Annotated in this window: 54 protein-coding genes, 1 tRNA gene and 1 pseudogene (2 of these 56 running past the window's edge); 29 read left to right on the top strand and 27 right to left on the bottom strand. The window is 64.3% G+C overall.

What is annotated here, in order from left to right; all coding sequences use genetic code 11:
- Positions 1 to 1317, top strand: the 3' portion of a protein-coding gene (locus ACVINW_RS03750) for an adenylate/guanylate cyclase domain-containing protein (RefSeq protein WP_456756286.1). The gene continues 453 nt to the left of window position 1, outside the view; 1317 of the gene's 1770 nt are visible here — the last part of the coding sequence; the start codon falls outside the window, past its left edge; the stop codon is at positions 1315 to 1317.
- Positions 1318 to 1361: 44 nt separating this feature from the next.
- Positions 1362 to 1652: a DUF1330 domain-containing protein gene (locus tag ACVINW_RS03745; RefSeq protein WP_456750065.1), complete on the top strand. Its 291-nt coding sequence runs from the start codon at positions 1362 to 1364 to the stop codon at positions 1650 to 1652.
- Between the two features lie 103 nt (positions 1653 to 1755).
- Here ACVINW_RS03745 and rpoH read toward each other — a convergent pair whose 3' ends face one another.
- Complete coding sequence (rpoH, locus tag ACVINW_RS03740) at positions 1756 to 2652, bottom strand: RNA polymerase sigma factor RpoH (protein ID WP_139481257.1); 897 nt, start codon at positions 2650 to 2652, stop codon at positions 1756 to 1758.
- 216 nt (positions 2653 to 2868) lie between these two features.
- Positions 2869 to 3849 carry an RluA family pseudouridine synthase gene (locus ACVINW_RS03735; protein WP_456756285.1) on the bottom strand — a complete coding sequence of 327 codons (981 nt, stop codon included), beginning with the start codon at positions 3847 to 3849 and terminating at the stop codon, positions 2869 to 2871.
- 60 nt (positions 3850 to 3909) lie between these two features.
- On the opposite strand from ACVINW_RS03735, the gene ACVINW_RS03730 reads away from it, so the two are divergent.
- Positions 3910 to 4245: a hypothetical protein gene (locus tag ACVINW_RS03730; RefSeq protein ID WP_456756284.1), complete on the top strand. Its 336-nt coding sequence runs from the start codon at positions 3910 to 3912 to the stop codon at positions 4243 to 4245.
- Here the strand turns inward: ACVINW_RS03730 and ACVINW_RS03725 are convergent.
- Entirely contained in the window at positions 4232 to 4426 is a 195-nt protein-coding gene (locus ACVINW_RS03725; RefSeq protein WP_456756603.1) for a hypothetical protein, read from the bottom strand. The genes ACVINW_RS03730 and ACVINW_RS03725 overlap by 14 nt on opposite strands.
- Between ACVINW_RS03725 and ACVINW_RS03720 the strand changes: the two genes are divergently transcribed.
- On the top strand, positions 4398 to 5045 hold the full coding sequence (locus tag ACVINW_RS03720; RefSeq protein ID WP_456750064.1) for a QcrA and Rieske domain-containing protein: 648 nt from the start codon (positions 4398 to 4400) through the stop codon (positions 5043 to 5045). The genes ACVINW_RS03725 and ACVINW_RS03720 overlap by 29 nt on opposite strands.
- 70 nt (positions 5046 to 5115) lie before the next feature.
- On the top strand, positions 5116 to 6846 hold the full coding sequence (locus tag ACVINW_RS03715; protein WP_456750063.1) for a methanol/ethanol family PQQ-dependent dehydrogenase: 1731 nt from the start codon (positions 5116 to 5118) through the stop codon (positions 6844 to 6846).
- Positions 6847 to 6975: 129 nt separating this feature from the next.
- Here ACVINW_RS03715 and ACVINW_RS03710 read toward each other — a convergent pair whose 3' ends face one another.
- Genes ACVINW_RS03710 through ACVINW_RS03700 form a run of 3 tightly spaced genes read right to left on the bottom strand, consistent with a single transcriptional unit; the run spans position 6976 to position 10072 of the window.
- Positions 6976 to 7248 (bottom strand): hypothetical protein, encoded by a 273-nt coding sequence (locus ACVINW_RS03710; protein ID WP_456750062.1) that lies wholly within the window; start codon positions 7246 to 7248, stop codon positions 6976 to 6978.
- Between the two features lie 54 nt (positions 7249 to 7302).
- Positions 7303 to 9618 carry a molybdopterin cofactor-binding domain-containing protein gene (locus ACVINW_RS03705; protein WP_456750061.1) on the bottom strand — a complete coding sequence of 772 codons (2316 nt, stop codon included), beginning with the start codon at positions 9616 to 9618 and terminating at the stop codon, positions 7303 to 7305.
- Between the two features lies 1 nt (position 9619).
- Entirely contained in the window at positions 9620 to 10072 is a 453-nt protein-coding gene (locus tag ACVINW_RS03700; protein ID WP_212011495.1) for a (2Fe-2S)-binding protein, read from the bottom strand.
- Between the two features lie 541 nt (positions 10073 to 10613).
- Between ACVINW_RS03700 and ACVINW_RS03695 the strand changes: the two genes are divergently transcribed.
- Positions 10614 to 10688: transfer RNA gene (locus tag ACVINW_RS03695), tRNA-Glu, on the top strand.
- A gap of 58 nt (positions 10689 to 10746) precedes the next feature.
- On the opposite strand, the gene ACVINW_RS03690 is transcribed toward ACVINW_RS03695, so the two are convergent.
- Both ACVINW_RS03690 and ACVINW_RS03685 read right to left on the bottom strand, forming a co-directional pair.
- Positions 10747 to 11481, bottom strand: a complete 735-nt coding sequence (locus ACVINW_RS03690) for a hypothetical protein (RefSeq protein WP_456750060.1) — start codon at positions 11479 to 11481, stop codon at positions 10747 to 10749.
- 38 nt (positions 11482 to 11519) lie between these two features.
- On the bottom strand, positions 11520 to 11834 hold the full coding sequence (locus tag ACVINW_RS03685) for a hypothetical protein (RefSeq protein WP_456750059.1): 315 nt from the start codon (positions 11832 to 11834) through the stop codon (positions 11520 to 11522).
- A 3-nt stretch (positions 11835 to 11837) separates the two neighbouring features.
- Between ACVINW_RS03685 and ACVINW_RS03680 the strand changes: the two genes are divergently transcribed.
- The gene (locus ACVINW_RS03680; protein ID WP_456750058.1) at positions 11838 to 12440 is read left to right on the top strand and encodes a hypothetical protein; all 603 of its coding nucleotides are present in this window, start codon (positions 11838 to 11840) and stop codon (positions 12438 to 12440) included.
- A gap of 19 nt (positions 12441 to 12459) precedes the next feature.
- Here the strand turns inward: ACVINW_RS03680 and ACVINW_RS03675 are convergent, their stop codons facing one another.
- Complete coding sequence (locus tag ACVINW_RS03675) at positions 12460 to 13755, bottom strand: MFS transporter (protein ID WP_456750057.1); 1296 nt, start codon at positions 13753 to 13755, stop codon at positions 12460 to 12462.
- 95 nt (positions 13756 to 13850) lie between these two features.
- Here ACVINW_RS03675 and ACVINW_RS03670 point away from each other — a divergent pair, with 95 nt between their 5' ends.
- The gene (locus ACVINW_RS03670; RefSeq protein WP_456750056.1) at positions 13851 to 14447 is read left to right on the top strand and encodes a TetR/AcrR family transcriptional regulator; all 597 of its coding nucleotides are present in this window, start codon (positions 13851 to 13853) and stop codon (positions 14445 to 14447) included.
- Positions 14448 to 14682: 235 nt separating this feature from the next.
- On the opposite strand, the gene ACVINW_RS03665 is transcribed toward ACVINW_RS03670, so the two are convergent.
- Together ACVINW_RS03665 and ACVINW_RS03660 are read right to left on the bottom strand one after the other, a co-directional pair.
- A complete protein-coding gene (locus ACVINW_RS03665; RefSeq protein WP_456750055.1) occupies positions 14683 to 15060 on the bottom strand; it encodes a hypothetical protein in 378 nt (125 codons plus the stop codon).
- 32 nt (positions 15061 to 15092) lie between these two features.
- A complete protein-coding gene (locus tag ACVINW_RS03660) occupies positions 15093 to 15650 on the bottom strand; it encodes a DUF3990 domain-containing protein (RefSeq protein WP_456750054.1) in 558 nt (185 codons plus the stop codon).
- Positions 15651 to 15951: 301 nt separating this feature from the next.
- Between ACVINW_RS03660 and ACVINW_RS03655 the strand changes: the two are divergent.
- Positions 15952 to 16134 (top strand): annotated as a pseudogene (locus ACVINW_RS03655) (BrnT family toxin); the annotation flags it as partial.
- A gap of 88 nt (positions 16135 to 16222) precedes the next feature.
- On the opposite strand, the gene ACVINW_RS03650 reads toward ACVINW_RS03655, so the two are convergent.
- Positions 16223 to 16636 carry a hypothetical protein gene (locus tag ACVINW_RS03650; protein ID WP_456756602.1) on the bottom strand — a complete coding sequence of 138 codons (414 nt, stop codon included), beginning with the start codon at positions 16634 to 16636 and terminating at the stop codon, positions 16223 to 16225.
- Positions 16637 to 17468: 832 nt separating this feature from the next.
- Positions 17469 to 17570, bottom strand: coding sequence for a DUF3606 domain-containing protein (locus tag ACVINW_RS03645; RefSeq protein WP_456750053.1), 102 nt, complete (start codon positions 17568 to 17570; stop codon positions 17469 to 17471).
- A 426-nt stretch (positions 17571 to 17996) separates the two neighbouring features.
- Between ACVINW_RS03645 and ligD the strand changes: the two genes are divergently transcribed.
- A complete protein-coding gene (gene ligD, locus ACVINW_RS03640) occupies positions 17997 to 18920 on the top strand; it encodes a non-homologous end-joining DNA ligase (RefSeq protein WP_456750052.1) in 924 nt (307 codons plus the stop codon).
- A 237-nt stretch (positions 18921 to 19157) separates the two neighbouring features.
- On the opposite strand, the gene ACVINW_RS03635 is transcribed toward ligD, so the two are convergent.
- From ACVINW_RS03635 to ACVINW_RS03625, 3 genes are all read right to left on the bottom strand, one after another.
- Complete coding sequence (locus tag ACVINW_RS03635; protein ID WP_456750051.1) at positions 19158 to 19652, bottom strand: ferritin-like domain-containing protein; 495 nt, start codon at positions 19650 to 19652, stop codon at positions 19158 to 19160.
- Between the two features lie 618 nt (positions 19653 to 20270).
- Positions 20271 to 20537, bottom strand: coding sequence for an HGGxSTG domain-containing protein (locus ACVINW_RS03630; RefSeq protein ID WP_456750050.1), 267 nt, complete (start codon positions 20535 to 20537; stop codon positions 20271 to 20273).
- A complete protein-coding gene (locus ACVINW_RS03625; RefSeq protein WP_456750049.1) occupies positions 20534 to 21196 on the bottom strand; it encodes a hypothetical protein in 663 nt (220 codons plus the stop codon). Before ACVINW_RS03625 ends, ACVINW_RS03630 begins: the two co-directional genes overlap by 4 nt.
- Before the next feature lie 437 nt (positions 21197 to 21633).
- Here ACVINW_RS03625 and ACVINW_RS03620 point away from each other — a divergent pair, with 437 nt between their 5' ends.
- Entirely contained in the window at positions 21634 to 23955 is a 2322-nt protein-coding gene (locus tag ACVINW_RS03620) for a molybdopterin guanine dinucleotide-containing S/N-oxide reductase (protein ID WP_456750048.1), read from the top strand.
- Positions 23956 to 24057: 102 nt separating this feature from the next.
- Positions 24058 to 25098, top strand: coding sequence for an alpha/beta fold hydrolase (locus ACVINW_RS03615; protein WP_456750047.1), 1041 nt, complete (start codon positions 24058 to 24060; stop codon positions 25096 to 25098).
- Here the strand turns inward: ACVINW_RS03615 and ACVINW_RS03610 are convergent.
- Positions 25091 to 25597 carry a winged helix-turn-helix transcriptional regulator gene (locus ACVINW_RS03610; RefSeq protein ID WP_456750046.1) on the bottom strand — a complete coding sequence of 169 codons (507 nt, stop codon included), beginning with the start codon at positions 25595 to 25597 and terminating at the stop codon, positions 25091 to 25093. The two genes, ACVINW_RS03615 and ACVINW_RS03610, sit on opposite strands and share 8 nt — an antisense overlap.
- Before the next feature lie 209 nt (positions 25598 to 25806).
- Between ACVINW_RS03610 and ACVINW_RS03605 the strand changes: the two genes are divergently transcribed.
- The 12 genes from ACVINW_RS03605 (at position 25807) to ACVINW_RS03550 (ending at position 38285) form a co-directional block, all read left to right on the top strand.
- Entirely contained in the window at positions 25807 to 26445 is a 639-nt protein-coding gene (locus tag ACVINW_RS03605) for a DsbA family protein (RefSeq protein WP_456750045.1), read from the top strand.
- 117 nt (positions 26446 to 26562) lie between these two features.
- A complete protein-coding gene (locus tag ACVINW_RS03600) occupies positions 26563 to 28047 on the top strand; it encodes a class I adenylate-forming enzyme family protein (protein ID WP_456750044.1) in 1485 nt (494 codons plus the stop codon).
- A 53-nt stretch (positions 28048 to 28100) separates the two neighbouring features.
- Entirely contained in the window at positions 28101 to 28838 is a 738-nt protein-coding gene (locus tag ACVINW_RS03595) for an SDR family oxidoreductase (protein WP_456750043.1), read from the top strand.
- Positions 28839 to 28850: 12 nt separating this feature from the next.
- Positions 28851 to 30032 (top strand): acyl-CoA dehydrogenase family protein, encoded by a 1182-nt coding sequence (locus ACVINW_RS03590; protein WP_456750042.1) that lies wholly within the window; start codon positions 28851 to 28853, stop codon positions 30030 to 30032.
- Positions 30033 to 30109: 77 nt separating this feature from the next.
- Entirely contained in the window at positions 30110 to 31240 is a 1131-nt protein-coding gene (locus tag ACVINW_RS03585) for an acyl-CoA dehydrogenase family protein (RefSeq protein ID WP_456750041.1), read from the top strand.
- Between the two features lie 14 nt (positions 31241 to 31254).
- Positions 31255 to 32445 carry an acetyl-CoA C-acyltransferase gene (locus ACVINW_RS03580; RefSeq protein WP_456750040.1) on the top strand — a complete coding sequence of 397 codons (1191 nt, stop codon included), beginning with the start codon at positions 31255 to 31257 and terminating at the stop codon, positions 32443 to 32445.
- A 21-nt stretch (positions 32446 to 32466) separates the two neighbouring features.
- The gene (locus tag ACVINW_RS03575; protein ID WP_456750039.1) at positions 32467 to 33477 is read left to right on the top strand and encodes an NAD(P)H-dependent flavin oxidoreductase; all 1011 of its coding nucleotides are present in this window, start codon (positions 32467 to 32469) and stop codon (positions 33475 to 33477) included.
- Between the two features lie 11 nt (positions 33478 to 33488).
- Positions 33489 to 34262, top strand: coding sequence for an enoyl-CoA hydratase-related protein (locus tag ACVINW_RS03570; RefSeq protein WP_456750038.1), 774 nt, complete (start codon positions 33489 to 33491; stop codon positions 34260 to 34262).
- Between the two features lie 40 nt (positions 34263 to 34302).
- The gene (locus ACVINW_RS03565; protein WP_456750037.1) at positions 34303 to 35463 is read left to right on the top strand and encodes an iron-containing alcohol dehydrogenase; all 1161 of its coding nucleotides are present in this window, start codon (positions 34303 to 34305) and stop codon (positions 35461 to 35463) included.
- 25 nt (positions 35464 to 35488) lie between these two features.
- Complete coding sequence (locus ACVINW_RS03560; protein ID WP_456750036.1) at positions 35489 to 36295, top strand: glutathione S-transferase; 807 nt, start codon at positions 35489 to 35491, stop codon at positions 36293 to 36295.
- A gap of 33 nt (positions 36296 to 36328) precedes the next feature.
- A complete protein-coding gene (locus ACVINW_RS03555) occupies positions 36329 to 37030 on the top strand; it encodes an SDR family NAD(P)-dependent oxidoreductase (RefSeq protein WP_456750035.1) in 702 nt (233 codons plus the stop codon).
- A gap of 52 nt (positions 37031 to 37082) precedes the next feature.
- Positions 37083 to 38285: an ABC transporter substrate-binding protein gene (locus tag ACVINW_RS03550; protein WP_456750034.1), complete on the top strand. Its 1203-nt coding sequence runs from the start codon at positions 37083 to 37085 to the stop codon at positions 38283 to 38285.
- Positions 38286 to 38385: 100 nt separating this feature from the next.
- Here ACVINW_RS03550 and ACVINW_RS03545 read toward each other — a convergent pair whose 3' ends face one another.
- Together ACVINW_RS03545 and ACVINW_RS03540 are read right to left on the bottom strand one after the other, a co-directional pair.
- The gene (locus ACVINW_RS03545; RefSeq protein ID WP_456750033.1) at positions 38386 to 39945 is read right to left on the bottom strand and encodes a glucosamine inositolphosphorylceramide transferase family protein; all 1560 of its coding nucleotides are present in this window, start codon (positions 39943 to 39945) and stop codon (positions 38386 to 38388) included.
- A 12-nt stretch (positions 39946 to 39957) separates the two neighbouring features.
- Positions 39958 to 41283 carry a glycosyltransferase family 4 protein gene (locus tag ACVINW_RS03540; RefSeq protein ID WP_456750032.1) on the bottom strand — a complete coding sequence of 442 codons (1326 nt, stop codon included), beginning with the start codon at positions 41281 to 41283 and terminating at the stop codon, positions 39958 to 39960.
- Between the two features lie 74 nt (positions 41284 to 41357).
- Here ACVINW_RS03540 and ACVINW_RS03535 point away from each other — a divergent pair, with 74 nt between their 5' ends.
- Positions 41358 to 41603, top strand: coding sequence for a hypothetical protein (locus ACVINW_RS03535; RefSeq protein WP_456750031.1), 246 nt, complete (start codon positions 41358 to 41360; stop codon positions 41601 to 41603).
- Between the two features lie 17 nt (positions 41604 to 41620).
- On the opposite strand, the gene ACVINW_RS03530 is transcribed toward ACVINW_RS03535, so the two are convergent.
- Positions 41621 to 42967, bottom strand: a complete 1347-nt coding sequence (locus ACVINW_RS03530; RefSeq protein ID WP_456750030.1) for a lipopolysaccharide biosynthesis protein — start codon at positions 42965 to 42967, stop codon at positions 41621 to 41623.
- A gap of 510 nt (positions 42968 to 43477) precedes the next feature.
- Between ACVINW_RS03530 and ACVINW_RS03525 the strand changes: the two genes are divergently transcribed.
- Entirely contained in the window at positions 43478 to 44665 is a 1188-nt protein-coding gene (locus ACVINW_RS03525; RefSeq protein WP_456750029.1) for an FAD-dependent monooxygenase, read from the top strand.
- Between the two features lie 26 nt (positions 44666 to 44691).
- Here the strand turns inward: ACVINW_RS03525 and ACVINW_RS03520 are convergent, their stop codons facing one another.
- A complete protein-coding gene (locus tag ACVINW_RS03520; protein WP_456750028.1) occupies positions 44692 to 45822 on the bottom strand; it encodes a GNAT family N-acetyltransferase in 1131 nt (376 codons plus the stop codon).
- Between the two features lie 500 nt (positions 45823 to 46322).
- On the opposite strand from ACVINW_RS03520, the gene ACVINW_RS03515 reads away from it, so the two are divergent.
- Entirely contained in the window at positions 46323 to 47135 is an 813-nt protein-coding gene (locus tag ACVINW_RS03515; RefSeq protein WP_456750027.1) for a WecB/TagA/CpsF family glycosyltransferase, read from the top strand.
- Positions 47136 to 47157: 22 nt separating this feature from the next.
- Here ACVINW_RS03515 and ACVINW_RS03510 read toward each other — a convergent pair whose 3' ends face one another.
- The gene (locus ACVINW_RS03510; protein ID WP_456750026.1) at positions 47158 to 48369 is read right to left on the bottom strand and encodes an amidohydrolase family protein; all 1212 of its coding nucleotides are present in this window, start codon (positions 48367 to 48369) and stop codon (positions 47158 to 47160) included.
- 133 nt (positions 48370 to 48502) lie between these two features.
- Between ACVINW_RS03510 and ACVINW_RS03505 the strand changes: the two genes are divergently transcribed.
- Positions 48503 to 49789, top strand: a complete 1287-nt coding sequence (locus ACVINW_RS03505; RefSeq protein WP_456750025.1) for an MFS transporter — start codon at positions 48503 to 48505, stop codon at positions 49787 to 49789.
- Between the two features lie 68 nt (positions 49790 to 49857).
- On the opposite strand, the gene ACVINW_RS03500 is transcribed toward ACVINW_RS03505, so the two are convergent.
- The 5 genes from ACVINW_RS03500 to clpB form a co-directional block, all read right to left on the bottom strand.
- A complete protein-coding gene (locus ACVINW_RS03500; protein ID WP_456750024.1) occupies positions 49858 to 50049 on the bottom strand; it encodes a hypothetical protein in 192 nt (63 codons plus the stop codon).
- Between the two features lie 81 nt (positions 50050 to 50130).
- On the bottom strand, positions 50131 to 50946 hold the full coding sequence (locus tag ACVINW_RS03495) for a family 1 encapsulin nanocompartment shell protein (RefSeq protein WP_456750023.1): 816 nt from the start codon (positions 50944 to 50946) through the stop codon (positions 50131 to 50133).
- A complete protein-coding gene (locus tag ACVINW_RS03490) occupies positions 50939 to 51997 on the bottom strand; it encodes a Dyp-type peroxidase (RefSeq protein WP_456750022.1) in 1059 nt (352 codons plus the stop codon). Before ACVINW_RS03490 ends, ACVINW_RS03495 begins: the two co-directional genes overlap by 8 nt.
- A gap of 120 nt (positions 51998 to 52117) precedes the next feature.
- Positions 52118 to 52384: a DUF2171 domain-containing protein gene (locus ACVINW_RS03485; RefSeq protein WP_456750021.1), complete on the bottom strand. Its 267-nt coding sequence runs from the start codon at positions 52382 to 52384 to the stop codon at positions 52118 to 52120.
- Between the two features lie 88 nt (positions 52385 to 52472).
- Complete coding sequence (gene clpB / locus ACVINW_RS03480) at positions 52473 to 55085, bottom strand: ATP-dependent chaperone ClpB (protein WP_456750020.1); 2613 nt, start codon at positions 55083 to 55085, stop codon at positions 52473 to 52475.
- Between the two features lie 564 nt (positions 55086 to 55649).
- Between clpB and ACVINW_RS03475 the strand changes: the two genes are divergently transcribed.
- Positions 55650 to 56035 carry the start of a hypothetical protein gene (locus tag ACVINW_RS03475; protein WP_456750019.1) on the top strand. Its footprint extends 961 nt past the window's final position, so the window shows 386 of its 1347 coding nt (coding positions 1–386); it begins with the start codon at positions 55650 to 55652; its stop codon lies beyond the right edge, outside the window.

Below are 56035 nucleotides of genomic sequence, written 5' to 3'. Positions count from 1 at the left end.
GTCACGTTCCGCGACGGCGGCGAGCAACAACTCAAGAATATCGCGCGTCCAATTCGGGTCTACCGCATCCAGTTTGGCCGGGCCGAGACGGCCGCGGCGCCCGCACCCATGCTGGCGTTGCCGGGCAAGCCATCTGTGGTGGTGCTTCCGTTCCAGAACATGAGCCCGGATCCCGATCAGGACTACTTCGCCGACGGGATGGTGGAAGACATCATCATGGCGTTGTCGCGCTTCAGCAGCCTGTTCGTGATCTCGCGCAATTCCTCCTTCACCTACAAGGGCCGTGCGGTTGACGTGAAGCAGATCGGACGCGAACTCGGCGTCCGCTATGTGCTCGAGGGCAGTGTGCGCAAGGCGGGACAACGCGTGCGGATCTCCGGCCAACTCGTGGACGCGATCACCGGCACTCACCTTTGGGTCGACCGTTTCGAAGGTACGCTGGAAGATGTGTTCGACCTCCAGGACAAGGTGACGTCCCGCGTGGCCGGTGCGCTCGTTCCGACCATCCGCCATGCCGAGATCGAACGCGCCAAGCACCGGCCGACCGAAAGCACCGATGCACACATGACCTATATGCGCGGCATCGGCTCTCTCTATCAATGGACCAAGGCCGGTATTGAAGAAGCGCTGAAGCTGTTCCATGAGGCGATGAGGATCGATCCGGACTTCAGCATGCCCTACGGCATGGCGGCAGTCAGCTATGTCACGCTGCGGTCCACCGGATGGGTGGGCGACCTTGCCTCGCTCGTGCCAAGGGTGCACGAGCTCGTTGCGCGGGCGCCCGAGGTCGGCCGGGATGATGCCTTCACCCTGGGATCCTGCGGCTTTGCCGCAGCCAACATCCTGGGCGATCTCGACACCGGTGCGGCGCTGCTTGATCGCGCCTTGGCTATGAACGTAAATCACGCGCTGATGTGGGCGCAAAGCGCGTACGTGTGCGCTTGGCGTGGCGAACCGGAACTGGCGCTGGCTCACACCGAACGCGCGCGTCGCCTCAGCCCGGTGGATCCGCAGACCTTCACGATCGACGGCGCGGCGGCGCTGGCCCATTTCATCGCTGGCCGGGATGAAGAGGCACTGGCCGTCGCCGAGATGGCCCTGCGACAGAACCCGTTCTTCTCGCCGGCGACACGCATCGCGCTGGCAAGCGCCGCGCTGCTGAACCGGACCGAGCTGACCAAGAAATACCTCGCCCAACTCAAGCTGCTTGACCCGAATCTCTCACTCTCGAATCTGGACACCCGTGTCGGCGTGCGGCGACCGGAAGATATCGCGCGCTTCGGCGCGGGCCTGCGCAAGGCGGGCTTGCCGGAGTAGACAGGGCAGAGATGGCTTTCAACTCAAATGGATCGAGGAATGCAATGGCGGCTTATGTCATCTTCGACGTGGATATTCGTGAGCCCAGGCAATACCAGGAATTCATGTCTGGCGTGAAGCCGGCCCTGGAAGCGGCCGGCGCCAAATATCTTGCGCGGGGCGGAGCTCACAAAGTCTACGAAGGAGATTGGGAGCCGCGTAGGATTGTGCTGTTGGAATTCCCGTCGGTCGCGGCCTGGGAGTCGTTTTACAACGGCGCAACGTATCAAGGACTGAAGCGCCTGAGAGAGGGTTGCAGCTCGGCGCGTTTGGTCAGCGTGGAGGGCCTCGGCTGACGGCTCCGCCATGGGGTTGGGGTGTGCGCACCGAGCACCGCCTTGCAAAAACAAAAAAGCCGGCGTTGCCGCCGGCTTTCGTGTCTGTTGGCTCGCCGCGCGCTTAATGCGCGGCTTCGAGCGCTGCTTCCTGCCGGGCGATCGTACCCTTGACGGCCGACTGCACCTTTTCGAAGGCGCGGACCTCGATCTGCCGCACGCGCTCGCGTGACACGCCGAACTCGGCGGCGAGGTCTTCCAGCGTCATCGGCTCATCCGCCAGGCGCCGCGCCTCGAAGATGCGGCGTTCGCGCGGGTTGAGCACGCCGATCGCACCGTTGAGGGCCTGGCGGCGATGATCGAACTCCTCGCTCTCGGCCATCATGGCTTCGGCGTTAGGCGAGTTGTCGACCAGCCAGTCCTGCCATTCGCCGGCTTCGCCGTCGTCGCGGATCGGGGCGTTGAGCGACGCGTCGCCGCCGAGGCGGCGGTTCATGTCGACCACGTCCTGATCTGTCACGCCGAGGCGCTTGGCGATCAGCTTGACCTGGTCGGGGTGGAGATCACCCTCTTCCAGGGCCGAGATCTTGCTCTTCGCCTTGCGCAGGTTGAAGAACAGCTTCTTCTGGTTCGCGGTGGTGCCCATCTTCACGAGCGACCAGGAACGCAGGATGTACTCTTGTATTGACGCCTTGATCCACCACATGGCGTAAGTGGCGAGACGGAAGCCCTTCTCGGGCTCGAATCGCTTCACCGCCTGCATCAGGCCGACATTGCCTTCCGAGACGACCTCGGAGATCGGCAAGCCGTAGCCGCGATAGCCCATGGCGATCTTGGCCACGAGCCTGAGATGGCTGGTGACGAGTTTATGCGCCGCGTCGCGATCGTCATGCTCGCGCCAACGCTTGGCGAGCATGTACTCCTGCTGGGGCTCCAGCATGGGGAACTTGCGGATCTCGGCGAGGTAACGTGAGAGGCCAGATTCTCCATTGAGAACCGGCAACGTAGCTGTACGGGCCATTCGAGCGCCCTCCAGTGGTTCAGGCCCCCGATAGCGGCGGGCCCGGCAGGTGGCCGCTGGGTTAAAGCCGGCCATGCTGCGATGTTCCGCGCTGGATATTCAGCGCAGGTGCAACATACACCAAACGGTCCGTGATAGGGAAGGATTGCTGACGTCACGTCCCCGTGTGGCAGCTATAACCTGTTGTCATGACGAGCTTTTTCTGGGAGGGGTGCGTCATACCGCCGCTGCCAGCGCCCGTTGCAGGAGAAGCAAATCCTCCGGCAGAGGCGCTTCCCAGTGCAAAAGTTCCCCGGTGCGGGGGTGTTCCAAAGCCAGCAGATAGGCGTGCAGCGCCTGCCGGTCGAGGGCGGTAAGTGCGTCCTTACCTTCCGGCCCGAGATGGCCGGCCTTGGTCTTGAAATGCGGGCCGTAGACGCTGTCTCCCAGCAGGGGATGGCCGAGATGGGCGAGGTGGACCCTGATCTGATGGGTCCGCCCGGTCTCGAGCCGGCAGGCCAGGAGCGAGGCGACCGGCTTGCCATCGCGGCCGGCAAAGCTCGAGAGCACCTCGAAATGGGTGATCGCCTCGCGGCCGCCCTGGCGCACCGCCATCTTCTCGCGGGCGTGCGGGTGGCGGTCGATCGGCGCGTCGATGGTGCCGTGCGGCCGGTTCGGCACGCCCCAGGCGAACGCCATGTAGCCGCGTTCCATCGGGCCGGTGCGGCCATGGTCGGCGAATTGCGCGGTCAGTGACTGATGGGCGTGGTCGTTCTTGGCCACCACCATCAGGCCGGTGGTGTCCTTGTCGAGGCGGTGCACGATGCCCGGCCGCTTGACCCCGCCGATGCCGGACAGGCTGGTGCCGCAATGCGCGATCAGCGCATTGACCAGCGTTCCGGTGGCGTGGCCGGCGGCGGGATGCACCACCAGGCCCCTCGGCTTGTCGATGACGATGATGTCGTCGTCCTCGAACACGATATCGAGCGCGATGTCCTCGCCCTTCGGCTCGGCGGGTGCGGCCTCCGGGACGTCGATTATGATCGTATCGCCCCTGATGACATGATAAGCGGGGTCGCGGACGACGGCGTCCTTGACGGTCACGGAACCGGCGAGGATCAGCGCCTTCAGCCGGGACCGCGACAGCTCCGGAGTGCGCTGTGCGAGCACGCGGTCGAGCCGGGCCGAGCCCTCGTCGCCGGCGACGATGACCTCCAGCTTCCGACCGCCATTCGAAGAGACCTGCTGCGACGTAACTTGCAAAGATAGAGCCTTGTGATGACCGACACCGCTGTGACCGAACCGACCCCCGACCAGGCCGCGCTGATCGCGCGGGTGCGGCGCATGATGCTGATCGCGGGCCTGACCTCGGCATTGGCCGTGGCCGTCGTGTTGATCGCCATCGGCTACCGCCTTTATCGCAGCGAGGGAAGCCCTGTTTCGGTCTCCGATGTCACTGCTGCGCTGCCGAAGGGCGCCCGCATCGTCGCAACCGGCGTCGCCGGCGAGCGTTTGATGGTCACACTCGATATAGGCGGTGCAACAGAGATCCGCACATTTGATGCAAAGACGCTGAAACCTGCCGGCAGGCTGAGCTTCGTCAACGAGCCCTGACGCTCGCAATCGCGAAGCCGCGGCGCTTCGATCGACCAAAGGCTGCAACCAAAAGCTGCAAATCATTCGCTGCATATTTTTTGCGCCTGCGTTCGCGCATCGAGAAGGTGTGCCGCCATCTTTTCGGCCGAGTTGCACGTTCAGCTTGCGCCATGCCGCGATCCAACTCCAACGCTTCCATCGAACAATCCGGTGAATCCGATGCAGCAGGGGCGTGCACCGACCCGACACGCCGTGCGCTGTTGACCGCGCTTGCGGGCTGCGCCTGTCTCGCCGCGATCGAGCCCGCAGCCGCCGACGATGACGAACAGCCCGGCGCCAGTGAGCGGCCGCAAAAGGCCGACGTCCTGGTGCGCGCCGAAGGCGACAAGGCCGGAGAGGTCATCAAGTCGGATGATCTGAAGCTCGGCGGACCACCGCTTCGTGCCTGGCCGCAGGATCCGAAGACCAACGTCATCCGCAAGGGTTCGCGGCTCAACGAGGTCGTGCTAGTCAAGCTCGATCCAAACGAGCTCGACGATGCCACGCGCGCCCACGCAGCCGACGGCATCGTCTGCTACTCGGTCATCTGCTCGCATGCCGGATGTCCGATCACCGCCTGGGTGAAGCAGGATCAAGGCGACAAGAACGTTCTGAAATGCCTCTGTCACAACTCCGAATACGATCCGCGGCAGAATGCGCAGGTCGTGTTCGGGCCGGCGCCACGTCGCCTCGCGGCATTGCCGCTGACGGTGGCCGACGGCGCGATCACGGTCGCAGCGCCATTCGTCGGGAAGGTGGGTGCTCAGCAAGGAGGATGAGGCCGCACCGGGACTTCTGCATGACCTAAACAAAACTGAAAAATAAAACAGAGCAGGGAGGTAGCATCTGATGACAAGCAAGCAGTGGTTACTGTCGAGTTGTGTCGCATTCACGTGCCTGATGTCGACCTACGCCGTCGCGGGGCCGATCGAAAACTACAGTTCGGTGACGTCAGCGCGTCTGGAAAATCCCGAACCCGGCAACTGGATGCTCTATCGCCGGACCTATGACGGACAGGGCTTCAGTCCGCTCACTGAGATCAACACGTCCAACGTCAAGGACCTCAAGCCGGCCTGGACCTTCTCGACCGGCGTGATCGAGGGCCACGAGGCGCCGCCGATCGTCAACAACGGCGTGATGTTCGTCGCGACTCCGATGGGGCAGGTGATCGCCCTTAATGCCAAGACTGGTGAAGAGTACTGGCGCTACAAGCGGCAGCTGCCCGACGATCTGTTCCAGCTGCATCCGACCAGCCGCGGCGTCGGCCTGTGGGAGGACAAGCTCTATCTCGCGACGACCGACGACCACGTCGTCGCGCTCGACGCCAAGACCGGCAAGGTGGTCTGGGACACCAAGGTCCAGGACTACAAGAAGGGTCAGTACATGACGCTGATGCCGTTGATCGTCGACGGCAAGGTGATCGTCGGCGGCTCCGGCGGTGAGTTCGGCGTGCGCGGCTATGTGGTCGGCTTCGATGCCAACAGCGGCAAGGAGCTGTGGCGCACCTTCACCATCCCCGGCGAAGGCGAGCCCGGGCACGAGACCTGGAGCGGCGACGACTGGAAGTCGGGCGGCGGCTCCGCCTGGATGACCGGCACCTACGACAAGGACACCAAGACGGTCTATTGGGGCGTCGGCAACGCCGCGCCGTGGCCCGGCTCGATGCATCCCGGCGACAACCTCTACACCAGCTCGGTGCTGGCGCTCGACCCCGACAGCGGCAAGATCAAGACCCACTTCCAGTATCACCAGAACGATTCCTGGGACTGGGACGAGGTCGATGCACCGATGCTGATCGACATGCAGCGCGACGGGCGATCGTTCAAGAGCCTGGTGCATCCCGGGCGCGACGCGATCTTCTGGGTGCTGGAGCGCAAGCCGGACAAGATCAACTATGTCGCCGGCTGGCCGTTCGTGAAGACCAATGTCTGGAAGGGTGTCGAGGCCGAGACCGGCCGGCCGATCCTCGATCCCGACCACAAGCCGGTGCTCGGCAAGCGGGTCGAGTTCTGCCCGTCGCTGTGGGGCGGCAAGGACTGGCCGTCGGCGGCCTATAGCCCGAACACCAAGCTGGTCTATGTCCCCGCCAACGAGAACTTCTGCGGCGGCTTCACCGGCGAGAAGCAGCCCCTGGTTCCCGGCCAGCTCTGGCTCGGCACCAAGCCGGAGGACATCGGCCTGATCCCGGCGCCGAATGCCGATCATTTCGGCGAGTTGCAGGCGTGGGATCCGGCCACCGGCAAGAAGGTCTGGCAGCACGACTACAAGACCTCGCAGCTGTTCGGCGCGGTGACCGCGACCGCGGGCGATCTGGTTCTCTCCGGCGGCACCAACGACCGCGCCTTCCGCATCTTCAACGCCAAGACCGGCGAGCTGTTGTGGGAGCAGAAGACCAACTCCGGCATCATGGCGATGCCGATATCCTATGAAGTCGACGGCAAGCAATACATCGCAGTCCAGTCGGGCTGGGGTGTCGACGCGCAGCGCATCCAGGACGCGCTCGCCGGCAAGGTTGCGGGCTTCGAGAACAACGTCCCGCAAGGCGGCGTGATCTGGGTATTCGCGCTCGACAAGAAGTAGGCGCGCGAAGAGAGCTTCGGTTCTGATCAGGTCAGAGCCGGAGCTCGAGAGCGCTTTCAACCGACAGGGGGCGATGCGATCGGGAAGCGGCGGCTGGGGAGACCGCCGCTTCCCGGTCCGCGCTTTGCGTTATTTACCCTCTCGCTCGACCTTGCTTTTCGCGTCCTGGTTCATCTGCTTGATCTTGGGATCCTTGCTGGCCTCGCCGGTGGTTTGGTCAGCGGTCGATGGCGGGCCGTTGCTCGGCTCCGACGTCTGGTCGGGCAGCACCCTGGCCGGCCGCGTCGCAGTTGCGGGCGGTGGCGAAGTGGTTTGCGCAAGTGCGGTTTGTGCCGCAAAAACAATGACGCCCGCGGACAGGATGGCCGCGAGCGTCCCGAATGGTTGAGGTGGGGTTCTCATCGATCTGCTCCAGTGGACCGATGAGAACGACCCGTCCCGCCTAACGTTCCAGCCTCAAATCTCCAGCTGCTTGCCGATCGGCAGCGCGCGGATGCGCTTGCCGGTGGCGGCAAAGATCGCGTTGATCAACGCTGGCGCAAACGGCGGCACGCCGGGTTCGCCGACGCCGCTGGGTGGTGTATCCGCGCCGGGCGGCACGATGTAGACGTTGGTGATTGCAGGCGACTCGTCGATCCGGATCACCGGGAAGTCGTCGAAATTGCTCTGCTGCACCTTGCCGTCCTTGAAGCTGATCTCGCCGTATTTGGCGAGGCTCAGCCCCATGATCGCAGCACCCTCGATCTGCGAGTGGATCCGTTCCGGATTGACGTAGGTGCCGCAATCGATCGCGGTGTCGACCCGTGGCACCGTGAGCTTGCCCTTGTCGTCGACCGCCACCTCGACGATGGTCGCGATGTAGCTGACGAACGAGCGATGCACCGCGATGCCGAGACCGTGGCCCTTCGGCACCGTGCGTCCCCACTCGCCCTTTTCGGCGACCAGCTCGACCACCTTGCGCAGCCGCGCGGTGTCGATCGGGTAGCTGTCATAGGGCTCGCCGTAGTTCCAGGGATCCTTCACCGAAGACAGGTTGACGATCCGGGGCGATCCGATCAGCTCCAGCAGCATGTCCTTCTGGTCGCGGTTCGTCGCATGCGCGATTTCCCCGACCATGGATTGCACCGCGAAGGCGCGCGGGATGTTGGAGACCGAGCGGAACCAGCCGATCCGCGTGAACGCGGCCGCTTCCGGATTTTCGCACTGCAGATTGGCGATCTCGAACGGGTTGTCGATCAACCCCATGCCGAGCTCGAATGGCGCCTCGTGGTTGGCGCCGGCGGCGAAGGTCGAGGCGATGGTCGGCGCCACGCTGCGGTGCCGCCACGCAATCACCTTGCCGCTCTTGTCGAGGCCGGCCTCGATCCGCTCCACCGATACCGTGTGCAGGAAGTCGTGATGGACGTCGTCCTCACGGGTCCACTGCACCTTGACCGGCGCGCCGAGTTCCTTCGACAGCAACGCCGCCTCCAGCGCGAAGTCGCATTTCGACTTGCGGCCGAAGCCGCCACCGAGCAGCGTCACGTTGACGGTGACATTGTCCTCGGGAATCCCGAGCGTCTTGGCGACATCCTCGCGGGTGCCGCCGGGGCTCTGTACGGGCGCCCAGATCTCGGCCTTGTCGCCCGTCACATTGGCCACCGCGACCGGCGGCTCCATGCTGACATGGGCGAGATGCGGCAGGTAGTATTCGCCGACAATGACCTTGTCGGCGCTCTTCAGCGCCGCATCGACGTCGCCCTCCTTGCGCACCACGAGGCCAGGCTTGCGCGCGGCCTCTTCGAGCGACGCACGATAGGTGACGGAGTCGTATTTGGCGTTGGCGCCGTCATCCCAGACGATCTTCAGCGCATCGCGGCCCTTGATCGCGGCGCCGGTGTTGCGTGCGATCACGGCGACGCCGCCGAGCGGCTGGAACTTGGACGGCCACGGCCAGCCCTTGACCTCCATCACCTTCTCGACGCCGGGCACCTTCAGCGCGTCGGCGTCATCGAACGACTTGACCTTGCCGCCGGTGACCGGCGGGCGGGCGATGACAGCGTATTTCATGCCGGGCAGGCGGGTGTCGGCGCCGTAATGCGCCTTGCCGGTGGTGATGTCGTGCAGATCGACGATCGAGACCTGGCCCTTGCCGAGATAGCGGAAGTCCTTCGGGTCCTTCAGCTTGAGGCCCTCGATGCTCGGCACCGATTCCTTGGCGGCGTCGGCCGCGAGATCGCCGAAGCCGATCTTTCGCCCGCTCGCGCTGTGCACGACTTCGTGGTTCTGCGCCTTCACCTCGGTCGCCGGCACGCCCCATTTCTTGGCGGCGGCGGCTTCCAGCATGGTGCGCGCCGAGGCGCCGATCTGGCGCATCGGAATCAGATAGTGCCGCGTCGAGCGCGAGCCGTCGGTGTCCTGGTTGCCGAACTTGACCTCGTCGCCATGCGCCTGCTGGACATGGACGCGCGACCAGTCGGCCTCCATCTCCTCGGCGACGATCAAGGGCAGGCTGGTGCGGACGCCGGTTCCCATCTCGGAGCGATGCGCCAGGATGGTGACGGTGCCGTCGGGCGCGATCGCGACGAACACGCGCGGATCGACCACGACGCCATGCGGCATCTTGCCGGCGCCGGTCTCATAGGCGAACGCCTGGCGCGTCATCACTGGCGCGGCGAGCACGAACGAGCCCGCGATGCCGAGCCCTTTGAGGATGCTGCGGCGCGAGAGGTTCTCGACCTTCGCGTGCTTCTCGAAGCCGCGAAGCTTTCCCGGATTGGTGCGGATATTCATGTCACACCCCCGTCGATGCGAGATGCACGGCATTCTCGATCCGCTGATAGCAGCCGCAGCGGCAGATATTGCCCGACATGGCTTCGCGGATCTGGTCGTGGCTCGGCTTCGGGTTCTGGTCGAGCAGCGCGGCCGCCTGCATGATCTGGCCGGCCTGGCAGTAGCCGCATTGCGGCACGTTGACCTGGCGCCACGCCTTCTGCACCGGATGGTCGCCGGACGGATGCAGGCCCTCGATCGTGGTGACCTCGCGGCCGACCACGTCGGACACCGCGGTGATGCAGGCGCGCACCGCCTCCTTGTCGACGATCACGGTGCAGGCGCCGCACAGCGCCTGGCCGCAGCCGAACTTGGTGCCGGTCAGGCCGGCTTCGTCACGGAGATACCATAGCAGCGAAAGGTTCGGGTCGCCGTCCCAATTCTGTTCCTGGCCGTTGATTTTTAGTTTGATCATGGTCTGTCCTCGCTCTTCTTTAAGCTATTGACCGGTGCGGCGCGGGGCGCGGAACGTCTTCCATCGCCAGCGTCCGCTGATGTCTGTTGTTGCCAAGATGTTGGTGAGCCAAACGGTCGTGCCTGCGGGCCTGCGCTTTGTTCCAAGCACTCCTCTCGCTTGTCCGGCGCCGTGCAGGCGCAGCATGGTGAAGGGCTGCGATGTTAGCAGAGGCGGGCGACGGGTGACTTCACAGCCAGGTGTTTTGCATTTCCATTTGGCGAAAGCAGGGCCGTGCACGATGCAGAGATGACATCCAAGGGTGGTCCATCAAGGGTGGTCATCAAAGGTGGTCATCATGCAATCAGCGCGGGCGGCACCGCTGGCCCGCGCCGATGTGACACGTGCGACCTTCGAGGAGCGCGCGCAGGAAGCGTTCCCGGGCCCATCCGTGCCGAAACCGCGGGCACGGCATGGTAAGCATGGATGACAAAATCCCCGCCGCAATGCACAAGCCACCTTGCGGCGGGGCGATTTCAAGGCTATTGCCTTGCCTCTCAACGCTCCCTTCGTCTAGCGGTTAGGACGCGGCCCTCTCAAGGCTGAAACAGGGGTTCGATTCCCCTAGGGAGCGCCATGCCGGCCAAGACCGTGCCGGCTTTGGCAAGATGGCCGCGAATGCGTTCGATCCGGGGTCAGGCCTCGTCGCCAAGATCCTGATTGCCAGGATCGAAATAGACCACTTTATCCATGACGCCGCCCGCGAGCGCTACCTTGTAGACGGCTTCGGCAAAGCGCCTGTCGTCCGCTGCCCGGCCCGGATTGCCATCGCCGATGCGCTGCGGCAGCAGCATGGAGACCGGCTTGAGCATTCCGATCTCGAACGGGACCAGGACGCCGGCGGTCATCGAGAACGGCCCGGGCGTGAGCAGCCTCGTGGCAAACAATTCTCCATCTTCCATCGAACTCTCGATCCCGATGTCGAGCAGCCACACTTTCGTGTTGCGGAGGATGTCGGTGGCGATCACGCCTATCGCATCGTGGCGCTGCTCGATCAGCAGGATCGCGAACTGCGACCTTCGCATGGCATCCAGCACCAACTCTTGGTCGGACTGCGCCTCGAACCTCGCCGACTTGGCGTAGCGGTCGATCGCCCGCGAACGACCCCGCGGGGCGGTGTAGATCGCAAGGTCGTAGACATAGTACATTTCGTCGATGTCTTCGAGCAGCAGCGTCTTTCCCCGCGCCAATCCGAGCCTGCGGGCCTGATTGAGCAGCGCGTCGCCGGACAGGGATTTGAGAGCCTCCTCGTGAAGGTCCTTGGAGATGTCCCGCAGCTGCAGGTAGCGGGCGAGGAGGTCCTCGGACGTCGAAGGCATCTCGCCGCCCGGGGCGAAGCGCGACTGCTGTTGGGCGAGGGGAAGGGCCATGAAACTCTCTCGAATTGGGCCGCCAGCCTTTCGTATCGTTACCGCTGCGGCTTGATTCGCGAAACCGCGATCTCCATCATCGGCGAACCGATCCGCCCGGTCGAGACGGGCGGCCCGAATCCTGCGTCGATTGGTGTGCCGAGAATTGCAATGAGCCGGAAGAATCGGGTTCCCCTCGCCGATCGTGTCGCGAGGGCGGCGGAAGCGCGCTTGCCGCCGAGCAGCTTGTCAGCGCCGTCGATATTCTGGTCCGGATCGGCTGGCTTGATCCCGGCGCGGTCGAGCGCTGGCGCCGCGGGCAGATCGATTGCCTGGAGGAGGCGATTCAGCTCGATCCGTCGCGCATCGCGCAAGCCATGCAGCTGCTCCAGGCCTGGGCGTCCGCCAGGGGATTGTCCGCGGGAGAGACGGCGTACGTCGATCGCACGCCGCAGCGCCGCCCGTTGCGCTTCAGCCGCAGCGGACATCCCGCGGTCGAGGCGTCATACCGAACCCATTGGGTCTCGTCCGAGCTCTCTGAAACGAAGCGCGCGCGTCTGGAGCAAAGGGCCAGCCGCGCCCCGGAACTGGTGGTCATCCAGCCCTTGAACGAGGAGTGGCGATGTCATCGCTGCGGCGGCACCGGCGATCTCCTGATGATGGAGAATCCCGGTCCGGCGTGCCTGCGTTGCGTCGGCCTCGACGATCTCGAATTCCTGCCGGCCGGCGACGCAAAGCTCACCCGGCGCGTCAAGGCGAGCAGCGCCCGATATGCCGTCGTCGTGCGCTTCAGCCGAACGCGCGGCCGTTACGAACGACAGGGCCTGCTGGTCGAGCCGCGCGCCCTGGCGCATGATCCGGAAAAGGCGAAGCGGTTTTCCGAAAAGATCATGCTCAAACAAAGAGCTGAGCAAGAGCGAAGCGACATCCGGGGAACGGTCCGTCCCCGCATGTCGCGTGAGCTCATGCGTGCTGCCTGATCGCACGTCGTCCGCGGCCTCACGCCGCGGCGAGCACCGGTTGCGCCGGCCTCCGCGTGATCATCAGCGACAGTACGGCGGCGATGATGCCGGTCAGTCCTGCGATCATGAAGGCCTGCAGGTAATCGCCCTGCGCGGAGCGCATGAAGCCGGCGAAGAACGCGGCGCAGGCGGCGCCGAGCTGATGGCCGGCGACCACCCAGCCGAACACCAGCGGCGCGTTCTTGTCGCCGAACGCTTCGTTGGCGATGCGCACGGTCGGCGGCACGGTCGCGATCCAGTCGAGACCGTAGAACACCGCGAACACCGACAGGCTCGCAAGCGAGAAATCCGAGTAGGGCAGGTAGATCAGCGACAGGCCGCGCAGCCCGTAATACAGGAACAGCAGCTTGCGTGGATCGAAACGGTCGGTGAGCCAGCCCGACAGCGTGGTGCCGAACAGGTCGAAGAATCCCATCAAGGCAAGCAGGCTCGCGGCCTGCACCTCGACGATGCCATGGTCACCGCAGAACGCGATCAGATGGGTGCCGACCAGGCCGTTGGTGGTGAAGCCGCAGATGAAGAAGGTCGCGAACAGGAACCAGAACGCCCGCGTCCTGGCGGCGTGCACCAGATTGCTGAGCGCGGCGACGAACGGATTGCCCGCCGCCGGCGGCGCGGGCTGATCGTCGTGCCGGCTGCCGAACGAGCGCAGGCCGACCGACGCGGGCCGCTCGGGCACCAGAACATACACCAGCGGGATCAGCGCCGCGCAGCATGCGGCGACCGTCAGCACCACCGGCTTCCAGCCGCCCCACGCCACCAGCGCCGCGAGGCCCGGCATGAAGATCAGCGTGCCGGTCGCGGTCGACGCGGTCAAAAGCCCCATGACGAGGCCGCGATTGCTGGTGAACCAGCGATTGACGATGGTGGCGCCGAGCACGTTGGCGACCGCGCCCGAGCCGATGCCCGACAGCAGCCCCCAGCTCAGGAACAATTGCCACGGCGCGGTCATGAAATAGCTCGCGCCGGTCGAGGCCGCCATCAGCATGAGCGCGCCCAGCACCGTGCGGCGGATGCCGAAGCGCTGCATCACCGCGGCGGCGAACGGGCCGGCGAGGCCGTAGAGGAAGATGCCGACCGCGGCCGACGACGAGATCACGCCGACGTCCCAGCCGAACGCCTGTTGCAGCGGCAGCATCAGCACGCCCGGCGTCGCGCGCAGGCCGGCGGAGGCGAGCAGCGCCAGGAAGATCACGGCGACGACGACGAAGGCGTAATTCTGCCCGAACGGGCGTCTCGACACGGGGGCGGCTTGAAGCGGGGTGCTTGGCATGTTACTTACCGGTACGTATTGCGATACGCCGTGTATACGTACCGGTCAGTAACATTGTCAAGCGGGCCGCGTGGAAAAATCCGGGAGGAGCCGTCATGAAGAAAGCCGTCGAGCCAGCCGCGGAGCGTCCGGCCAAAGCCGCCGACCGGATCCGCGCCTCCGCGGCCGAGCTGTTCTACCGCGAGGGCATCCGCGCGGTCGGCGTCGACGAGGTGGTGGAGCGGGCTGGCGTCACCAAGCCGAGCCTCTATCGCAGCTTCGCCTCCAAGGACGATCTCGCCGCCGCCTATATGCGCGACTACGAGGCGAACTTCTGGGAGAATTTCGAGAAGCCCGGCGGAAAATCCTACACTGATCCGCGCGAGCACGTGCTGGCCTATATCCGCGTGCTGTCGACGCGCGCCGTGCGCGAGGGCTATCGCGGCTGCGGCCTGACCAACGCCACCGTGGAATATCCGTCGCGCGACAATCCCGCACGGCAGGTCGCCGAAGCGCACAAGAAGCTGTTCCGCAAGCGCCTGCGCGAGCTCGCGTCCGGCATGGGCGCGCGCCACCCCGCGGTGCTCGGCGATGCCCTGCTGCTGCTGATCGAAGGCATCTACGTCACCGGCCAGCAGTCGGAGGAGGGGCCGGCGCAGTCGGCGCTCGCGGTGGCGAAGCTCCTGATCGATGCGAGCGTGGCGAAGGGGTGAGGCGATCGGTTCAAACCCAACGCCATCGCGCTTCGGCGTTCCGCAGCCCGGGTGAGCGAAGCGACACCCGGGGAGGTCCGCCCCGCATATCGCGTGGGCTCATGCGGGCTACTTGCCGTCATCGCATTTGCATGAGGCGCAACAGGGCGAGCGAAGCGGTGGGCATGCGCCCCTGGTGAGTGGCCGAGAGGCCGGGCGAAGCATTGGAAAACGAGGCACTACAAGTTGGCGCAGATCAGCCGGCCTTCGGTCTCAGGCCGGCGCCACGATACACGTCCAGGACCTGGTCGCGGGTTGGGCGGTCGGGATTTTGGCCGTTCACAAGCGAGTCGTAGGCAAGAAGCTCTTCCTCGGACAATTCACGAAGAGACGCACCAGCCAGGACGGCAGCGGTTTGAAGCGGCGAGTCGTGATAGACGAACAGGTCCCCATTGTCGGGAAGCTCTTCGACACGCTTCCGCATGTTCTGCGCGGCTTGGTGGGCGTCATGCTCCGATTGGTGAAAGACCTTATGGAGGCACACTTCGACGAAGCTCCAGTAGTCCGCCATGAACTGAGGAGAGAGGTCGGCGCGTGTCGCAGCGGACCTGGGAGTTCTTTCGCCTGATGCCATAAGGTACCTCAAGCTCGTCCAGTCAATCCATCCTAGAACAAAGTCCGCTTAGGGTCACTGTCATTTGCTTTCTTGAAAACGATCGGCCGCTTCAGGACGGCGGTCGCCTTCGTGGTATGAAAGCTGATCTGGTCGCAATCCTTGATCACCAGGAGCTGTGGCCAAAGGGTTACCGGGCCGTAGACCACGTCGTAGGCCGCCGATGGTCCCACCCTTTGATGGGGTGGAAAGCCGATCCGGCAGTCTGACACGAGCGCCCAAAAGTCCGGCGTCTCCAGGACAAAAGACAGGCTTTCGAGCGCCGCGAGGTCGTCCCGGCTCAACGTAAATTGGATAATGACGGCGACAGCCGGCGGGCTCGGAGGAGACACGCTCAAATTGATGCCCATCGCGCGGCGGTTCGCCCATTGCTCGGCCTGGTGCAGGGACGTGGTCACGTAAAACCCCTGGCCAAAGTCCGTGCGCGGGCGGCAAAGCGCCAGATTGATCGTGAGGGGCAAAGAGCTTCCGGACGTGATGCCCGACGCCCTGACCGACTGGCTGTCCGTCCCGTGATAGACGATGAGGTCCTTATTCGACCACTGCGGCACGTCGTTCTACCAATCTGATGTCAACGCCAAGGTTTCAAAATCAATCGCGGCTCAATACGGCAGACTGCGCCCGGCGGCTCAACGGCGGCATATGATCATGTGGAACCTTGGGTTGTCCATGGGGGCGCGCTCACCTTTTCGACGTTTGGCAGGCCGCGCCTGCGGCGGGCAGCCGCGTCGGGTGCGAGACTTTGCGAATGCTTCCATTGAACGGCATTTTCAGAACGGAGCAAGCGTAGCCCGGATGAGCCAGCGGGTCGCGCGAACGCGCGCCCGATGACAGGCTCCGCGACATCCGGGAATGGCTCGTCCCCGCATGTCGCTGCGCTCATGCGGGCTACCCGCTAGACTAGACGCCGGTTGGGACGAACCGAAGCGGCTCGCCAATCTCGACAAGCACGACATGGACTTCGCTGATCTCGACGAGCGGTTCTTCGACACGGCTCTGGTTCGCAAGGCCAGGCTCAATCGATACCAAGCGATCGGCATCAACATGCGCGGCGTGATTTCGGTGGTCTTCGCGATCTGCGGCGCGGAAGTGCGCCGCAATTGCTGTCACCACGATTGCCCGGTCAATGCCCGGGCGAACAGCCGAGTGGCTGGCAGGCATGGCCCGGAATGCAGATGCAAATGGTGCTGCCGCCGGGAGGCGGGGGCGGTGGGTCGAGGTGGGTCGGCGGGATCGGCGGCGCGGAAATCGGCAGCCCATCTCCGTCAAAGGTGCAGCTGTCCGTGTCCCCCAACATGATGTAGTGCGGCTTGCCGTCGCTTTGCAGCCAGGTCTTGTTCGGCGATGACGCCGACTGCTGGTAGACGTCCAGTCTCGAATACGAGGTGACGGTGGTCTTGGGCGCGCCGCTCGCGGCGTAGCAAACCGTCGTGCAGCTTCTGTCGGGACAACTGAACGATTCCTGCAGCGTACCTTCGATGGCATGGGCCTGCGTTGCGGCGAACAACAGAAGCACGGTACCGACCACCCACCGCATAGTTCGCCACCCCTGCAAAAAATGAAAGTAAAGCTGCAACCCGGAATTGCAGTGAGCGTGCACTCAATTAGTGCCTGATGCAATCGCTTGCATCATACTTGTCCCCTTGCTTGCGTGATGCGCGCCGTTGACAGCGAAGACCGTTTGTCGGCCGCTTGAGGCCTCAATGGCTCAGGAAGAGCAAAAGACCGGCCGCGATCCACAGCGGCGACAGGCTCAGCAGCATGGTCAGCCAGAACTGCAACTCTCTTTGGATGCGGGTGCTTCCCTGCATGGCTCATTCCTCGCTCTTTGGGGGAAATCAGCCTGCTCCGTGGGGCAGGGCTCATCATTAACCCACATCAGTTTGTGACTGAATTTTCCGCTTTTTCCCGGCCTGTCGTCCTGGGGACACACGCATGGAACCAGCTGCATCTGGTTCCGAGCAGCACCGGAACGCGATGGCATGCGCGCCAAAGAAAAAGACCCCAGATCGGGGAAAACCGCTGGGGTCTGAGTCAACACTTTGGTCGTCAGACGCTGCGATCAACAGCGCCTCCAGCGAATCCACGCGTAATTGGTTCGCATGCGTCACCCTATCGAACTCGGCGGATACGAGCAGTCGGGCGCATTGCATGGCTCCATGCTGCCGATTTTTGTTAGTCCCCGACCAGGAATAAGTCCCAGCGTTCCGGGGAGGAACGTCGGGACTGAACGTGGAGCGCCAACTTGGGGGCCGGAAAACGCATCCACGATCGCCGGATGTTCCCGGCGGCCTGGGATCGTTCCTATCGTGCCGCCTGCTTTGGCTTTGCAGGTGCCCGAGCGCAAAACCGCCAATGTCGTGCCTTCTTCATTGCCCCGGAGCCAAGCCCCGTTCAACGCGCTTGCGGCTGTTGCCGACCTTCTCGACAGCCTTCTGCACCGACGCGGTGGATTTGCCGGTCTTCTGCATCTCGTAGCGTTCGCTCAAATCGATACTACGATTCACATAGTGAAATGACGCCGCCGCCGGCGGATGACCAACTGACGGATTGCATCTGTCTATTGGGGGCGCCCGTGAATTACGTTGTGCAAGCCAGGTTCCTCGTTCGGATGGGAACCTCTGGCTGGATGGTCTATGACCGGGAGCGGAAGGGGCCTGCTCTTCTCAGGAATGGCGATGTCGCCCAGAAACTGACGAGGGAGCGAGCCGAATTCATCAAATGGCATCTCGCAATTGAGGAGCGCAAGCGCGAGGGGCAATGAAATCCTGCTCGATCATTTTGAGCGCGCGCTAGCGATTGTCGACAGGATTTAGGTTTCGGTGACAGTGCACTTAAGTTGAAAGCACTGTCACCGTAATGGCAGTTTGAATCATTCATTGTTTGTGAGTTGCGTCGTGGCGTTTCAGCGGAGGAAGCCCGAGCCGATCGGGACCAAGGCGCGTTTTCCTGGCTTCATTGCGCCGGTGCTAGCGACGCCGATCGACAAGGTGCCGAGCGGCGCCCGCTGGATTCACGAGATCAAGTTCGACGGCTATCGCGTCCAAGCTCATCTCGCCAATGAAGAGGTGAGGGTCTACACCCGGCGGGGCAATGACTGGACCAAGCGATTCAAGAAGATCGCCGACGATGCCTGGCATATCTCCGCGGCCTCCGCGATCATCGATGGTGAAATCGTGGTACCTTCGCCAAACGGCACCACCGATTTTTCAGTGCTGCAGAACGAACTTCGCGGCCACTCGACCCGGATCGTGCTGATTGCCTTCGATCTGCTCTATCTCAACGGCCGCGATCTGCGAAAATTGCCGTTGAAAGTGCGCAAGGCCGTGCTGAAGAAGCTCATCGCTGGCACGGAAGTCCAGTTCAGCGAAAGCTTCGAGGTCGACGGCCGCGAGATGTTCGCCCATGCCTGCAAGCTCGGCTATGAGGGCGTGGTCTCGAAGGTCGCGGACAGCGTCTATCCGACGGGTACGCGCAGCCGCGACTGGGTCAAGAAAACCTGCGCCCAGCGCGAGACCCTGACAATCGCGGGATTTGCACTGGACGGCAACGAATGGGACGGCATCTATCTCGGGAGGCGACAGGGCGATGAACTGATCTACGCGGGCAAGGTCGACCACGGCTTTGACAAGGCTTCGGTCGCTGATTTGCGCAAGCGCCTCACTCCGCTGATCCGCAAGACGCAGCCCTACGCCAAGCGCATCAGGCACAAGGGCATATGGGTCGAGCCGAAGGTGCTGGCCGAGATCGAGTACCGCGCCAAATCCGGCGAGGGAAAGGTACGGCATCCATTCTTTCGAGGCGTGCGAGAAGACCTATGAGCAAGCCTCCCTGCATCTTTTGCGATGACACAGGATGGGTGTGCGAGAACCATCAGGACCAGCCCTGGACCGGCCCGCACGCCTGCATCTGCGGCGGTGCCGGCGTGCCCTGTCCGGCCTGCAACCAGCCGGATGATGAGGGTCTGCCTCGTTTGCCGCAGGGCTTCGAGCCAGATGAATGAAGCGAGGCTGGAGACGGTACCTCAGCTCACATCGCTGCGCGCAACGGGCTGCTTGCTAGGCAGCCTGCTCGTGCGCCACATAGTCCATCGTGACCTTTGCGACATTGGCGTCGACCCAGGCAGCCATGCGCTCCTCCTCGCGAAGCGACGCCTCGAGCGGAGCGCGCGCGGCTTCCATGCCGGCCGCGGGGCAAAGCGCCAAAAGGGACTTGTAGGCGGCGATCTCGAAATGCTCGAACGCGTTATTGGCGAACGTGTTCTTCAGGATCTCGTCACCCGCCATCGAATGAGCCATCGCCATGGCGTTTGCCGCGACGGACTGCGTCGCATCCTTGAGCGTTGAAGTCGTTTCCCCGCATTTTTCCAGGCACTCCTCCAACCGGCTCAGTTGTACTTTTGTCTCCTGGAGGTGATCGGCAAGTTTTTGCTTCACCTCTGGATAATCGTCCAGCCGCCCCGATTGACGTTCCATCAATTCACGCGCCTGGATCTCCATCGCGTGAGCGTTCCTCAAACCGACGACGAAAATGTCGCGAGCTGTCTGTGCCATCTCTTCCTCCGCTGGGTTCACTGAAAGCGAGAACAGCGTGGATCATTCAACGTTCCTAGCCCGGATCACCTTGTCGCGGCCGATGCCGATCGCCGCAGGAACCGGCCTGCGCAATCGATGTTTGTTGATGATGACAGTCCAACGCACAATTCGATGTTTCAGTTTCGGTGACAGTGCACTTAAGTTGGTGTTTAATGCACTGTCACCGTAATGTAATGGGTATTGATAACGGCAAAGACACCGTGATCCATATCGATCAGATTTTGGAGCGCACACTAGCTCAGAAGAAGGCGAAGGCGGGGAGACCGCAAATTAGATCACCGAAAGGTAAGAAGTCGCAGAGGGCAGTTCGCGGGACAACCGAAGCTATTAAGCAAACTCGGCGCAAGTAACCAAGCGAACCTGAAGCGCGGTCAAGTCGATCGGTAAGTCTCTAAAAAAATCTAGAATTGAATTGAGGACGGTTAGTAACGCTCCAGGCGTGCGAACTCCTGACAAGTAAGCTCAACAAATGAGAGCTCCTTCCGAGGCGATTGTTCGATGCGACACACGGCAATGCGGAGACAGGTGCGGAAGGGACTTCATGGGCGGCCGAGGTGTGTCGCTTGCGAGAAGTAATCACTTCATCCGTTCCAGCACCCTCCGCGCCTCCCCCAACAACGCCCGCATCTCCCTCCGCTCCGCGATCGCATCCCCGCTGAACCAGCCGTGTTTCCGCGCATTCTTGTTCGCCCTTGGCGCGCCGGATCCCTCGGCTCCGCCGTGCATGCGACAGCGTCTCTTGCCGTGCACTGCCGGCGCGCGGCACGCGCTGCCGGCGCGGGTCTTGGCGCCGCAGCGCGGGCTCGCCAGCATCGGGCCGATATCTTGGACGCGATCGCTCATGCCGGTGCGTCCTGCGTGCTATCTGCGGCTTCGCGCCGTCGTCTCGCGCCCGCGGCCTGCGGCGCTTGTCGCGGCGCGGATGCCGGGGGCTGGTCGGCGACGATCACGTTCGCATGGTGGGTGACGTTGCCGAGAACCGCGTTGCCGCCGTCCGCCACCTTCACGTTCTGCACCCTGATGGCGGGCTCGCCCTGGCTGCGGTAGCGGTTCAGCGCCTCGATCTGGGCGGGAAAGGTGCGGGTCAGCCGGCTAAGTGCGCGCGCCGCGCTGTCGTGCTGGGCGAGGTCCTCGGCATAGGCGAGCTGATTGGCGCAGCGCATCGCCATCACATGGACCGACACCATCTGCGCCACCAGCATGGCCTCGACGGAATCCCGCGGGCCGATGCTCTTCACCATCGAGAGCATGAAAGCAACGTTGACCTTGTCGGCTTTACGGCGGCTCACGCTGGCCTTGACCAATTGCCTGAGGAGGCCCTCCATCGCGTCGCGGTCGGGGGCGCCGAGTGCGTTCGCCATCAGCTGTTCGCCGAGCACGGGATCAGGATGGTCAATGGCGAAGCCCTGCGGCGAGAATTGCAGCCGCGGCACGGCGGCAGCCTGGGTCGGGCCGGATGCGGCGATCGCCGGTGCCGGTGTGAGGTCGGGAGCGGTGTCCAAAGCGGATTCCATGTCGAGATCTCCTGGCAGGCGCGAGGCCCGCGCGCGGTTGTTGCCACGCAGCGGCGTTCGTTCGCCGCGGCAGGGCGGTGCGGTTGCAGTGGTGTGTGAGGATTGTCGGCCGCAATCGCACGCCGACGCGCCCTACCTGGGGCGGGACGACGCGCGTGTGCACGATTTCGGAATATTGGAAGTGTGCCCCTGAGTTGCCCGACGTGTCAAGTCCTTGTTGAGGCGCCGGCGGCCGCCTGCTCCTTTGCATGGGGTTGTTCCTCCATATTTGATGGGCACGGTGCGATCGGCGCGGTCGCGGGGGGCCTGCGTTTTCAGCAACCCTGAATCCCGACCCTGAATCCAAAGACATCGGGATGTGGATCGTTATACTGGCGACATCTTGATGATGGGGCTCGCTGCCCGCTTTCGAAGGACGCTGCTGAATGTCTGAGACCATTGGCTTCCCCGATCCAGCCCTCGATCTGTCCGATGGCTTCAAGCCGCACACCTCGCATTGGGGCGTGTTCTCGGCACGTTTGGGTAAGGCCGGTCTCGAGGTGCGGCCCTATGGCGGCGATCCCGATCCGAACGGCATCATCAACAATTTCCCCGGCGCGCTGCGCCATCAGGCCCGTATCGCGAAGCCTGCGATCCGCCGCGGCTGGCTGGAGCGCGGCCCCGGGCCCGACGACCGCCGCGGCCGCGACGAGTTCGTCTCGGTCAGCTGGGACAAGGCCCTCGATCTGCTCGGCGGCGAACTGGCGCGGATCCGCGACACGATCGGCCCCGGCGCGGTGTTCGGCGGCTCCTATGGCTGGTCGAGCGCGGGCCGCTTCCATCACGCGCAGAGCCAGGTGCATCGCTTCCTCAACATCGCGATGGGCGGCTATGTGCGTTCGGTGAACACCTATTCCTCCGGCGCGTCCTCGGTGCTGCTGCCGCAGATCCTCACCGGCTATGAGGACATCACCAAGCGCAACGTCACCTGGGAGCAGATCGCCTCAGAGACCGACATCGTGCTGGCATTCGGCGGCATGGCGCTGAAGAACTCGATGGTGGCCGGCGGCTCGATCAGCAAGCATGTCGAGCGCGGCGCGATGGAAGCGGCGCACCGCCGCGGCTGCCAGTTCGTGCTGGTCAGCCCGCTGCGTGACGATCTCCCCATCGAGGCCGGCGCCGAATGGCTGACGGCGGTGCCCGGTACCGACACCGCGCTGATGCTCGGCATCGTCCATACCCTGGTCAGGGAAGACCTGCATGATCAGGCCTTCCTCGATCGCTACACCGAGGGCTGGCCGGTGTTCCTGCGCTATCTCACCGGCGAGAGCGATGGGGTGCCCAAGAGCGCCGATTGGGCCGCTTCGATCTGCGGCATCGATGCCGGCACGATCACGGCGCTGGCGCGGCGGCTCGCCGGGCGGCGCGCCCTGATCACCGTGTCGCATTCGTTGCAGCGCGCCGAGCATGGCGAGCAGCCGGTGTGGATGGGCATGGTGCTGGCAGCAGCGCTCGGCCAGATCGGTCTGTCCGGCGGCGGCTACGCCTATTCGCTCGGCGCGATCGGCTATTACGGGCGCAGAGTCAATGCAGTGCCGGGACCGACGCTGGGGCAGGGCCGCAACGGCGTCGCCGACTTCATTCCGGTGGCGCGTATCGCCGACATGCTGCTCAATCCCGGCACCGCCTATCGCTACAATGGCGAGACACGGACCTATCCGGATATCCGGCTGGTCTACTGGGCCGGCGGCAATCCGTTCCACCATCACCAGGACCTCAACCGCCTGCGCAAGGCGTTTGCGCGGCTCGACACGCTTGTCGTGCACGAGCTCGCCTGGACCGCCACCGCGCGTCACGCCGACATCGTGCTGCCCTCCACCATGACGCTGGAGCGCGAGGACATCGGCTATTCCACCAACGATCCCCTGATGGTCGCGATGCACCGGATTGCCGAGCCGTTCGGGCTTGCGCGCGACGACTACGAGATCTTCGCCGATCTCGCCGAGCGGCTCGGGGCCCGCGAGCCCTTCACCGAGGGCCGCACGTCGCGCGAGTGGCTGGAACATCTCTACGAGCCGACGCGCAAGGCGCTCGCCGCGCGCGGGCTCGAGGCGCCGAGCTTTGATGAATTCTGGGCGCGGGGCAGCCTGGTGGTGCCGCAACAGCCCGACGACGGCGGCTCGCTGCGCCGCTTCCGCGAAGACCCGGTCGCGCGGCCGTTGCCGACGCCGAGCGGGCGGATCGAGATCTTCTCGCAGAAGATCGCTGACCACGGCGATGCGGATTGTCCGGGTCATCCGGTCTGGCTCGCGAAATCAGACACGCCGACATCAGACTCGCCGTGTTTCCTGGTCGCCAACCAGCCGGTGACGCGCCTGCACAGCCAGCTCGATTTCGGCGGCCACTCGCTCGACGCCAAGCATCGCGGCCGCGAGGTCGCGCGCATGAACCCGCGCGACGCCAAGCCGCGCGGCATTGCCGACGGCGACATCATCCGCATCTTCAATTCGCGCGGCGCCTGCCTTGCCGCGGTGCATGTCACCGACCACATCGCGCCCGGCGTGGTGCAGCTGCCGACCGGCGCCTGGTACGACCCGATGGATCCCGAGGACGAGGCGCCGCTGTGTGTGCACGGAAATCCCAACGTGCTGACGCGCGACATCGGCACGTCATCTTTCGCGCAGGGCTGCACCGGCCAGCTGACGACGGTCGAGGTCGAGCGTTTCAACGGCAATCTGCCGCCGATCCGGGCGTTCGATCCGGCTTGATTCACAGCGCGATCACGAACAAATCATCTGTTGGCGCTGGATGGCGCCCACGCGTTCGGCTACGGCATCACGAGACCGCTGCTGATTGTTGGACATTCCGAGATGCACTTCAAAACCCTGTTTCTTGCCGTCGCCGCGACCGTCGCGCTCGGTTCTTGCAGCGCGCTGGCGCAATCGGCCGCCGAGCCGGCCTATGGACCGGAGTTGCAGGGTTTTGACTATCCCTATCCGGTCGAGCATTACCGCTTCAGCTCGCAGGGCCAGCAGCTCGACATGGCCTATCTCGACGTCAAGCCGGCGACGCCGAACGGCCAGACCGCGGTGCTGCTGCACGGCAAGAATTTTTGTGCCGCGACCTGGGACGGCACCATCAAGGCGCTCAGCGGCGCCGGCTATCGGGTGATCGCGCTGGACCAGATCGGCTTCTGCAAATCCTCTAAGCCGGAACGCTATCAGTTCACCTTCCAGCAGCTCGCCGGCAACAGCCGCGCATTGCTGGCTTCGCTCGGCATCGAGCATGCGATCATGGTCGGCCACTCGACCGGCGGGATGCTCGCGATGCGCTACGCGCTGATGTATCCGGAGGCCACCGACCGCCTGGTGCTGGTCGATCCGATCGGGCTGGAAGACTGGAAGGCCAAGGGCGTGCCGTGGCTCAGCCTCGACGGCTGGATGCAGCGCGAGACCCGCGTCACCGCCGACAGCATCCGCGCCTATGAGCGCGCGACTTACTATGCCGACACCTGGGATGCCTCCTACGAGACCTGGGTGCAGATGCTCGCCGGCATGTATCGCGGCGAGGGCCGCGCCGCCGTGGCATCGAGCTCGGCGCGGCTCTACGACATGATCGCGACCCAGCCGGTGTTCTACGAATTCGAGCAGATCAAGCCGCCGACGCTGCTGTTCGTCGGCGACAAGGACACCACCGCGATCGGCAAGGACACCGCGCCGCCCGAGATCCGCAAGACGCTCGGCAATTATCCGGTGCTGGGCAAGGAAGCCGTAAAGCGGATTCCGCATGCGCAACTGATCGAATTCCCCGACCTCGGCCATTCGCCGCAGATCCAGGCCCCGGCGCGCTTCCACGACGCGCTGCTCGGCTGGTTGCAGCATCCGGAAACCGGCGCGATGCTGGTCAAGTAGCGGCGCGCTTGGTGCGTTCCCGCGCGCTGGCGTGCACCGGCGACGACCGCCGGGCGCCGGGGCCCGGGTGCACATGGACGTGCTTCGCGCTCAGCGGCTCGCCGCATTCCGAACAGACCATCACGGGATCGAACATCTTGCCGCAGCTCTTGTGTTCGTGCAGCAACGGCCGGCCGCGCGCATCGACCATGTGGATGTTGCCCCAGTGCACGATCGACATGATGATCGGATAGAGGTCGAGCCCCTTCTGCGTCAGGATGTATTCGTAGCGCTTCGGCGCCTCCTGATAGGGAATCTTGCGCAGCACGCCGAACCGTACCAGCTTCTTCAGCCGGTCGGCGAGCAGATGCCGGGTGATGCCGAGCGATGCCTGGAACTCATCGAACCTGCGGATGCGCAGGAAGCACTCGCGCAGGATCAAGAGGCTCCAGCGGTCGCCGATCACGGCCACGGTACGAGCCAGCGAGCACGGCTCTTCTTCAAGGGCATCCCATTTCATCGGCGTCTCCTGCGGTCTGCGACGACATCGCAAATCAAATTCTAAAACAGAACTTACGCAATCTCAATAGGATGCGCGGCAAACAGCACCAGATCGGCTATTGAATGACAAATATCATATTGACAGTTCTAAAATAGAACTTAAGGTCCGGGCGACGATCAATCCGGCCGGGGCAGACGGCCGATGCCAATCGAAGGGAAGGGCGTTCCATGGCAGCTCCGCTGAAGGTCGAATTCCACTTCGATTTCGGAAGTCCGAACGCCTATCTCGCCGAACTCGCGCTGCCCGCCGTCGAGAAGCGTACCGGCGTGAAGTTCGACTACGTTCCGGTGCTGCTCGGCGGCGTCTACAAGGCGACCGGCAACATGTCGCCCGGCGAGTCGCTGCGCGGCATCAAGAACAAGCCGGAATACAACGCCCTCGAGACCGAGCGCTTCCTGCGCCGCCATAACATCACGAAATTCACTATGAACCCGTTCTTCCCGGTGAACACACTGGCGCTGATGCGCGGCGCGGTGGCCGCACAGTTCGAGGGCGTGTTCGAGCGGTATTTCCGCGCGGCCTATCACCACATGTGGGTCGAGCCCAAGAAGATGGACGACCCGCAGGTGTTCCGCGAAGCCTTCCTGTCCTCGGGTCTCGACATCGATCGCCTCATCGCTCGCGCCCAGCAGGACGACGTCAAGAAGAAGCTGATCGACAACACCAGCGATGCGGTCGCGCGCGGCTCGTTTGGTTCGCCGACGTTCTTTGTCGGGAACGAGATCTTCTTCGGCAAGGACAAGGTGCGCGAACTCGAGGAAGAGATCGTCGCGCAGCTGGCGACGGAGCGGCGCAAGACCGCCTGAGCGGAAAATTCCTCAACACAACAAGCCCCAGAGGGCAGCGACAGGGAGGTTTCAGTGCAGGCGTTGACGCAAGTGACGGAAGGAAGTGTGCAAGGCTTGCCCAACCGGATCCATGAGGTGATCAGTCACCACGTGGTGGCGACGCCGGACCATCCGGCGCTGATCGACGACAAGATGCGGCTGACCTATCGCGAGCTCGATCAGGCGGTCGATCGCGTCGCCGGAGCCCTGCAGGCGCTGGGAATCCGCGCTGGCGACCGCATGATGATCGTGAGCGAGAACTCGATCCCGCTCGCCTGCCTGCTGCTGGCGGCGAGCCGGCTCGATGTTTGGTCGATCGTGGTCAATCCGCGGCTGTCGCCGCGCGAGCTGGATCAGATCAGGGATCACAGCGGCGCCCGCCGCGTGTTGTTGACTGCCGACGTTTCGCAGGAAGCCGCCACACACGCCGCGCGTTATGAGGCCGCTATCCAGGATGTCGGCCCGCTGCGGGGCGTCGCCGTCACCAGTCTCAATCTGGCAACCGTGGCCGAGCCGGTCGAATCCGACGGCGCAAGCCAGGTCGCGGTTCTGATCTACACGTCCGGCACTACGGGCACGCCCAAGGGCGTGATGTTGACGCACCGCAATTTGCTGTTCAGCGCGCGAGCCACCGCGGCGTTCCGCAAGATGGCGGCTGACGACGTGCAGTATTGCGTGCTGCCGATTTCGCACATCGTCGGCATCTCGCTGCTGACGATGACCTTGATGGTCGGCGCCACCGTGCGGCTGGTCGCGAAATACGATCCGGCCGCGCTGGTCAAGGCGATGACCGAGGAGGGCATCACGATCCTGAACGGCGTGCCCGCGACCTATCAGCGTCTGCTGGAATACCGCCGCAACGCCGGCCTGCCGAGGCTCGATCGCGGCCGGTTGCGGGTGATCTCGGTGGCCGGCGCGCCGCTCGATCTTGAGCTCAAATCCCGCGTCGAGCAGGAGCTCGGCCTGCCGCTGCTCAATGGCTACGGCATCACCGAATGCTCGCCGGGCATATCCGGCGTCAGGCCCGACAATCCGCGGGCGGACCACGCAGTCGGCACCGTGATGCCGGGCCTCGAGGCAAAGCTGGTCGGCCGCGACCTCAAGCCGGTTGCGCCGGGCGAAGTCGGCGAGCTGCATGTTCGCGGCCCCAACGTGATGCGCGGCTACTACCGTGCCCCCGATCTCACCGCCAAGGCGATCGATCCCGACGGCTGGTTCAACACCGGTGATCTGGCCCGTTTCGAGAATGACGCACTCTATATCGTCGGGCGGACCAAGGAGATGATCATCCGCTCCGGCTTCAACGTCTATCCGGCCGAGATCGAGGCGGTGCTGAGCACCCATGACGCCGTGGTGCAATGCGCCGTGGTCGGCCGGCCGGTCGAGGGCAACGAGGAGGTCGTCGCCTTTGTGCAGCTGATCAAGGGCTCGACCGTCACCGCGGAGGACCTGATGGCCCATGTTGCCCCGCAACTGACCTCGTACAAGCGCCCGTCGGAGATTATCCTGATGGATGCGCTGCCCGCCACATCGACGGGCAAGCTCCTGAAGCACAAGCTTGCGGAATCGTTGCGCAGCTGAAGCTGCCGCGTCGCCGCTGATCAGTTCACACAGACAAACCACCGGAGAACACCATGCAGAAGAGAAACAGGACGGTTGCCGTCATTGGTGCCGGTGATTTCATCGGCGGCGAGATCGCCAGGAAGTTTGCCGCGGAAGGTTTTACGATCTTCGCCGGCCGCCGCAACGGCGACAAGCTCGCGCCGCTGGTCAAGGAGATCGAGGCCGCCGGCGGCGAGATCCATGCGCGTTCGCTCGATGCGCGCAAGGAGGAGGAGATCACCGCGTTCCTCAACGACGCCGACAAGCATGCGCCGCTCGAGGTCTGCATCTTCAACATCGGCGCCAACGTCAATTTCCCGATTCTGGAAACCACCGAACGGGTGTTCCGCAAGGTCTGGGAGATGGCCTGCTACTCCGGCTTCCTGGCCGGACGCGAGGCGGCGCGGCTGATGACGGCGCGCGGCGAGGGCAACATCTTCTTCACCGGCGCCACCGCGTCGCTGCGCGGCGGCAGCGGCTATACCGCCTTCGCCAGCGCCAAGTTCGGTCTGCGCGCGGTGGCGCAGGCGATGGCGCGCGAGCTCGGTCCGAAAAACATCCATGTCGCGCATCTGATCATCGATTCCGGCGTCGACACCGAATGGGTGCGGCAGCGCCGCCTCGAGGCGCTCGGCCCGAATGCGCTCGACAATCCCGATCTGCTGATGCCGCCGGCCTCGGTCGCCGGCGCCTATTGGCAGCTCTACCAGCAGCCGAAGAGCGCCTGGACCTTCGAGCTGGAAATCCGGCCCTTCGGCGAGAAGTGGTAGGGAGCACGGCAGATGGAGCTCGCGCTATCCCCTGACGATGCGGCGTTTCGCGACGAGGTCCGCGCCTTCATCAAGGACAATTATCCGGCGGAGATGCGCGTCGCCAATCCGGAGACCGACCTCTCCAAGGAGCAGACGCTGCTGTGGCATCGCATCCTGCACAACAAGGGGTGGATCGCGCCGCTCTGGCCGAAGGAATATGGCGGACCGGGCTGGTCGATCACCCGCCGCTTCATCTTCGAGCAGGAGACGACGCGTGCGGGCACGATGCCGCCGCTGGCGTTCAGCGTCACCATGGTCGGTCCCGTCATCTACACCTTCGGCAACGACGCGCAGAAGCAGAGGTTCTTGCCGCGTATCCTGTCCGGCGAGGACTGGTGGTGCCAGGGTTATTCGGAGCCGGGCTCCGGCTCCGACCTCGCCACCGTCCGCACCAAGGCGGTACGCGATGGCGACCACTACATCGTCAACGGCCACAAGACCTGGACCACGCTGGCGCAGCATGCCGACTGGATTTTCTGCCTGGTCCGCACCGATCCCACCGCGAAGCCGCAATCCGGCATCTCGTTCCTGCTGATCGACATGAAATCGCCGGGCGTCACCGTGCGCCCGATCATCACCATCGACGGCTCGCACGAGGTCAACGACGTTTTTCTCGAGAACGTCCGCGTTCCCGCCGAGAATTTGATCGGCGAGGAGAACAAGGGCTGGACCTACGCCAAGTTCCTGCTCGGCAATGAGCGCACCAGCATGGCCGGGATCGGCCGCTCGACGCGCTATATCGAACGCTTGAAGAAGATCGTCAAGGCCGAGATCCCGGAAGACGATCCGGCGCATCTGGAATTTATCAGGGACATTGCGCGTGTCGAGCTCGATGTGCTGGCGCTGGAGGCGACCGAGTTGCGCGTCGTCGCTCAGATGGCGCGCGGCATCGATCCGGGACCTGCGGCCTCGCTGTTCAAGATCCGCGGCACCGAGATATTCCAGAACATCACCGAGCTGACGCATCGGGCGATCGGCAATTACGGGCTTGCGATCCGCGAGCAGCCGGCCAGCGCCAATCACTTCATGCCGGGTCCGGATTACGGCCACACCGCCTCGGAGAAGTATCTCAACTCGCGCAAGCTCTCGATCTACGGCGGATCGAACGAGATTCAGCGCAACATCATCGCCAAGGCGGTGCTTGGTCTCTAGAGCATGATCCGGAAAAGTGTGAAGCGGTTTTCCGAAAGATCATGCTCAAACAATAACTAGTTGGCAACGAGGATCGGATGGATATCCAGTTCACGGAAGAGCAGGAATTGTTGCGATCCAGCGTGCAGCGGCTGCTGCGGGATCAATATGATTTCGAGGCCCGCCGCAAGATCGTCGCGAGCGAGGACGGTATTGGTCGCAAGCAATGGGCCGAATTCGCCGAGCTCGGCCTGCTCGCCGCGCCGTTCTCGGAAGCGGCCGGCGGGCTCGGCGGTGGGCCGCTGTCGACCATGATCATCATGCAGGAGTTCGGCCGGCATCTTGTCGTGGAGCCGTTCGTCGAGACGGTGGTCGTTGCCGGTGGCTTGATCGAGCAGCTTGGCTCCGAGGCGCAGAAGCAGGCGTTCATCGCCGACATCATCGCGGGGGAAAAGCTCTGGGCGCTGGCCTGGACCGAGAAGGGCTCGCGGTTCGATCTCGCCACCGTCACCACGACGGCGCGCCCAGATGGCGACGGCTACGTGTTGACCGGCGAGAAGACGGCGGTGCTGGCCGCGCCCTGGGCGGATTACCTGATCGTCTCCGCCCGTACTTCGGGCCATCGGCACGATCGCGGCGGCGTCAGCCTGTTCGTGGTCGATCGCCGCGCTGCCAATCTCGATTTGCAGAGCTTCAAGACCATCGATGGCCGCCGGGCCGCCGAGATCGGCCTGCGCGGGGTGCGCGCGGAATTGCTCGGCAGGGAAGGCGAGGGCGTCGTCGCGCTTGAGGCCTGCCGCAACCGCGCGATCGGCGCGCTCTGCGCCGAGGCGGTCGGCGCGATCGGCGAGCTGAACGCCGCAACCCTGGACTACTCCAAGACACGCAAGCAGTTCGGCGTCACGATCGGCAGCTTCCAGGTGCTGCAACACCGGATGGTCGACATGTTCATCGCGCATCAGGAGGCGCTGTCGCTGATGCAGCATTTGTCGCTCAGCCTCAGCGAGCGAGACGCCGGCGTCTCCCGGCTGGCGTCGGGTGCAAAATCCAAGATCGGCTATGCCGGCAAGTTCGTGGCTGATCAGGCGGTGCAGCTGCATGGCGGCATGGGCATGACCGATGAGCTCAATGTCGGTCACTACTTCAAGCGGATTTCCTCCATCAACATCCAGTTCGGCGATCCGGCCTATCACGTGCTGCGTTATGCGCAGCTCGATGTGGCCGCCTAATCAGAGAGGCAAGCATGTCATCGTCAGATGCAGTCATCGTTTCCACCGCGCGCACCGGCGTCGGCAAGGCCTATCGCGGCGCGCTCAACAACACCGACGGCCCGACCCTGGCGGGCCATGTGATGGCCGAGGCGGTGAAGCGCGCCGGCATTGCGCCCGGGGAGGTCGAGGACGTGGTGATGGGCTGCGCCATGCAGCAGGGCACCATGGTGATGAACGTCGCGCGCAAGGGCGCGATCCGCGCCGGGCTTCCCGTCACGGTTGCCGGCACCACCATCGACCGGCAATGCGCCTCCGGGCTTCAGGCGATCGCGGTCGCCGCACGTTCGGTGATGCTTGACGGCGTCGAGATCGCGATCGGCGGAGGCATCGAGTCGATCAGCCTGGTGCAGAACGAGCACATGAACCGGTTCCATGCCGTCGACGACGAGCTGATGGCGATGAAGCCCGAGATGTACATGTCGATGCTGGAGACGGCCGAAGTCGTCGCCGAGCGTTACGGGATCGGCCGCGACCAGCAGGACGAGTACAGCCTGGAGTGCCAGCGCCGCGTCGGCGCCGCGCTGCAGGGCGGCCGCTTCAACGACGAGATCGTGCCGATCACGACCAAGATGGCCGTGGTCAACAAGGACACCAAGGAGGTTAGCTTCCAGCAGGTGACCTTGGGGAAGGATGAAGGCCCGCGGCCCGACACCACGGCGGAGGGCCTTGCCAAGATCAAGCCGGTGTTCGAAGGCAAGACCATCAGCGCCGGCAATGCCAGCCAGCTCTCGGACGGCGCCTCGGCCTGCGTGATCATGAGCGACCGGCTCGCCGCGCAGAAGGGGCTGAAGCCGCTCGGCATCTTCCGTGGCTTCGTCGCCGCCGGCGTCGAGCCTGACGAGATGGGCGTCGGCCCGGTTGCAGCGATCCCGCGGCTGCTAAAGCGGCACAATCTCAGGATCGACGACATCGATCTCTGGGAGCTCAACGAAGCCTACGCGGTGCAGGTGATCTATTGCCGCGACAAGCTCGGCATCGATCCTGAGAAGCTCAACGTCAATGGCGGCTCGATCGCGATCGGCCATCCCTACGGCATGACGGGCGCGCGGCTGACCGGCCACCTGCTGATCGAGGGCCGGCGGCGCAAGGCGAAATATGGCGTGGTGACCATGTGCATCGGCGGCGGCATGGGCGCGGCCGGACTGTTCGAAATCATCCACTGATCGGAAACGCGGGAGAGACTTGTGAAGACAGCAATCACTGAACTGTTCGGCATCCAGCATCCGATCATCCAGGGTGGCATGCATTATGTCGGCTTTGCCGAGATGGCCGCCGCAGTGTCCAATGCCGGCGGCCTCGGCATCATCACCGGCCTGACCCAGCGGACGCCGGAGCTGCTGGCCAAGGAGATCGCGCGCTGCCGCGACATGACCGACAAGCCGATTGGCGTCAACCTCACCTTCCTGCCGAGCTTCACTGCGCCGCCCTATCCCGAATATATCGCCGCGATCCGCGAGGGCGGCGTCAAGGCGGTGGAGACCGCGGGCCGCAGCCCGGAGCAGTACATGCCGGCGCTGAAGGCGGCCGGCATCAAGGTGATCCACAAATGCACCTCGGTGCGGCATTCGCTGAAGGCCGAGAAGATCGGCTGCGACGCGGTCAGCGTCGACGGCTTCGAGTGCGGCGGCCATCCCGGCGAGGATGACATTCCGAACATGATCCTGCTGCCGCGCGCGGCGGACGAGCTGACAATCCCGTTCGTCGCCTCGGGCGGCATGGCGGATGCGCGCAGCCTCGTCGCCGCGCTGTCGATGGGCGCGTCCGGCATGAACATGGGAACGCGCTTCATCGCGACCAAGGAAGCGCCGGTCCATCCCAACGTGAAGCAGGCGCTGCTCGATGCCGACGAGCTTGATACCCGTCTGGTCATGCGCGCGCTGCGCAACACCGAGCGGGTGCTGAAGAACAAGGGCGTCGACGAGCTGCTCGAGATCGAGCGCGAGAAGGGCGCCAAGCTCAAGATCGAGGACATCCACGAGCAGGTCGCCGGCGTCTACCCGAAGGTGATGATCGAGGGCGATATGGATGCCGGCGCCTGGAGCTGCGGCATGGTGGTCGGCCTGATCCACGACATCCCGACGGTCAAGGAGCTGATCGACCGCATCATGACCGAGGCCGAAGCGATCATCCGGCAGCGGCTGACCGGCTTCCTCGATGGCAAGTTCGAGACCAGGCCGGCCCGCGCGGTCGCTTAAGGGAGATTGCCATGACCGAGCATGTTCAAATCGAAATCGCCGCCGGCGTCATGACGCTGACCTTGCGGCGGCCCGAGAAGAAGAACGCGTTGACCGGCGCCATGTATGACGCGATGTCGAACGCGCTGAAGCAGGCCGAGGCCGATCCGTCCGTCCGCGTGATCCTGTTCCAGGGCGATGGCGACAGTTTCACCGCGGGCAACGACCTCGCCGATTTCGCCAGCCAGGCGCGCGGCGAGAGCGCGGTCGACAGCCCGGCGCATCGCTTCATCGAGACCATCAGCAAGGTCGGCAAGCCGCTGGTCGCAGCAGTACAGGGCAATGCGGTCGGCGTCGGCACCACCATGCTGCTACATTGCGACCTGGTCTATCTCGCCGAGAATGCCCGGCTGATCACGCCGTTCGTCAATCTGGCGCTGGTGCCGGAGGCGGCATCGAGTTGGCTGCTACCCTTGCGGATCGGGCACGCGCGCGCCTATGCGATGTTCGCGCTCGGCGAGCCAATGGATGCACCGGGCGCGCTGGCATCCGGTCTCGCCAATGCCGTGGTGCCGCAGGCCGAGCTGCGCAAGAAAGCGCATGACGCCGCAGTCGCGCTGACCAGGCGGCCTGCGGGTTCGCTCAGCCTGACCAAGCAGCTGATGCGCGAGCAGCAGCGCATCGCGGCGCAGATCGCCGCGGAGAGTGCGCTGTTCAAGGAACGTCTGACGACACCCGAGGCGCGCGAGGCCTTTGCCGCCTTCGCCGAACGCCGCCAGCCTGATTTCACCAGGCTGTCGGCCTGACCGGCAGCGCCAGTCACGGATACATCGAGGGAGTGAAAGCATGCACGTCACCGGCAGCCATCAATACCCCACCATGGAGACCGTGATCTACGGCAAGCCGGCGGCCGAGGCGCTGCGCGAGGAGGCCGAACGGCTGGGCGCAAAGCGCGTCTATCTGATCGTGAGCCGGACGCTGAACACCACGACCGACGAGATCGAGAAGATCCGCAAAGGTCTCGGCGATCGTCATGCGGCGACCTTCGACGGCGTGCCGCAGCACACGACCAGGGACGTCGTGACGCAGATCGCGCGGCAGGCAGCGGAGGCCAAGGCCGACCTCGTCGTCGCGATCGGCGGCGGCTCGGTGGTCGATGCAGCGAAGATTGTCTTGATGTGCATCGAGCACGAGATCTTCGCGCCCGCAGGGCTCGACGGCTTCGAGACCACGCCGGATCGCCGCTTCGGATCGTTCCGCAACCCGAAAGTCCGCATGATCGCGATCCCGAGTACGCTCTCGGGCGGCGAGTACAATTCCGGCGCGCTGGTCACCGACACCAGCCGCAAGCTGAAGCAGATCTTCAACCATCCGATGATGATGCCGCGCAGCATCATCCTCGACCCCGCGATCACGAAGTACACGCCGGAGAAGCTCTGGCTCGGTTCCGGCACGCGCGCGATGGATCACGGCATCGAGGCGATCTGCTCGAGCCGTCCCAACGTGCTGGTCGATGCGGTGTGCCGGCAGGGGCTGAGCTACCTGTACGACGGCCTGCTGCGCACCAAGGAAAATCCCGGCGACGAGGCGGCGCGGCTGAGCTGTCAGCTCGGCTCCTGGCTGTCCGCCTTCGGATTGCAGTCGCGGGTGCCGATGGGCGCGAGCCACGCCATCGGCCACGTGCTCGGCGGCACCTGCGGCGTGCCGCATTATTTCTGCACGGCTGTCATGATGCCGAGCGTGCTGCGCTACAACCGCCCGGCGACCGAAGTGGCCCAGCAATCGATCGCCGCTGCGCTCGGTGCGCCCGGCCGCGACGCCGGCGAAGCGTTCGCGGCGTTCATCGCCGAGCTCGGCCTGCCGCGGCGGCTCGCCGATGTCGGCGTCGGCGAGGACCGCTTCGAGCTGATCGGCAAGAATGCGATGCTGTCGATCTTTACCCGTGCCAATCCGCAGCCGATCCGCGAGCCCGGTGACGTCGTGAAGATTCTGAAGCTGGCGGCCTGACGCAGCAGCACCCGGAGCAGCCACCATGGCCGCCTTGCGCATCTTCTCTTATCTGCCGAACCCGCGGGTGTGGAAGGCGACCATCGCGGCGCGGTTCTGCGGCGTCGACGTCGAGGTCAGGGGCGCATCCGGCAAGGAGTTGCGCGACTGGTTATGGGATTACGATGCCCGTCCGCTGGCTGAGCAGGAGCGCGCCGAGTTCGCCTCGCTGGCGCGGACCGGCCGGGTCGGGCTGACCGGCGCGCAGCTGTTCAAGACCGACGCGTTCATGGCAACGCAGCCGTTCGGCAACGTGCCGGCGGCGTTCGGCGCTGACGGCAAGGTCGGCATCTTCGAATCGAACAGCATCATGCGCGCGGTGGCGCGGCTTGGAGAAGCGAAGTTTCCGCTCTACGGGCATGACGCCTATGAGGCGTCGCGGATCGACAGCTTTCTCGATGTCAGCCTGGTATTCGCGCGGGACTCGCAGATCTATCTGCTGGCGCTGTCGGGCGGCACGGTCGATGCGGCGATTCATGCGCGCGCGAAGGATGCGTTCGCGATCTATGCCTCCGGGATCGAGCAGGCACTGTCGGCCCAGCGAGAGACGCTGGTCGGTGACGGAATTTCGATGGCCGACATCTGCTTTGCCGCCGAGCTCGCGTTGTTCATGAATGAGCATGCGCGGACCGAGCAACTGGGCAAGCAAGGCTTGGGGAAAATCCTGCATCCGGGCGTACGGGATGAATATCCGCTGACGTTCGCGCACTTTGCCCGGCTGGTCGACCACGCGCATTTCAGACCGGAGCTCAAGCCTTACGTCGAGAAGCTGCTGTCGAAGGCCGCCGCCTGACAGGCGTTGGCCGCAACGCGGAGGACTGATCGCATGACCGCGCCCGTCTGTCTGATATCCGGTGTCGGTCCCGGCACCGGATCGGCGCTCGCCCGGAGGTTCGCAGAGGGCGGCTATCGCGTCGCGCTGCTTGCCAGGAACGAGGAGCGTCTTGCTGCGCTCGCGCAGCAGCTACCCGGCGCCAGGGCCTATCGTTGCGATGTGTCCGATCCCGCGCAGGTCGAGACGGTCGCGTCTGCCGTGGAACGCGATCTCGGCAGCCCCGGCGTCGTGATCCACAACGCTGTCGGCGGCGCGTTCGGCACGTTCCGCGAGATCGATCCCGAAATTCTCAATCGCAACTTCCAGGTCAATACGATGGGCCTGCTGTACCTGGCGCGACGCTTTGCGCCGGCGATGATCGGCGCAGGCAAGGGCGCCATCGTCGCCACCGGCAACACCTCGGCGTTGCGCGGCAAGGCCGGCTTCGCGGGGTTCGCGCCGACCAAGGCGGCGCAGCGCATTCTCGCCGAAGCGATGGCGCGCGATTTGGGACCGCAGGGCGTCCACGTCGCGTATCTCGTGATCGATGCGGTGATCGATCTCGAGTGGACCCGGAAACGCTGGCCGGAGCGGCCGGACGATTTCTTCATCAAGCCCCGGGCGATCGCGGACGAGGTCTGGCACGTCGCCCATCAGGATCGCAGCGCGTGGTCGTTCAATGTCGAGATCAGGCCGTTCGGCGAGGCCTGGTAGGTGCGACGATCGCCAGCGAAAATTCAATTCATAAACGTTCAGGGGGAGTTCGATGGTGTTGAAGACATTTGTCATGTCCGTTGCGGCGCTCGCGGCGTTTGCCGCTGCTCCGGTCCGCGCCGAATCGCTGGGGGTTTCGGAGTCGGAAATCAAGGTCGGGGCGACATTCCCGTTCAGCGGTCCGGCATCCCCGCTCAGCAACACCGGCAGGGGCCTGATCGCCTATGTCCATTCCATCAATGACCGGGGCGGCATCAATGGCCGCAAGATCAACCTCATCACCTATGACGATGCCTATACGCCGCCCAAGGCGGTAGAGCAGACCCGCAAGCTGATCGAGAGTGACGAGGTGGCGTTCCTGTTCAGCCCGCTCGGCACGCCCGGGGTCGGGGCGACCATTAAATACGTCACCGCGAAGAAGGTGCCGCATCTGTTCGTGGTGAGCGGCGCCACCAAATTCGCCAACTTCAGCGAGTTTCCGCTGACCACCACCGGATTGCCGAGCTACAACACCGAAGGCAAGATCTACGCAAGGCACATCGCGCGGACGGCGCCCGATGCGAAGATCGCGATCCTCTACCAGAACGATGATCTCGGCCGCGATTTCGTCGCCGCGTTCAAGGAGGTGCTGAAAGGTGATTTCGAGACCAAGGTGGTGACCTCTCCCTATGAGGTCACCGAACCCACCATCGAATCCCGCGTGGTCACGCTGAAGGCGTCGGGCGCCCAGGCGTTCCTGATCGCCGGCACGCCGAAATTCGCGGCGCAGGCGATCAAGAAGGCGAACGAGATCGGCTGGTCGCCGCTCACCATCGTCAACTACGTGTCGAGTTCGATCTCTGCCACCATCGTGCCGGCGGGAGCCGACAAGGCAGTGGGCGTCGTCGTGGCGACCATCGCGAAGGATCCGAACGACAAGAAGTGGGCCGACGATCCCGGCATCAAATGGTATCGCGCCCATTTCGAGAAGTATCTTCCGGGCGCCGATATCGGCGACAGCAATTATCTGTTCGGCACCCAGCAGGGCCAGATCCTGGAGCAGGTGCTGAAGCAATGCGGCGACGACTTGTCGCGCGAGAACATCGTCAAGCAGGCGCGCAGCATCAAGGGGTTGGTGCTGCCGACCTTGATGCCGGGCATCACCGTCAACACCGGTCCCGACAACAGCATGGCGTACACGCAGTTGCAGTTGCAGCGCTGGACCGGAAGCTCATGGGAGCAGTTCGGCGGCGTGCTGAGCGCCGACACGAACTGAGCGCGTGCGGCGCAGCGCTCTAGCTTCTTTTGAGGGTGATCTTTTCGGAAACCCGCTTCGCACTTTGCGCTAACGCGACCCTCCCGGTCCGGATCATGCGCTAGTGCAGCCGTCGCGCGATCGGTTTCGCCAGCGCGCTGTGCCAATCCGATCGCGGCGGGCGGCTGTCGCTCGACCGCAGGCCGGCCAACAAGGCCGCGGTCTTCGGCTGAACCCGCGAGCCGTCGATCACCTCGAGCTGGCCGCAGCGGTTGAGCGTGTGCAGCTTGCGTCCGGTCCACAACGGCCCGGGCTTGAGCAGGTGTCGCACGGCCTGCCGGTACGTCGTCGGCGACAGTTCGAGCACTTCGGCAAGCCCGAGCGCCGTGCCGTAGCCGTTGCTGCAGTTCTGCACCGGCCGCCACAACCTGCCATTGACGGTCGCGAAGTTGCCGGCCGGCCGCGTGGTCGCGCGATCCATCAGGATCGGATTCGCCGCATGCGGCTGCCAGGGGCCGAACAAATGCTCGGCGTAGTAGATCGCCAGCGTGTCGGAATATCCGCCGGTGCCGTCGCGCCAGGCGCCGAACATGTAGTGCAGGCCGTTGTGCCGCGTGATGGTCACGTCAGCCAGTTCGAGCCCGGAGAGCAGCGTGGAGTGCCGTTCCCATTTGTCCGGAAAGCGGATGCACTTGTAGAGTGGAACGTCGCGATGCGCGGTGCTCTCCGGGATCATCCAGAGTTCGCCGTCGCTCTCGATCAGGAACGGGTAGGACAGATGCCACGGCTCTTCCAGCACGGGCAGCGGCTTGCCGACCGGGCCGTTGCCGTCGAATTCGACCGCGGAGATGATGCCCTTGCCGATCCGGTGCTCGAGGTCTTCGAAGAAGACGAAGGTCCGGCCCTGCCATTTCACCGGGAAGGGATCCGCATAGAAGCGGTTGCCGGGATCGCCGAGCACATTCCAGGACGGACCCGACAGATCGCCGGTGCGCCAGACATCCGCGTTCTCGGCGTAGCGCCAACCGACATGCCAGTGCGGCGCGTAGCAGCAGAGGCGATAGATTTCCTTTGTGATCGAGGTCGCCACCCCCCGCAGGACGAAGGGCGCGGGATTTGGCGCTGTGCCGCCGGTCGTCGGAGCGGCCAACTGCGGCACCAGCCGCGGCGCGCCCGACAGGATCGGCGGCAGCATCGATAGCGTCCGGGTCATCACCGTTTCCAGCCCGCCGCTCAGGCCGGCCGCGATTTCCGCCGAGGGATGGCCGCGGTCCATGACCGTGCCGTTGCGCTCGTCGACGATTTCGATCACCGGCAGATCGCCGCCGAGAATGGCCGCGAGCGCGGCATCTTCTCCGGCGCGCCCGTTGAACCGTGGACGGAGGTAGAGCCGGGCGGCGCAGTTCGGATCGCGCTCGGCCGCAGTGAAGTCGACCACCACGTCGGGATTGCCTGCGCGCGGCCGCTCCGGGATCGTCTTCAACCTGTCGGCGCCGCCGGCCTTGCCCTTGCGCAGAACGATGCGCTCCAGCTCGAACAATGCGTCGAGGCCCGCAGGGCGCGGGACCGCCGTCGTGATCCAGGCGATTTGAACGGGAATATCCTGATCGTTGACGCGCAGCGACTCTCGGCGCATCCAGAGCCGCGCCTGCTCACGATCGCAGCGAAACTCGATAATCATGGCCAGCCCAATCTAGTGCGCATCAGCTCCCACGGCATTGCCGAGAATGCGGACGTATTCCTCTATCATGGCATCCAACGAATAGCGCGACTTGAGGCCCACGGCGCTTTGCCGCAGCTGGTCGCTCAACAAACGGTCGGTCAGGACTTTCGACACGGCAGCCGCAAACTCGGCATCGTTCGCGGCATCAACGAACACAGCGGCAGGCTGTCCCTGATACGACAGCACCTCGCGCAGCACGGGAAGATCGTTGACGACGCAGGGAATGCCTGCGCTCGCGGCTTCCACTGCCGCAAGACCGAAGGTCTCGGCCTGCGAGGGGAAGACGAAGACGTCGAGGCAGGCCAGGAAATCGGCCATCTGGCGCGGCGGGATCTCACCGATGAAGTGCAGCCGGTCCGAGACATCAAGTTCATCGGCCAGCGCGCGCAGCCGGTCCCCATCCGCGCCCTGGCCGGCGAGGGCAAGGTGCCAGGACGGGTCGGCAGCCAGCAGGCGAATGGCCGCATCGAGCCGCTTGTGCGGATGCAACCTCGCGGCGCAGCCGAGCAGGATACGATCCGGCGGCAGCTCGAACCGCTGCCGCGCAATATCCTTTGGCAGGCTGTGCGACTTGTCGTCGAAGCCATGCGGGACGTGCTGCATCCGCGAGCGATAGCGCGCGGGATAGCGGGCGTATTCCCGCTCCATGTCGCGCGAATTCAGCGTGATGCACTGGAAGAAGCCGGTCGAGCCCATGATGATGTCGGCGGCGCGCACCGGCATGCTCATCGACAGCGCTGAGGAAACCTGGTTGGCGACGACCGGAGCGCGGCTGACCAGGCGCGATACGCCGCCGCCGATCACATTGCCGAAATGCTGAAAGGTCAGGACGGCGTCGGGCCTGATGCTCCTGAGATGACCGGCGAGCGTCCACAGCATGCGCAGCAGCGCCACCGGGTTTCCCGGACGGCTCGGCGCGCAATAATACGTGTTGGGCGGCTCATCGAACGAATCCGACTTGCGGAAGAAGAACAGGTTGGTGACGTGATAGCCGCGTGCGGTGAGGCCAGTACCGAGCAGCCGGGATATCTCCTGCGCGCCGGCGTTCTCGGCCTGGGTCTGCACCAGGACAACGCGCAGCTTCGGCTGGCTCTGGCTCGGCCGATCGCGCGATGCGCTCGATGCCTCGCGCAGGTCTGTGCTCAGTTCCGGACTCAGGTCTGTACTTGGCGTGTAATGGAGCACGGATTCCTCACCCGTCGAGGGAGCGGATTGGTCTCCCCCATTTTTGCGCGCGTATTTATCACGCGAAGCGTGCTCGTGCACCGAGTAGCGCGTGGTGAGGTTACTGCTCATTTAGTGCGATCAGACATTGCCAGCAATCGAGAGCCATTGTTTCACACACAGAGTACAGCCGGCTCGTTAACTAATTGGTTACGGCCGCGCAGGGAGAGGGTAACCGCAGGTTAACCATAGATATTACCTCGGACCGGGTGGCTCATGCCGATCTCGTCATCCTGGCTCGCGAGGGCGCGGCCAACGCGGCCGCGATCGGCAAGGCACGGGCCGATCTGGCGAGGTTTGGTTCTGTTCCCACCGCGCTTGTCGTCAATCGTGTGGTGGACAATGCCGCCGTTCGCGGTCCTCAGGGCAAAGCCCTGGGCTTCGCAAGCTGAAGGCGGTTTGGGGAAGTCTAGTCGTTGCTATCCGCAACGCGGACCGTGTAGGTGCCAGCCTTCGACGACGACAGTTGCGACAGCACCAGAACGGACGGGTCGACGCCGGTCCGCCGGCGGCACAGCACATTGAGCGCGATGGTCACGAGCACCAGGGAAACTGTCGCCGAGATCGCCGCACCGAGCACGCCGAGCCAGGGGATCAGCACGACAAATCCCACCAGCCGCAACGCCACGTTGGCAGCGACGACCGGAACATAATCGCTCTCATGCCCCGTCAACTGAAGAACCGCGGCCGACGGCCCGCCTGCCGCCTGGAACGCCGTTCCGATTGCGAGCACGATCAACACCCACTGCTGCGCAGCGAAGTGCGGTCCGAACAGGCCGAGAAGGTAGGGAGCGCCAACCCAGGCGATGACGAGCCCGCTGAAAACGCAGAGCGCGGTGACCTCGGCCATCAGCTTCAGCGTATGCTCGAGCTCACGGTGATTCTTGCTGAAATACAGCGAGGGAAGCCGACGCGCGCCGAATGTGTAGAGCGCAGCCGAGAGCATCGCGAAGATGTTCGCCAGGCGCGAAGCGGCGAAATAGATGCCAGCGGTTGCCGGATCCAGCATCCAGTAGACCAGGATGACGTCGAAATACTGGTTTGCCGCTTCGAGAATGGATGCGAGCCAGAAGCGAAACGCACTCCGGTTCCAGCGTGAACTCTCGAAGCGGGCCGTGACCGAACGCAGGTTCGGCAGCACGCGTACGATCGACACGATCTGCACGATCAGTCCCACGGCCATTGCTGCCGTCATCGCGGCGAACAGTTCGGCTGGAGTGAGCTGCCGGTGACCGAACAGCGCCGCAATCAGGACCAGGACAACGGCAACGCGCCAGAAGAATTCCCGATTGCCTTCGCCCATCAGGATGCTGACCAGGGATCGCGCGATCTGGCTGCCGAGCATCAGCCCGGCATTGACGGCGGTGAACGCCGAGATCGAGAGGATCAGCAGCCACCATTCGCCGCGAATGCTTGCTACGGCTGCGATCGCCACGATCGAAATCAGCATCCCGATCGCGGAGTTCTTCAAGCTCGACAGCAGCACGCCCTTGGTGAACGCGGCCTGACCGCGGACCTCGTATTCATTGAGGAAGCGAACCAGAAGCAGCTCTTGGCCGACCAGGCCCACCACCGAAGCGATCTGGGCGACAGAGAGCAAGGTCGCAAAGCTGCCAAACGCGTCGGGCGTCATCGCCCGCGCGGCCAGCGAGAACAACGCGAACGCAAGTCCGCCGCTGCCAACCTTGAGCAGGATGGTCCCGGCAACGCCGCGCGTGACGTCGCGCCGCAACAATTGGAGAACGGAAGCAATCACCAGAGAGTTCTCAATATCCAGACAGGCCGTTGACCGTAGCAATCGGTGAAGTCAGGAGTGTTAACGTTTTCTTGCTAAAATTCCGTTCCCTCCGGCTGGTCTGCGGGTGCCGCGTAGCTGCGAACCTGGTAGCTGCGAACCTGACCGATACGATACTGCTCCATTCTGGAACGCTGCTGACCGCGCTGTCTCCAAACGGCGCAGATCGGTTTTTTCTCCGGCGCTCGGTCCAGCGGCACGGATCGCGCCGGCCGACGCCAGGTTTGTGCAGCAAAAGCATTCGTCGAAGCTCCACGGCCCTGCAATTGCCCCGCGATTCTGCTGCGGAGCCTCAAAGGATCAGTTTCATCACCGCTCCCGGTGCAAGCGATGTGCCGAAAGCCTGCCGATCGCGCTTCGGTCGCTCTCGTTAACCTCAACGATCGAAGGCGTCCGGTTCGTTCGACAAGGCAGCCAGGGCAGGCAAGGAAATTGCAGTTCTGCGGCCAATTCGCCGTGGGAGCGGACATTATGATTGCTGAGGCTGACATCGTCGAAACGGACGTCGCCATTGTGGGCGCCGGTTTGGCAGGCTCGCTCGCGAGAGCCGTCCTCGCCCGAGCCGGCTACCGGGTCGTCCTGATCGACAAGCGCTCGATCCCGCCGGATGAATTCCGTGTCGAGAAGATCGCGGGACGGCAGGTCGATATCTTCCGTCGCCTGGGCTTCATCGACGACGTCGAGGAGGTCGCCTCGCCATACGACCGGGTGCTCAACATCCGGGGCGGCAGACTGGTCGATATCGGTGTCGGCCGGTCCTACGGGGTTTCCTATGCCGACCTCGTCAACATGGCCCGCAGCCTGACGCCTGATGCGTCGACCTTTCTGCTCGACCAGGTCACCAATGTCAGCTGCAGCGCGGACCGCCAGCAGCTGACGCTGGCCTCCGGCAAGCGCGTCGTCTCTCGGCTGGTCATTCTGGCCACCGGCATGGCGAGCGCACTCGGCTACAATCTCGGAATGCGCCGGCAGGTGATCGCCGCGCGCCACTCGGTGACGTTCGGATTCATGATCGCGCGGCCGGATCATGCTCCGTTCGGCTTCGACGCGCTGACCTGCTACGGCAAGGAGGCGGCCGACGGCGTCGACTATCTCAGCCTGTTTCCGATGTCAGGCGGCATGCGGGCGAACCTGTTCATGTTCCGCGATCCGACCGACCCGATCATGCGCGAATTGCGTCGCGACACCAGGAGAACGCTGCTCCGTCTGATGCCGGGTCTGGAGCGCTACCTCGGTGATTTCCAGATCGTCGGCCAGGTGCAGAATTGGGTCATGGACCTGTCCGTGACCGAGGGCCATCTGCAACCGGGCGTCGTGCTGATCGGCGATGCGTTCCAGACCAACTGTCCGGCCGCCGGTACCGGCGTGAGCCGCCTGCTGGTGGATGTCGAGCGTCTTTGCACCGAATATGTTCCGCGCTGGCTCGAGACCGACGGCATGGGCACGGAGAAGATCGCGCAGTTCTACGCCGATCGGGACAAGCTCGCCGCCGACCGCCACTCACTGCAATCGGCACGCTTCCGCCAGGCCCTGACCTCCAGCACCGACGTGCGATGGGCCATGCAGCGGAAGCTGCACTTCCTGCGCCGCATGATCACGCATCGGGTGGACCGGATTTATCCGGGATGGGTCATGCGCGTCCGCGGTGCGCTTCGCTAGGCGACGACAAAGTCCGTCTCAGCGGCTTACCGCGTGCCGGTCGAGGTACGGATCGGCCTGATGTCGGCCATCCGCTTGGCGGCCTGCTTGATCCAGGGCGCCTGCTTGAGGGTAAACAACGCAAGCGAGCCGGCCGCGCTGCCGGCTTGCGTCACGACCGACATCGGTGTGGGTTGTCCCCCGAACTGCTTCTTGTAAGGTTCGTCACCGATGGTGAAATCGAGCACGCGATCGCCGCGCTCGATGCAATCCCGGGCGACCCGTTCGAACATCAGCGCGCCGATCGACTGGCTCTTATACCCCTCGATGTCGAACGCCGTCATCACGACGAGGAGGCTGTCGCGGTGGGTCAGCCCGAGGGCGGCGGCGACGACGTTGCCGTCCATCTTCATGGCATAGAGCCGGGTGAACGAGCCCATGCCGCGGAGCGCGACGTCGGAGTAGAAGTCGAAATATTCCGGACGCTGCAGCAGGTCGCCGTCACCCTGTTCGTGAAACCGCGGACCGCGGAACCTGCGCATCGTCTCCATCGCTTCGCCGACGGAAGCGCTGTCGTCGCAGCATGCGAAGGTGAGCGTCCCCTTCTTCTGGATCTGGCGCCATTTCTTCGCCAGCTCCTTCAGGTAGGACTTCCCGAGCGCGTTGATCTGCCATTGCTCGAACGGCGGGACCAGCACCGTCGCATAGGCGTTGGTGTCCATCAGGCTGCGGTGAGGTGCCCCGAGCAAATTCTCGATCGGCATCCTTGCATCGAGCAGTTTGGGTACGCGCAGCAGATCGAACGGCCGCACCAGCTGTCGAATCCGCTCGCAGGCCGCCTGATCCTGCAACAGCTCGGCAAATGTCGCGGTGCTGCAGACCGGAGACAAATAATCGGACACGCGAAGATCGGCGAATTCGATCGTGCGCATCGGCCCGCGCCGTATCCGCAGCATCGGCAGCACGGCTGCGAGTGCCTTGCTTGCGCGACGACGGACGACGACGACCAGTGGCTTCGCCGCGGCCGGAGCAGCGAGCTTGCGATAAAGGCTGTCCAGCCACAGCGGATGCTGGAAGGCGGTCGCGTCCGACCCTTCAAACAATTCCGCATATTCTTCGGATAAGAAGTCGAATGCGTCGTCGATGCTGACATCGAACGCGTCATCATTCTTATTCATGTGAGACCAAACAAAACGAAAGTTTTCAAAGCGCCGATCAAGCCGACGCGGCGTTGTTATAGCAAAGGCCGATCGGCTCGGGCAGCGGCAGAATATGATTTGTATTAATGTAATTCATCGACCTTTGCATAGTGTTGCTGGTCGAGCGTCCCTTGGCTAGATCAGTCGCGAACGCTGCCGTCCTGCTGCCGCGCGAGCATCGTTAACAATCTACTTACGGTTCGAGCCGAATCCGGGTGCGACGAGATATCACGCGTGGTCTGGACCGGATATTGCAGTTGAGGGCAAGTAAGTTCTGGAGCCCCGCTGAAATGCTGAGTCACTGCCAAAAAGCCCGTGTTTCCTATGCAATTTCGTCCTCGCAGACCGATCGCGAGTGGCCTCGGCGTCTCAATTCGGACATGGCTGCTCCGCCTGTCCGGATTTGCAACACTTCGCGTGGCGAGCCTGTGTCCGCCGCGAGCGCGCCGGGATCGTCGATGCCCGACGGGGCAACCGGCATGCCAGAGCGTCGCGTCAATCCGATCGGCAGGGCTGCGACCGCCGGCGTTCCGCGGGAAACCATCGGCGGGCTGCGGCTCGCCGTGCTCGATCGCGAGCAGACCGCCGACTTCATGGTCGAGGCGGTGCATCCGAACAGACGGGTCAATCGCCCGCTGTATTTGACCTCGGCCAATGGCGAGGTGCTGTCGCGCTGCTCGACCGAGCCGATGACCGATCGGCTGTTCCGCGCCGCCGACCTCATCAACGCCGACGGGCAGCCGCTCGTCATGGTGTCCAGACTGCGCTCGTCGAAGCCGCTTCCCGAGCGCGTCGCGACCACGGATTTGTTCCATGACGTCGCATGCAGAGCGGAGAAACTCGGGCTGACGTTCTACCTGTTCGGCGCCAACGAGGCCGAGAACAAGGCGGCCATTGCCAATGTCCGCCGCGCGTATCCGGGGCTCAAGATCGTCGGACATTCGCACGGCTATCTGCGCGGCGATGCGCTGCGGGACAAGGTCGACGAGATCAACGCCCTGGCGCCGGATTTCCTCTGGGTCGCGCTCGGCGTGCCCTATGAGCAGGCCTTCGTCGACGAATTCATGCCGCGGCTCGGCAACGTCGGCGTCATCAAGACTTCGGGCGGATTGTTCAACTTCCTGTCCGGCTCGCGGCCGCGCGCGCCGAGATGGATGCAGATCGTCGGCCTCGAATGGGCCTGGCGGGTTTGGCTCGAGCCGCGCCGGCTGTTCTGGCGTTACCTAACGACCAATCCGCACGCGCTCTATCTGCTGTTCAACCGGACCCGGTCGTCGTCCCCCAAAGACTGAAGTCCGCGCGACGGCGGCGGCCTCAGGACCGACTGGCGTCCTTGACGACGCGATTGTCGCGCGCCACCAGGACTCCGCCCTTGTAGACGGAACGCCCGGAGGGCCGCGCGACCACGGCCTCCTGGATGTGCACGGCGTTCAAGGTGACGAAATCCGCTTTCGCGCCGACATGGAGGCCGTAGCCGTCAAGTCGCAGCGCCTTGGCACCGGCCGCGGTGACCATGTCGAACGCGATCGCGAGCTCCTCGTCGGTGTAGAAGCCCGAGCGGTATCCGATCATCATGGCGCGGCCCAGCATGTCGCCATCGCCATAGGGCCACCAGGAGTCGCGGATGTTGTCGTTGCCGCTGAACACCGTGACGCCGGCTTTCCTGAGCGTGGCGACAGGCGGGAACGGCCGCGCCCCCGGCGCATTGGTCATGATCGCGACGCCCGAGCGCGCCAGGCTGTCGGCGGTCTTCTTCAGCGCATCGGCAGGGATATCGCCGAGCCCGTAGGCGTGGCTGACCGTGACGCGGCCCTTCATGCCGAGCGCGCGCGTCCGCGCCGCGATCTGCTCGACCTCGAAGGCGCCGAGCATGCCGCCATCATGGAGATGGATGTCGACATCGACGCCGTGCTTCTGCGCGACGCCGAACACGACGTCGAGATGCCCTTCGACATTGCGGTCGAAGCTCGCGGGATCGAGGCCGCCGACGGCATTGGCGCCGAGCTTGACGGCCTCGTCGAGCAATTGCGGCGTGCCGGGACTGCTGAGGATGCCGCTCTGCGGAAACGCGACGAGCTGGATATCGATCAGACGGCGGTAGTCGTCGCGCACCTTGAGGATGGTCTCGAGCGATTTCAGGCCCACCGAGCCGTCGACCATGACGTGGCTGCGCATCTGCGTCGAGCCATGCCCGATGCAGAGATCGAGCTGGTTCCGCGCCCGCACGTCCATCGGGGCAGCGGCCGCGAGGTTCTCGGCCTGGAACGCAACCCGTTCGTGAACGTCGAATCCATTGGTGCAGGGGCGGTGCGGCCGCCAGGTATCTCCGTAGAAGCTGGTGTCGAGATGGATGTGACCCTCGACGAAGCCGGGTACGACCAGCGCATTGCCGAGATCGACGATGTCGACCCCGGACGGGCGCGCGGCGTTCGCTTCGATCGCAGCGATGCGGCCGTCACGAACCAGCATATCGCGGCGCATGCCGTCACCGAGCCTGGCATTGATGAAGAGCTTGTCAGCCGGCATCGGATCTGTCCTCCCGCTGATTGTGTCACATGCAGATCGCGCGGCGTGCCATGCCTCAACTCGACCATGCCTTGCCTAACATGAGCAGAGGAATAATACTCGCATCGAACGGCCAGACAAGGAACCGAGAGCGTTGCCGGAGATTGCGAGCAGGGAATTCGATGTCAAGCGCGCAGCCTTTGCCGCGACCATCGGCAATATGCTGGAGTTCTACGACTTCATCACCTACAGCTTCTTTGCGACCGAGATCGGGCGCACCTTCTTTCCCGCGCACAGCGAATACGGCAGCCTGATGCTGTCGCTGGCGACCTTCGGCGCCGGTTTCCTGACGCGGCCGATCGGCGGCATCGTGCTCGGGATCTTCTCCGACCGGGTCGGCCGACGGCCGGCGATGCTGCTGAGTTTCGCGCTGATGGGCGGCGCCATCCTGACCATCGCGCTGACCCCGTCCTATGCCGCGATCGGCATCGTGGCGCCCGTTGTCGTGATCCTGGCGCGGATGGTGCAGGGATTCGCGCTCGGCGGCGAGGTTGGCCCGACCACGGCCTATCTGATCGAGATCGCAGCGCCCAGAAATCGCGGCCTGGTGGTGGCCTGGCAGCCCGCCAGCCAGGAGATCGCGGCCACGGCCGGCGCCCTGGTCGGCGTCATCCTGAGCAGCACGATGCCGCCCGACATGCTCGAGGCTTACGGATGGCGCGTCGCATTCCTGCTCGGCGCGGTCTGCCTGCCGTTCGGCATCTGGATGCGTCGCACACTGCCGGAAACGGTCTCGCATGGCGAACATGTCGCCGGGCACGTCGAACGCTCAAGTCACGTCGCACTGGCACGCCGGCACCTTCGCGTGATCGCGCTGGCCGTGATGATCCTGGCCAGCGGCACGATCTCGACCTATGTGACGCAATACATGACGACATACGCCAAGAACACGCTGCATGTGTCGCCGTCGCTGGCGTTCACCGTGTCGCTGGTCAGCAATGGGTTGCAGATCATCGGCGCCGTGCTCGGCGGCTGGCTGGCCGATCGGCTCGGACGCAAGCCGATCATGATCTGGCCGCAGCTCGTCGTGCTGGTGCTGACCTATCCGGCCTTCCTGTGGATCGTGCGCGACCCCGGCGCCTGGTCGCTCTTGTTCGGCTTCGGCGTCCTGTCGTTCATCGGCTCGCTGCCGTTCACGGCCTTCTATGCCGCCTTCACAGAAGCCTTGCCGCAGAACATCCGCGGCGGCGTGTTCGCCACGATCTACGCGATCGCGATCGCGACGTTCGGCGGCACCGCGCAGCTCGTGGTCACGTGGCTGCTGCACGTGACGGGCGATCCGCTGGCGCCGTCCTGGTATCTGCTGCTCGCGGCCGCGGTCGGGATCGTGGCGATGAGCCTGATGCCGGAGACCGCGCCGGTGAAGGCAGGCGAGAAGTAGAGCGTTTTCGAGCGAAGCGGATCCCGGTTCGCGTGAAGGACACGCGTCAAGACAAAACGCCGGCGCGCTCAATCCATGTCGCGGAAGGCGTGGCCGTTGGCCTCGATCTCCTTCACGAGCTGTGGCGGCAGATTGGCCTGCCCGAAGGTGCCGTCGAACACCCAATCCTTGGCATCGGCAAGATCGGGCAGACCGGCGCCCTTGCGAACGTAGAGACCGACCGAGGCCTTCTTCGGATTGATATAGAGATCGTAGTCCATTGCGCGCCTCCTCTCCGTTGAAGCTAGGCGGAAGCTCCGGCCGTGGTCGGAGACTTCCTGGAAGAGTGAACGCCGGAAAGATCAGGCGGGTTTCTTCGCCTCCGGCGCAAGCACCACCGATGCCTCGCTGGTCAGCATCAGGAAGGTCATGGTCTCCTGGAAATACAGCTGGACCGATGTCGCAGAGTGGCTGAGATAGCCGATCGACAGGTCCTGGCCGATCGAGAGCTGGAAATCGCCGCCGCGGGTGGTCAGCAGGACGCCGCCCTCGATCGCGGGCGCCCAGACGATCTTGCCGTCGACCAGGCGCTGGATGTGCTGCAGCACAGGGTAGCCGTCGTCGGTCGCGCCGCCGATTGCGGTATAGGCCTCGGTGCCGAGCAGCAGCGTGTACGGACCGTTGACGCCGGCGAGCCGCAGCTGGCTCACCGCCTGCGCGACCACATTGGGGTAATTCTTGACGCTCGCCGGCAGCGTCAGCACCGGGTTGCTGCTGCCCTGACGGATGCCCTGAATGCCGGCACCGGTGTAGCCGTCGAACACCGCGCGATCCTCGGCGAACGCGATTTTTCGCGCGGCATCCTTGAGCGGGTCCCAGTCGGAATCATTTGCACCGCGCTCGACATCGTCGATCGCCTGACGCGACAGCTCGAACGGCACGCGCAGCTCGACCAGCGCGCGAACGTCGCGCTGCGTCGCCTCGACCCCGTCGCCCGGCGTCGCGATTTTCTTCAGATGGCCGGTGCCCACGGCAGAGAAATCCGTGCCCTTCGGGCCATCGACGTCGACGACACGGCGCGCCGCCAGATGGCGCTTCAACGTGCGCGCGGCTTCCTCTTCGATCTGGGCCCATGCCGCGTCCGAAATGGGGGCCAATCCCCGATGCAGGTTATTCATATCCAGCGTCTCCTTTCAGCGAGCCGATACCAAGTGAGCCTTCGGCCGGCGGTCGTGTCGGTGCGGGTGCGTCGGCCGCGGCGTCATCCGGCGGCGGCTCGGCGGGCGAGGCGACGGGCGCGGTGTTCGCGGCATCCTCAAGGAAGGTGGCCGACGGAACGAAGTACAGCGTCCCGGTCACGGCGCGGCTGAAGTCGAGCAGGCGGTCGTAATTGCCCGGCGGCCTGCCGACGAACATGTTCTCCAGCATCTGCTCAATCCGGTGCGGGGACTTCGCATAGCCGATGAAATAGGTGCCGAACTCGCCCTTGCTGACGCTGCCGAACGGCATGTTGTCGCGGACGATGTCGAGCTCTTCGCCGTTCTCGACGATCGTCGTCAGGGCGTTGTGCGCGTAGCTCGGCTTCACCGCATCGTCGAGCTCGATGTCGGACAGTTTTTTGCGGCCGATGATCTTTTCCTGCATCTCGACCGGCAGCTCGTTCCACTTCTTCAGATCGTGCAGGTATTTTTGTACGATCACATAGCTGCCGCCGGCGAACGCAGCGTCCTCGGCGCCGATGATGGTGGCCTCCAGCGCGGCCTGGTCTTCCGGATTCTCGGTGCCGTCGACAAAGCCGAGCAGGTCGCGCTCGTCGAAATATTTGAAGCCGTGCACCTCGTCCGAGGTGGCAACCGCATCGCCGAGCCGCGACATGATCTGGGTCGCGAGCTCGAAGCACAAATCCATCGGCACGGCGCGGATATGGAACAGCAGGTCGCCGGGCGTCGCGACCGCGTGGTGGACGCCGTTGATCTCGCGGAACGGATGCAGACCCTGCGGCTTCGGCGCGCCGAACAGCCGGTCCCATGCCTCCGAGCCGATGCCCATGACGCAGGACAGCCGGCCTTCGAGATCGCGGAAGCCCACGGCGCGCACCAGCGCGGCCACATCGGCGCACAGCGACCGCACCACCGCATCATGTTCCGGATCGGGCTTGATCGTGACCGCAAGGAAGATGGCCGCGCGCGTCAGCTTCGCAGCGACCGGTTGCGGAACGGCTGATGGCACGCAAGTCTCCTCAACTCAAACGGCACGTCACGACGACGAAAGGCTGGCCGGACGCCGGATCGGCGTCCAGATGCAGGGCAGAGGAGCATGCCATCGGAACCTTTACAAGGGCCCGGATCGCTAGGCTTCCGCGGACGGACCAACCGGCTTGCCGGACTTCTCTTCCTCGAGGGTTACTGCAATCGAGGCATTGGCCGAGAGCCGGACTTTGGAGCCTTCGACACCGGCGACGAAGCCGAGCTCGATATAGTGGTGATGGCCCTTATGGAAGCCGTCGCTCTCGCTTTTCTTGAGCTTGATGCGGTTGCCTTCGACGCGATCGACGGTGCCGACATGCACGCCGTCGGCGCCGATGACCTCCATGTTGTCCTTGATGTTCTGCGTCATGGCGCTCTCCCTGTTGAAGGTCAGCTTGCATATGATGCGCCCTGACGACGCGACGATGACACCGCGTCGTCGGCCATTCCGGCCTGTCTCACACCGGTTCGAATTCGTCCGCCGCCGCGTTCTCGGGCTTCTTGCCGTTGAAGGTGAGGCCGGCCTTGGTGGCGGAGAGTTTGACCTGCGAGCCGTCTCGCACCTCGCCGGCGAGGATCATTTCGGCGAGCGGATCCTGCACGCTGCGCTGGATCACCCGCTTCAGCGGGCGGGCGCCATAGGCCGGGTCCCAGCCTTTCTCCGCCAGCCAGTCGCGCGCCTTGGGCTCGAGCTCGAGATCGATCTTGCGATCCTCCAGCAGCCTGCGCAGCCGCGAGAACTGGATCTCGACGATGCGGCCCATGTCGCTCTTCTGCAGCCGATGGAACAGGATGATCTCGTCGATGCGGTTGAGGAACTCGGGGCGGAAATGCGCTCGCACCATGTTCATCACCTGCTCGCGCACCGCGCTCGTGCTCTGGCCTTCCGGCTGGTTGACGAGATACTCCGCGCCGATGTTCGAGGTCATGATGATCAGCGTGTTGCGGAAGTCGACGGTGCGGCCCTGGCCGTCGGTCAAGCGGCCGTCGTCGAGCACTTGCAGCAGCACGTTGAAGACATCGGGGTGCGCCTTCTCGATCTCGTCGAACAGCACCACCTGGTAGGGCCGCCGCCGCACGGCTTCGGTCAGCGCGCCGCCCTCGTCATAGCCGACATAGCCGGGCGGCGCGCCGATCAGCCGCGACACCGAGTGCTTCTCCATGTATTCGGACATGTCGAGCCGGATCATCGCGGTCTCGTCGTCGAACAGATATTCGGCGAGCGCCTTGGCGAGTTCGGTCTTGCCGACGCCGGTGGGCCCCAAGAACATGAACGAGCCGATCGGCCGGTTCGGATCCTGCAATCCGGCGCGGGCACGACGCACCGCGGTCGACACCGCGCGCACCGCCTCGGCCTGGCCGACGACGCGCTTGCCGAGCATCTCCTCCATGCGCAGCAGCTTGTCCTTCTCGCCCTCCAGCATCTTGTCGACCGGCACGCCGGTCCAGCGCGAGACTACCTGAGCGATATTGTCGGCGGTCACGGTCTCGCTGGCGGACGAGGTCTCGCTGGCTTCGACCGCCGCGAGCTTCTTCTCCAGTTCCGGGATCCGGCCATAGGCCAGTTCGCCGGCCTTCTGGAATTCGCCCTTGCGCTGCGCATTGGCAAGCTCGGTGCGCAGCTGCTCGAGCTCCCCCTTCATCTTCTGTGCATCGGAGAGCTTGCTCTTCTCGGAGCGCCATTTCGACGTCATATCCGCCGACTTCTTCTCCAGCTCGACCAGATCCTTCTCGAGTGTCTGCAATCGGCTCTTGGAGCCGAGATCGGTCTCCTTCTTCAGCGCCTCCTGCTCGATCTTAAGGCGGATGATCTCGCGGTCGAGCGAGTCGAGGTCTTCGGGCTTGGAATCGACCTGCATCTTCAGCCGGGCCGCCGCCTCGTCCATCAGGTCGATGGCCTTGTCGGGCAGGAAACGGTCGGTGATGTAGCGGTTCGACAGCGTCGCGGCGGCGACCAGCGCCGAATCCGCGATGCGCACGCCGTGATGCTGCTCGTACTTGTCCTTCAGGCCACGCAGGATCGAGATGGTGTCCTCGACCGTGGGTTCGGAGACGAACACCGGCTGGAACCGCCTTGCCAGCGCCGGGTCCTTCTCGACATGCTTGCGGTATTCGTCGAGCGTGGTGGCGCCGATGCAATGCAGTTCGCCGCGCGCGAGCGCGGGCTTCAACAGGTTCGATGCGTCCATCGCGCCGTCGCCCTTGCCGGCGCCGATCAGGGTGTGCATCTCGTCGATGAACAGGATGATGCCGCCTTCGGCCGACGTCACCTCCTGCAGCACCGCCTTGAGCCGTTCCTCGAATTCGCCGCGATATTTCGCGCCGGCAATCAGCGCACCGAGATCGAGCGCGAGCAGCGCCTTGTCCTGCAGGCTTTCCGGCACGTCGCCATTGACAATGCGCAGCGCCAGGCCTTCGACGATCGCGGTCTTGCCGACACCGGGCTCGCCGATCAAGACGGGATTGTTCTTGGTGCGGCGTGACAGCACCTGGATGGTGCGGCGGATCTCCTCGTCGCGGCCGATCACGGGATCGAGCTTGCCGTCGCGCGCGGCCTGGGTGAGGTCGCGGGCATATTTCTTCAGCGCATCATAGGCATTCTCGGCCGATGCGCTGTCGGCGGTGCGGCCCTTGCGCAGCGCGTTGATCGCCGCATTCAGGTTCTGCGGATTGACGCCGCCCTTGGCGAGCAGCTTGCCGGCGTCGCTGTCCTTGTCGGCGGCGAGCGCCTGCAGCAGGCGTTCGACCGAGACGAAACTGTCGCCGGCCTTGTCGGCGGCCTGTTCGGCCGCGGCGAAGGCGCGCGCGGTCTCGGGCGCCAGATAGATTTGTCCGGAACCGGCGCCGCTGACCTTCGGCACCTTCGCCAGCGCCTCTTCGGTCGCCTTCAGGATCGCGCGCGAGTTGCCGCCGGCGCGGTCGATCAGGCCGGCCGCGAGGCCTTCAGGGTCGTCGAGCAGCACTTTCAGGATATGGAGCGTCGAGAACTGCTGGTGTCCTTCGCGCATCGCGAGCGATTGCGCCGACTGAATGAAGCCGCGCACGCGATCGGTATATTTTTCTATGTTCATCGTGGCACCTCAAGGCAACGCGGGCTCATCGAGATCTCGTCATGCCACCGCACGCGCATCGTGTGGTCGTTTCAGCGGAGTGTCAATCGCCCGGCGCGGCCGCCGGAATGCTGCGCCTAAGCTCTTGCGCCGGCAGGTGTTCGTCTCTGGCGCTCGGCCGGGCGCACTGCCACGGACGCACCGTCAGACCCGGCGCCCCGCATCGCGCCGACGGCGGTCCGGTGCTCGCCGAAACTTGCGGCTCGACGAGTCTGGATCACGACAATCATATGAAGCCAGAACGCCGTATTCGCGCTTTCGGAAACGGTGACGTCGCATCGAACGTTGCGTGCGATCGATGATGCAGCTGCGCGTGACGATGTTCCATTGAATCGCACGACACGACGCCACTGCACACTCTGAACTGTCGATGAATGGCAGCGTGATTGCGTTTCCGGTTGCATCGACATGTTTCAGGCTGGTGTAAGGTGAAGAGGCTAGCGATGAAGTGTGTCGGTGCATTGCCGATGCGCGGAACTTTTGTTCCGGTTCTCACGTTGAACGTGCTCATCGAAGAGGCTCCAAATGACCACTCGTTTCCTTTCGACCGTGTCGTGTGCAGCGATTGCCGCGGCGCTGTTCTCAGCGACAGCTGTTCCGGCAATCGCGCAGGATGCGGCATGCGCGCCGGTCTCCGCCGTCGAGACCGCGCCGCCGCCATTGCCGACCTACGATCAGCCGCCGATTCCCGGTCCTGGCTACATGTGGTCGCCGGGCAATTGGTCGTGGGACGAAGATCGCGGCGATTACTACTGGGTGCCCGGCACCTGGGTGCAGCCGCCGCGGGTCGGTCTGCTGTGGACTCCCGGCTACTGGGGCGCGTTCGGCGGCGGCTTCATCTTCCATCAGGGCTATTGGGGCGATCGTGTCGGCTTCTACGGCGGCATCAATTACGGCTTCGGCTACGGCGG

This window comes from Bradyrhizobium sp. USDA 4461 (assembly GCF_054055655.1).
This window is presented reverse-complemented; position numbering and strand designations above follow the sequence as displayed.

Coding starts and splice junctions, on each gene's coding strand:
- ACVINW_RS03745 (WP_456750065.1), top strand. CDS start 1,362: ATGGCGGCTTATGTCATCTTCGACGTGGATATTCGTGAGCCCAGGCAA.
- rpoH (WP_139481257.1), bottom strand. CDS start 2,652: ATGGCCCGTACAGCTACGTTGCCGGTTCTCAATGGAGAATCTGGCCTC.
- ACVINW_RS03730 (WP_456756284.1), top strand. CDS start 3,910: ATGACCGACACCGCTGTGACCGAACCGACCCCCGACCAGGCCGCGCTG.
- ACVINW_RS03720 (WP_456750064.1), top strand. CDS start 4,398: ATGCCGCGATCCAACTCCAACGCTTCCATCGAACAATCCGGTGAATCC.
- ACVINW_RS03725 (WP_456756603.1), bottom strand. CDS start 4,426: ATGGAAGCGTTGGAGTTGGATCGCGGCATGGCGCAAGCTGAACGTGCA.
- ACVINW_RS03715 (WP_456750063.1), top strand. CDS start 5,116: ATGACAAGCAAGCAGTGGTTACTGTCGAGTTGTGTCGCATTCACGTGC.
- ACVINW_RS03710 (WP_456750062.1), bottom strand. CDS start 7,248: ATGAGAACCCCACCTCAACCATTCGGGACGCTCGCGGCCATCCTGTCC.
- ACVINW_RS03705 (WP_456750061.1), bottom strand. CDS start 9,618: ATGAATATCCGCACCAATCCGGGAAAGCTTCGCGGCTTCGAGAAGCAC.
- ACVINW_RS03700 (WP_212011495.1), bottom strand. CDS start 10,072: ATGATCAAACTAAAAATCAACGGCCAGGAACAGAATTGGGACGGCGAC.
- ACVINW_RS03690 (WP_456750060.1), bottom strand. CDS start 11,481: ATGGCCCTTCCCCTCGCCCAACAGCAGTCGCGCTTCGCCCCGGGCGGC.
- ACVINW_RS03680 (WP_456750058.1), top strand. CDS start 11,838: ATGCAGCTGCTCCAGGCCTGGGCGTCCGCCAGGGGATTGTCCGCGGGA.
- ACVINW_RS03675 (WP_456750057.1), bottom strand. CDS start 13,755: ATGCCAAGCACCCCGCTTCAAGCCGCCCCCGTGTCGAGACGCCCGTTC.
- ACVINW_RS03670 (WP_456750056.1), top strand. CDS start 13,851: ATGAAGAAAGCCGTCGAGCCAGCCGCGGAGCGTCCGGCCAAAGCCGCC.
- ACVINW_RS03665 (WP_456750055.1), bottom strand. CDS start 15,060: ATGGCATCAGGCGAAAGAACTCCCAGGTCCGCTGCGACACGCGCCGAC.
- ACVINW_RS03650 (WP_456756602.1), bottom strand. CDS start 16,636: ATGCGGTGGGTGGTCGGTACCGTGCTTCTGTTGTTCGCCGCAACGCAG.
- ACVINW_RS03645 (WP_456750053.1), bottom strand. CDS start 17,570: ATGCAGAAGACCGGCAAATCCACCGCGTCGGTGCAGAAGGCTGTCGAG.
- ACVINW_RS03635 (WP_456750051.1), bottom strand. CDS start 19,652: ATGGCACAGACAGCTCGCGACATTTTCGTCGTCGGTTTGAGGAACGCT.
- ACVINW_RS03630 (WP_456750050.1), bottom strand. CDS start 20,537: ATGAGCGATCGCGTCCAAGATATCGGCCCGATGCTGGCGAGCCCGCGC.
- ACVINW_RS03620 (WP_456750048.1), top strand. CDS start 21,634: ATGTCTGAGACCATTGGCTTCCCCGATCCAGCCCTCGATCTGTCCGAT.
- ACVINW_RS03615 (WP_456750047.1), top strand. CDS start 24,058: ATGCACTTCAAAACCCTGTTTCTTGCCGTCGCCGCGACCGTCGCGCTC.
- ACVINW_RS03610 (WP_456750046.1), bottom strand. CDS start 25,597: ATGAAATGGGATGCCCTTGAAGAAGAGCCGTGCTCGCTGGCTCGTACC.
- ACVINW_RS03605 (WP_456750045.1), top strand. CDS start 25,807: ATGGCAGCTCCGCTGAAGGTCGAATTCCACTTCGATTTCGGAAGTCCG.
- ACVINW_RS03595 (WP_456750043.1), top strand. CDS start 28,101: ATGCAGAAGAGAAACAGGACGGTTGCCGTCATTGGTGCCGGTGATTTC.
- ACVINW_RS03590 (WP_456750042.1), top strand. CDS start 28,851: ATGGAGCTCGCGCTATCCCCTGACGATGCGGCGTTTCGCGACGAGGTC.
- ACVINW_RS03585 (WP_456750041.1), top strand. CDS start 30,110: ATGGATATCCAGTTCACGGAAGAGCAGGAATTGTTGCGATCCAGCGTG.
- ACVINW_RS03580 (WP_456750040.1), top strand. CDS start 31,255: ATGTCATCGTCAGATGCAGTCATCGTTTCCACCGCGCGCACCGGCGTC.
- ACVINW_RS03570 (WP_456750038.1), top strand. CDS start 33,489: ATGACCGAGCATGTTCAAATCGAAATCGCCGCCGGCGTCATGACGCTG.
- ACVINW_RS03565 (WP_456750037.1), top strand. CDS start 34,303: ATGCACGTCACCGGCAGCCATCAATACCCCACCATGGAGACCGTGATC.
- ACVINW_RS03560 (WP_456750036.1), top strand. CDS start 35,489: ATGGCCGCCTTGCGCATCTTCTCTTATCTGCCGAACCCGCGGGTGTGG.
- ACVINW_RS03555 (WP_456750035.1), top strand. CDS start 36,329: ATGACCGCGCCCGTCTGTCTGATATCCGGTGTCGGTCCCGGCACCGGA.
- ACVINW_RS03550 (WP_456750034.1), top strand. CDS start 37,083: ATGGTGTTGAAGACATTTGTCATGTCCGTTGCGGCGCTCGCGGCGTTT.
- ACVINW_RS03545 (WP_456750033.1), bottom strand. CDS start 39,945: ATGATTATCGAGTTTCGCTGCGATCGTGAGCAGGCGCGGCTCTGGATG.
- ACVINW_RS03540 (WP_456750032.1), bottom strand. CDS start 41,283: ATGAGCAGTAACCTCACCACGCGCTACTCGGTGCACGAGCACGCTTCG.
- ACVINW_RS03525 (WP_456750029.1), top strand. CDS start 43,478: ATGATTGCTGAGGCTGACATCGTCGAAACGGACGTCGCCATTGTGGGC.
- ACVINW_RS03520 (WP_456750028.1), bottom strand. CDS start 45,822: ATGAATAAGAATGATGACGCGTTCGATGTCAGCATCGACGACGCATTC.
- ACVINW_RS03515 (WP_456750027.1), top strand. CDS start 46,323: ATGCCAGAGCGTCGCGTCAATCCGATCGGCAGGGCTGCGACCGCCGGC.
- ACVINW_RS03510 (WP_456750026.1), bottom strand. CDS start 48,369: ATGCCGGCTGACAAGCTCTTCATCAATGCCAGGCTCGGTGACGGCATG.
- ACVINW_RS03500 (WP_456750024.1), bottom strand. CDS start 50,049: ATGGACTACGATCTCTATATCAATCCGAAGAAGGCCTCGGTCGGTCTC.
- ACVINW_RS03495 (WP_456750023.1), bottom strand. CDS start 50,946: ATGAATAACCTGCATCGGGGATTGGCCCCCATTTCGGACGCGGCATGG.
- ACVINW_RS03485 (WP_456750021.1), bottom strand. CDS start 52,384: ATGACGCAGAACATCAAGGACAACATGGAGGTCATCGGCGCCGACGGC.
- clpB (WP_456750020.1), bottom strand. CDS start 55,085: ATGAACATAGAAAAATATACCGATCGCGTGCGCGGCTTCATTCAGTCG.